Source organism: Acidovorax sp. SUPP3334 (assembly GCF_030159055.1).
GTDB lineage: Bacteria > Pseudomonadota > Gammaproteobacteria > Burkholderiales > Burkholderiaceae_C > Paracidovorax.
Map to the genome: position 1 here is coordinate 1 of NZ_BQXQ01000024.1, position 57,671 is coordinate 57,671.

A 57,671-nucleotide genomic window follows, 5' to 3' on the forward strand; every position below is an offset into this window, starting at 1 on the left:
CTTCCAATGTCAATCTGGCATTCTTATGGCTGTTCATCCGGTGGGATCCCTCTGTGACTCTGAAGCGTGTTAACTCCAGTTTCCCAGACCCATTCGGGTGAACAACCTATTGAGACATCACAGCTAGTGATCGCTCTTGTCAGAAAAAGGATTGTGAGAGGTCTTCAGCTCGATTCGAAGAGGTGTCCCTACCAAGTCGAACTCCTTGCGGAAGCGGCCCTCCAGAAACCGTTTATACGCCTCTGTGACATGTTCCAAGGAATTGCCGTGGATCACAATCACAGGGGGATTCATGCCTCCTTGGTGCGCATACCGCAACTTAGGCCGGAACATACCCGATCGCTTGGGGGTTTGGAATTGCACAGCCTCCAATAGAAGTCGGGTCAATACGGGCGTAGACATTTTGCACATTGCTGCTTTATGCGCCTGAATAACGGAACTCCATAGCGGGCCCAACCCTTGGCGCTTCTTTGCAGAAATGAAATGCAAGGATGCAAACTTGAGGAACGACAACCGCGTCTCGATGGACCGCTCCAGCAGTTGGCGTCCATAGTCATCGATCGCATCCCACTTATTGATCGCCACGACCACCGCGCGACCGCTTTCAAGGATGTATCCGGCAATGTGCGCATCTTGGTCGGTGACGCCTTGAGTGGCATCCAAGAGAAGCAGCACCACATTGGCAGACTCGATCGCCTGCAGCGTTTTCACGACCGAGAATTTCTCGATGGCTTCAAACACCTTACCTTTGCGGCGCAGGCCTGCCGTGTCGACCAATTCGAAGCGCTGGCCGTTTCGCTCAAACGGCACAGAGATGGCGTCACGAGTGGTTCCAGGCATATCGAACGCGACGAGACGCTCCTCGCCCAGCCAAGTATTGATCAACGTGGATTTGCCAACATTAGGCCGCCCAGCAACCGCCAATTTGATGATGCTCTTGTCTTCGGTATCAGCATCCTCGTCCGGATCTGGAAGGTTCAGGGGCTCCAAAGCCAATTCAACCAGACTGCGGATGCCCTGCCCATGCGCTGCCGATATGGGATAAATCTCACCAAGCCCCAATTCATAGAACTCGACCAGCTGCACGCCTTCACGCATCCCTTCAGCCTTGTTGCCCACCAGAAGGCAAGGCTTTCCGAGGCGACGCAAATAATTGGCGATGTCATGGTCTTGGGCAGAGAGCCCCGCTCGGGCATCGACTACGAAGATGACGACGTCTGCTTCCGCAACGGCTTGCTGCGTTTGTTTGGCCATTTCTCGGTAAATGCCGCTGGCTGCATCCGGCTCAAAGCCACCAGTGTCGATCACGATGTACTCTTGCTTGCCCTGTTTACCGTTTCCGTAATGCCGGTCCCGCGTTAAACCGGCGAAGTCGGCAACGATCGCATCTCTCGATTTTGTGAGCCGGTTGAAAAGCGTGGATTTGCCCACATTCGGGCGGCCAACCAAAGCAATGACAGGTTTCATCCAGATCGATCCATCAATCTGGACGGAAGCCATACACGCCGCCATTGCGCGTGACGACCACTAAGGTGTCGCCCGCAGCCACTGGGGCTGCAGCGATACCAGAACCATCGGTGGCCATGCGGTTCAGCGGAGCACCATCTTCCCGAGAAAGCAGGTGCACCAAACCCGTATCGTCACCCACCACGACCGATCGGCCCAGCAGCAGTGGCCCCGTCAGCTTGCGGTATTGCAGGCGGTCTGACGACCAAGCGCGGGAGCCATCCGCACGGCGCCAAGCAACGACAACGCCATTGCTTTCAGTCCCGAAGATGGTCGTGTCGTCACCATGGATGCCCTCAGTCCCACTGGCTGGCTGTGTCCAAACGACAGAGCCGCGGATCGTGTTAACGCAGCCCACGGTAGAAACGAAAGCACGTGCGCAAACATTGTCACCCCCACGGCTCGTGCGCCCCACGAGTTCGACCAGACGTTCGACATCGTTAGTGCCTCTCGGGCTGGCCAGCGGTGCTTCCCAACGAACTGTTCCGTTGTCGGGATTGAAACCCACCATTCGACCCGACAAACCTACAACCAGCGTATCTCCCACTGCGGTCAACACACCTGACTGGCGCAACACGAGCGGTTCGCCCGGCCTGGGCTGATTCCACAACCGAACTCCCGTTCCAGCATCGAAAGCGGAGACTGAACGATCCGCAGCCAGCACAAATATGCGATTTCCAGCGACCAAGGGCGCCGTGTACGCCTGAGCCGAGAGCGGCTTGCGCCATATTTCGCGGCCATCGGACAAGGCGATCAACTGATTGTCGACAGAGACCACGGCGGCCCACTTTCCGTCGCTTCCCACTCCGGCGGACAGAGGAGTGCCCAGGGTGGCCCTCCAAATATCCCCGCCAGTGCGAGCGTCCACCGCTGCGACAACGCCATCCGCGGAAGCCAGAGTGACGGTGCTGCCATTCACGTGAACGTCCAGAGGCAGTCGACCAATGTTGCCTACCTTGGAAGTCCATGCTTGGCGCACGCCAAGCACTGGCACATTTGCACCCAATTCAGCCGGCTTAGGCTTCGACGGGCCACTCCAGAGGGAGCAGCCGGTCAGGAGGGAGCAGACGATCGCTGCAGCAACCGCCAAGGTGCGTGGTGCACCCAGGTTTCTCGCGGATAAATCCATTCGAACCCGATTCATTTGGCGTCTCCCGCGGTAGAAGCCGATGCCAAGAGTTGAGGTTGAACACCCAAGGCATTCAGCTTGACCTCCACCAACCTGCGGTACTCGATCCCCTCTTCAAGAGACTTGTAAGCACGCTGATACTCAGCGATAGCCTCCTGCTTTTTATCCAGCAATACCAGCACATCACCCTTGCGATCAGCGATGACCGCATCGAACTCTGCGGGGAAACTGCCAGACAATTGCTTCAACGCATCGTCATACGCCTTCTGGTCCATCAGCAGTCCAGCCAACCGGAGTTTGGCCAACGCCTTGTACCCCTCGTCCGATGCATTCTCGGAAACCCACGTCAGCGCGGCTTTTGCGCCATCTGCATTTCCCGCCTCTGCCAAACTCTTGGCGACGAGCAAACCGGCTTGACCCGCTTTGGTGGTACTGCCATATCGTGACTTGAGGTCGCCGAAAGCCTGTTCCAAGCGCGCAGTGTCTTTGGCTTGAGCCGCTGTCTCCACCGCATCGGAAAGCGCGGCGGCCTGTGCAGCCTGCCTGTTCTGCCAATATTGGTATCCATTCCAAGCAGCAAATGCGCCGAACACCAGGACCAGCAGCCCAGTGATAAGCGTGCCCCAGGTGTTCCAGAAATGCTTGAGTTGGTCAAGCTGCTCTTGTTCTTCAAGATCGAGGTGATTTGCCATGTAGGGTCCGTGTTAGCGGGGGGATTGTAGAGTGGGCGCCCAGTCGAGCAGCTCATCCAGCGGCCGCTCCACCTGCTCAGCGCCGCTTTCTCGCAATGGTTTAACGGTCACTGCGGAGCGAGCAAGCTCATCGGCGCCAAAGATCAGTGCATATCTGCATCCGCTGGCATCGGCCTTTTTGAATTGAGATTTCATGCTGCCCATACCTTCGCCTGCCGCAGCTGGACTGTGCATCTGCACACTCACCCCTGAGGCACGCAGCCGCTGCAGAACTGCCATCACCCGAGGCAACGAAGCCACATCAGGAATCACTGCATAGGCATCAGCGACCAAAGCAGGAGCAGCCGCTTCTTGCTCTTTCACCAGTTCAAGCACTCGTTCGATTCCCAATGCCCAACCTACAGCGGCAGCCGGTTTACCGCCAATTTGTTCAAAGAGATAGTCATAGCGCCCGCCGCCACAGATCGTGCCCTGCGAGCCCAATTGATCCGTGACGAACTCAAAGACCGTCAGGTTGTAGTAGTCCATTCCACGGACCAGCCGCGGGTTGACAGTCCAATTGACGCCATTCGCATCGAGAATCGCTTTCACGCTATCGAAATGGCGCCTTGACTCCTCGCCAAGGTAATCAAGGAGCTGGGGTGCGCCGTCCACCAAGCTTTGCATGGCTGGGTTCTTGGTGTCCAGAATACGCAGGGGATTGCTGTGCAAGCGACGGCGGGCATCCTCATCCAGAAGATCCGAATGCCCCTCCAAGTAAGCGATCAATGCAGAGCGATGGACCTTGCGCTCCTCGGGCTGCCCAAGGCTGTTGAGTTCCAGCCGGATATTTTTGAGCCCCAACTCTTTCCATAAAGCATCGACCAGCAAAATCAATTCAGCATCGACCTCCGGACCGTGAAAGCCCATGGCCTCTGCTCCGATCTGGTGGAATTGCCGGTAGCGTCCCCGCTGCGGTCGCTCATGCCGGAACATCGGGCCCATGTAGTACAAGCGCTTGCCCCCGTCATACAGCATAGAGTGCTCGGCTGCAGCCCGAACCACCCCCGCAGTTGCTTCGGGCCGCAAAGTCAAGTGCTCTCCATTGAGCCGATCCTCAAAAGAGTACATCTCCTTTTCGACGATGTCCGTGACCTCTCCCAGACCCCGCACGAACAATGCCGTCGGCTCCACGATAGGGGTCCGAATATTGCGATACGCATACCGGGCCATCAACCCACGTACCTTGTCCTCCAGCCATTCCCAACGTGCAGAATCTGGAGGGAGAATGTCGTTCATCCCCTTGACGGCCACGAGTTTTCCGGTCTTGGGTTGCGAATTGGTTGTCTTGTTGCTCACGGAATGCATCGATTGGTTGAATGGCTGGATTTGGGCAGGAATGGCCCGCGCCAAGCGCAACGCGAAAAAGGCTTCGACTGGGATCAGGAAGCGACGACTGCCGTGCTGAAGCGGTCGGCAATGTACTTTTCCACGAGCTGCTGAAATTCCTGCGCGATATTGTCACCGCGCAAGGTCAACGCTTTCTCGCCGTCAATGAAGACGGGGGCTGCGGGAGCCTCCCCGGTGCCTGGCAGGCTGATACCAATGTCGGCATGTTTGCTTTCGCCCGGACCGTTCACGATGCAGCCCATCACCGCTACCTTGATCTTTTCGACGCCAGGGTACTTGAGCCTCCAAACCGGCATTTGCGACCGCAAGAAATCATCGATCTGCTTCGCCAATTCCTGGAAAGTGGTGCTGGTTGTACGTCCGCAACCGGGACAAGCAGTCACGCTGGGAACGAACATGCGCAATCCCAATGCCTGCAAAATTTCGGAACCTACTACGACCTCCTGGGTGCGCGCCTCTCCCGGCTGAGGGGTAAGAGACACACGAATGGTGTCGCCAATGCCCTCCTGCAAAAGGATGGACAGCGCAGTCGTGGATGCCACCGTCCCTTTGGTCCCCATGCCCGCTTCGGTCAGGCCCAAATGCAGTGCATAGTCACAGCGTTTAGCCAGCTCTCGGTATACCGAAACCAAGTCTTGTACACCGCTGACCTTGCACGACAGAATGATCTGGTCACCGTTCAACCCCATCGCTTCAGCACGTTTTGCCGACTCGATGGCCGAAGTGATGAGCGCTTCGTACATCACCTGACGTGCATCCCAGGGAGACGGCCGGCGGCTGTTGGCATCCATCAACTCGGCAAGCAACTCCTGATCGAGACTGCCCCAGTTGACGCCAATGCGCACAGCCTTGTCCCATCGCATCGCCGCATCGATCATCTGACCGAATTGGCGGTCCCGCTTGTCACCCTTTCCGACATTGCCAGGATTGATGCGGTACTTGGAGAGTGCCTTGGCACATTCCGGATACTCAGTGAGCAAGCGATGGCCGTTGTAATGAAAGTCGCCCACCAACGGAACGGTCTCTCCCATCCGGTCCAGTTGCTCGCGGATATAAGGCACCGCGGCCGCAGCCTCGGGTGTATTCACAGTGATGCGGACAAACTCTGAACCCGCCTGTGCCAACTCCTTGACCTGGATGGCCGTACCGATCGCATCCACGGTATCGGTATTGGTCATGGACTGAACGCGCACCGGTGCGTCGCCCCCCACCGTGACCACGCGCGAGCCCCACGCGATTCGGGCTTGGCGGGAACGGCGAGGCAAGGGAAATGCCATCGCAATGGGTTGATCAGCGGTAGAGAAGAGATTCACGGTTTCACCTCAAATCGGGCAACGTTCTCGCGCGATGCGGTTCTGAGTTCCAACGGTTTTCCATGCACCACCACGTCGGTAACATCGGCCTTACCGATGATCACAGACCACGGAGGCGTGCCGGGTACCGTCACCGTTTCGCCGGCAGCCAAGACCCGTTGCAACACAGTCGTTCCACCCATGCCGCGCACCTGAACCCAGGACTCACCCCGCGTGCGGATCACCAGCGCCGCGCTTGTCGAATCAACCGCAGGCGAAGACGCTGTGGAAGAATCGGTCGCAGGCGCCACGCTCGCCGCAGCGCTTGAGGCTCCAGACATGGAGGGCGAAGATGCAGACGTAATGGAGACGGAGGGAGAAAGAGCAGGAGGAGTTGCCCCTGCCAGTGAGTCGGCGCTTTTTTCGCCATCTCCAACCGTTTCCAGCGAAGTGCCTTTGTCGGAAGCGCTGTCGCCACCTGCCATGCCGACAGGACGATGCGGCCACAACAGGAGCACAGCGGCAGCCACCAACAAGGCGACAACGGCTATGACAGCCATACGGGACCCCGTCGCACCTGAAGAAGATGTCAACTGACCATTGCTGGGCTTGAAGGACGCATTGATGCCACGATGAGCCGACAGCGCCGGTGGGCGATTCTGCGGCAGCAGCGCCAGCACGGGTGCAGGATCAACCTTCAACGTCCTGCACATGCTGGACGCCAGGGCGCGCACGAAAACCACGTCGGGAAAAACATCGAAATACCCGGCTTCCAATGCTTCCAACTTGTGCACGGGCACCTTGAGGGCGACAGCCAGGTCCGCAATGTGCACACCGGCCGACTCACGGGCCTGCCGCAACATCATGCCGGCAGCCACACTGTCCTGCGTGGGGCCAACCTCATCGTTCACGGGTTGCGCATCGTGCGACACCGACTCATTCATTGAACGCCCCTCGGTCATAAGCCATCAATTCCTTGGAATCCGGAAAACGCTTGCGAAGTTGCTCTGCCAGTTGCCGCATCGCCACCGTGTCTCCTTGCGCACGCTCGATCTTCATGCCCAACCAGAGCGATTCGGCATTGGCAAGTTCGCTGTTGTTGAGCCGGCGAATATAGAACTGGGAACGCTTGATCTCACCACGCCGAAACATGAGCGACGACAGGTTGTATCCAACCACCGGATTACCGGCATCCAGCTCGTACGCCTTGAGCAAGGTCTGCTCGGCTTCAGCAATCTGTCCCGCGCGTTCCTGGCACAGGCCCTGCGCCATCAGCGTCTTGCCGCGCGCGGTGTAGGTGCGGCTGGCGAGCGCACGCTCGAAATATTGATAGCTCTCCGCATACTTCTGTTGCTGGCACAAGAGCCAGCCGTAGTTGTGCAAAAGATTGGGCTCGGAAGGGTGATATCCCATCGCTCGTCGGAAGCTGTCTTCTGCAAGCGGCAAATCGCCCAGACGCAGATAAATCAACCCGCGAAGGTTGTAGGCGTCGCCGTACGAAGGATCGGTGACAAGCGACTGCCGCACTTCGTCCAGCGCCACCGTGGTCTGGCCCATCTCAAGATAATTGGCAGCCAGTTCCAATCGCAGCCTGGCGCGGCGGCGAATTTCTGTTTCTTCGGAAGGCGTGGCGTACTCGGCGCCTCCCGAGCTGGCGTTCACACCACCAGGTGCTGCGCACCCGGCAAGTCCGGCTGCGCCCAACGCAGCGACGCACAAAGCCAAAGCCAGCCGGGCATGCCGCTGAAAAACCGCCACCGATCTCGTCATGTAGATCCTCCTGCGCAAAAGCAAAACAGCAATGCGCCAGCTTTCAGAAAAAGGGGGTTTGATCGTCCCGTTGCGCGCACCAAGACAGGTGCTTTGTCCATCACTCAGCCACTCCTCAACGCGTTGTCTCTGGCAACGCAAGCACAGCAGCATCTGCCAGAGTTGTCAAAAGCGCCACAGAAAAAATCACGTCACGGGCTTGAGGATGATGGTTCGCTGCTTGGCCATGCGCTCGGCAGCCCGGGTGCGGTCTTTCACATCACCCGCCAGTTGGCCGCACGCAGCGTCGATATCGTCGCCGCGCGTTTTGCGCACGGTCGTAACGATACCCGCATCAACCAGCAGCTTGGCGAAAACCGCGACTTGCTGAGGGGTCGATCGGTGCAGGCCGGATGCCGGAAATGGATTGAAGGGGATCAAGTTGAACTTGCAGCGCACGCCCTGGCCATTGCGCGGTCGCACCAGATCGATCAACTGGCGGGCATGCTCTGCCTGATCATTCACACCGTCGAGCATGCAGTATTCGAAAGTGATGAAGTCGCGAGGAGCGTGAGCCAAGTACCGCTGGCAAGCATCCAGCAATTCCTGCAGCGGATATTTGCGATTCAACGGGACAAGGTTGTCACGCAGGGGATCGTTGGGTGCGTGCAGCGATACCGCCAGCGCAACTGGACAATCCTGCGCCAGCCGATCCATCATGGGCACCACGCCAGACGTCGATACAGTCACGCGGCGGCGAGACAAACCATAGCCATGGTCGTCCAGCATCGCACGCAAGGCGGGCACAAGGGCCGTGTAATTCTGCAAGGGCTCGCCCATGCCCATCATGACCACGTTAGAGATCACGCGCTCTTCGCGGCCAAGCCGCCGGCGCAGCGCATGTTCGGTAAACCACAACTGGGCAATGATTTCGCCAGTGGTCAGATTGCGGCTGAAACCTTGGTGCCCCGTCGAGCAGAATCGGCAACCGACAGCGCAGCCCGCCTGCGAGGAAACGCACAAGGTGCCCCGGTCGTCCTCTGGAATGAACACGGTTTCGACGGCGTTGCCGTCACCCACGTCGAACAACCACTTCACGGTACCGTCGGCTGAAACATGCTCGCTCACGACGGGCAGTGCCTGCACGTGCGCGCAGGACTTGAGTTTTTCGCGCAGCGACTTGGCCAGATCGCTCATCTGATCAAAATCGTGCGCGCCTCGCTGGTGAATCCAGCGAAACAATTGGGTCGCCCGAAAACGCTTCTCCCCCAGCCGCTCACAAAAAGCAGCCAGACCATCGAGGTCGAAGTCGAGGAGGTTTGTGGTCATCGGAGCGAGGGCTGTTCACGTCGATCACCGCCCCCTGCGCGAGGCGCGCGGCCTGGGCAGCGCTCCGGCGCAAGGGTGGATCGCATCTCAGCGCGAGTAGATGTTGAGGCCTGGGAAGAAGAAAGCCACTTCAGCCTGGGCGGTTTCGCTGGCATCGGAACCGTGCACTGCGTTGGCATCGATGCTGTCGGCGAAATCGGCGCGAATGGTGCCGGCTTCTGCCTTCTTTGGATCCGTAGCGCCCATCAGTTCACGGTTTTTCAGGATGGCGTTTTCGCCTTCCAACGCCTGGATCATCACAGGGCCGGAGATCATGAAGTCCACCAGGTCCTTGAAGAAAGGACGCTCTTTGTGGACCGCGTAGAACTGCTCGGCTTCCAGGCGCGACAGGTGGGCCATGCGCGCTGCGACCACTTTCAGGCCGGCAGCTTCGAAACGGGCGTAGATCTGGCCGATGACGTTCTTGGCAACTGCGTCGGGCTTGATGATGGAGAGAGTGCGTTCGATAGCCATGTTGATTTTCCTGGAGAGTGGTGGTTGATTTGATTTTTTGCCCTGCGGACAAAGCTCTCGATTCTAACTGGGCCCATTTGTCCCCAATTTACGAATGATCAGCGTCCGCCGCGACGGGGAGGACCGTTGCGCTTTTGGTCCTGGCGGTAGCGAGACAGACTGTCCGTTCCGATATAGCCGACCGATGTTTTCATGGGATCTGGCTGGCTGCTGGCGCCGCCACCACCCTGGCGATTGCCGGGTGCGCCATCCTTGCCACGTCCCGCGCCTTGGCCGTAGCCTGATTTGCGCGCGGGCGGCACGGACGCATCGCGCGGACCGCTGCCCACATTGCGACCGCGGGGGCCGCCCCTGCGCAGGCCACTTTTGCGGTCGGCAGCATTACCCGCAGGCGCTTCACTGGGCTCCCGGGGAGTCTTGTTGGCTCCCACTGCCTGCATGAGCGCACGAATGTCACGTTCGTCCAGTTCCAGCCACGCGCCACGCTTGAGCCCACGGGGAAGCATCATGGCCCCATAGCGAATGCGGATGAGACGACTCACGGCGTGGCCCACCGCTTCGAGCATGCGACGAACTTCGCGGTTGCGCCCCTCGGAAATGGTCACCCGGTACCAGCAATTGGAGCCTTCGCCACCGCCGTCCTCGATGGAGCCGAAGGCGGCCATGCCGTCATCCAGTTGCACGCCATCGAGCAAGCGCTGCTTTTCCTCGTTGCTGAGTGCACCCAGCACACGCACGGCATATTCGCGCTCCAGGCCGAAGCGGGGGTGCATCAGCTGGTTCGCCAGTTCGCCAGAACTCGTGAAAAGCAACAGGCCTTCGGTGTTCAGATCCAGTCGTCCCACGGATTGCCACTTGCCATGGACCAGCCGCGGCAGCTTGCGAAACACAGTGGGCCGGTTTTGCGGGTCGTCATGCGTGACCACCTCGCCTGCGGGCTTGTGATAGGCGATCACCCGTGCTGGAGGGGGATCGATGCGGTAGCGAATCGGGCGGCCGTTGACCTTCACCTGGTCACCGAACTGCACCCGCTGCCCGATGTGCGCTGGTTCGTTGTTGACCGAAATGCGGCCCTCAAGAATCAACTGCTCCATTTCGAGGCGAGACCCCAGGCCTGCCTGCGCCAGCACCTTGTGCAACTTGGGTGTTTCCACCTGGGGCAACAAAACGCGCCGGGCGGGGACCGCATCGGCCACCGTCTCGTCTTCGTCGAGCTGGCCAGACACCACGTCGGCGAACTGATATCCGGCGGTGGTCCGTCCGCCCGGCTCACGCGCCGGCGGCTTGCGCGAAGGCTTGATGGGCGCAGGCGCCACAGGTTCTGCCTTGGCAGGAGGGGAATTTGCCTGCGCTGCATCGTTGTCGATCGCCTCGGGGGACAGCGAGCCTGCAGAAACCTCCTGCGGCACGGCCGCGGCAGCCTCAGCCTCTGGAGGCGCCTTCTTGCGAGGCGGCTTGCGGGCCGTGGGCTTCTTCGCACCAGCTTCCTGATCGACATGCGTTGCAGGCTGGTCGTCGGAGGGGTCGGAAATAGGATCGTTCATGGAAGGCTCTCTGGTGTGCCGTTAGCGGCGTCTTGTGATTTCTCGTGCCTGGATACCGGCACGTCTTCCCTTGTGGGGGGTTGCGGCGCCGCAATGTCTGGGGGCGCCGCTGTCGCAGGATCAGCTTCGGCATCTTCTGGCGGAGATGGCGCATCAGACACGGGCCCCGCCCCTTCGCCTGCCTCGGCCGCAGCCACCGTCTCGTCCGGCAGCAATGACCCGCCGGGCCCGAGCGCTTCGAACACGCTGGCTTGCGCAGCAGGATTTTCCATCACCGGCAACTGGTCCAGCGATTGCAGGCCCAGATCATCCAGGAACTGGCGGGTGGTGGCGAACAACGCAGGCCGGCCCACGGTTTCCCGATGGCCGATGACTTCCACCCAGCCGCGGTCTTCCAGCTGCTTGATGATCAGACTGTTCACGGTCACGCCGCGAATGTCTTCGATGTCGCCCCGCGTCACTGGCTGGCGGTACGCGATGATGGCCAGCGTTTCCATGGTGGCGCGCGTGTACCGGGGAGGCTTCTCAGGATGAAGCCGATCCAGGTATTCGCGCATCTCTGGGCGGCTCTGAAACCGCCAGCCGGTCGCGACCTGAACCAGTTCAACGCCCCGCAATGCCCAATCCTGCTGGAGCTCCAGCAGGATCGTCTTCAGGGTATCGGTTCCCAGAGCGTCGTTGAACAGCGTTCGCAACTCGCGCAGGGTTGCCGGTTGCGGAGCGCAGATCAGCGCGGTTTCAAGGACCCGTTTGGCGTCCACCGTATTCATGGTTCAGCAATTGCGGGGAAAGGGCGCCGCGTGCAGCAACGGGCGCCAGGCCTGTAAAAGGGATCGTTCAGCGGGACGGCACGCAAAGACCTTGGTGCCGCTCCCAGCCCTGCAGTGTGCACATGCGGGCGAGTCGGCTGGTACAGCCGCTAGGCGGGATTGTAGCTCAGGCCCCAAAAATCCAGAGCGTTTTCCATGTCGGCCGGCAGGGGTGCATGGAACTGCATGGCCTCGCCGGTCACCGGGTGGGTGAAGGCCAGCCGGTAGGCATGCAATGCCTGCCGGCTCAGGCCCGCAGCCTCTTCGCCGCCGTACACCGCGTCCGCCACGAGAGGGTGGCGCAGCGATGCCATGTGCACCCGTATCTGGTGGGTCCGCCCTGTGTGCAGGGTGCAGCGTACAAGGCATGCCGCATCGCCACTGTCGAGCAGGGCGATGTCCGTGCGTGATGGCTTGCCGGATTGCGTGGCCAGGTCCACCACCGCCATGCGCAGGCGATTGCGGGGGTCGCGGCCGATACCGCCTTCGACAACCCGCTGTTCAGGCCCGCTCCAAGGCCGATGGCCGATGGCCAGGTATTGCCGACTGACCTCGCGGGCAGCGATCATGCGCACCAGCGAATCCATCACGCCCCGCTCGCGCGCCACGACCATCAAGCCGCTGGTGTCCTTATCGAGCCGGTGGACGATGCCGGCCCGCGGCACGAGCAGCGCTTTCGGATCGCGGGCTAGCAGGCCGTTCAGCAGCGTGCCGCTCCAGTTGCCGGGGGCCGGATGCACGACCAGCCCGGCGGGCTTGTGAATGACCAGCAGGTGCGCGTCCTCGAACACCACGTCAATGGGCATCGGCTCGGGCCGGAACGCCTGGCTCTGCTGGGTCGGCTGCATCTCCACGGCGACCACATCTCCCGCCTTGACGCGGGAGGCGGGCTTGCCTGCGGCGTGCCCGTTCAGCGTTACGCTGCCCTGCGCCAGCAGTTGCTGGAGATAGCTGCGCGAGAACTCGGGCACCTGATCGGCCAGCGCCCGGTCCAGGCGCACGCCGTGCTGCGCTTCGCCGATGGAGAACTGGCGAATCTCCGGTACGGCCTCGGCCGCAGCGTCTTCCAGTTCATCGGCGCCGGCTTCACCCTCCAGGGGTGTGCCGGTACCGGAGGGCTGCGTGATCAACGCGCGGGCAGGTAACGGGACGGATCCACCGGCTTGCCCTGGCGCCGGATCTCGAAGTGCAGCTTGACCCGGTCGGTGTCGGAGCTGCCCATCTCTGCGATCTTCTGGCCGCGGCGCACCGTCTGGTCTTCCTTCACCAGCAGGGTCTGGTTATGGGCATAGGCCGTCAGGTAGGTGTTGTTGTGCTTGAGGATGACAAGGTTGCCGTAGCCGCGCAGGCCTGCACCGGCATAGACGACGCGGCCATCCGCGGAGGCCAAGACGGGGTCGCCAGCCTTGCCGCCGATGTCGTAGCCCTTGTTGCGCGCTTCATCGAACCCCGCCACCAGCGAGCCCGACGAAGGCCAGATGAACGCCATGTCGTCCTCGCCACCACCGGTGGCAGGGGCTGGACTGGGCGCCGGTGCCGCAGCGACTGCCGGTGCGGAACCCCCAGGCTTGGCGCCGCTGGCGGGAGTGGCAGGCGCAATGGCCGAGGAGGTCACCGGGCGGGTGACAACGCCGGTATCGCCCGCCACCGAGGGCGCAGGCGTGGCCACTGGGGCGACGACCCGAAGCACCTGGCCGACCTCGATGAGATTGGCGTTGTCCAGGCTGTTCCAGCGGGCGATGTCTTTCCAGCTTTGGCCGTTTTCCAGGCCGATGCGAATGAGGGTATCCCCAGGCTTGACCATGTAATAACCGGGCTTGCCGGCGTTTTCAGCACCGGGCAAAGGCTTGGCCGCAGGAGCGACCACCATGCCGGGCTGGGAGGCGGATGTGGAAGTCGACGTACCGCGATCTTCCACCGGTGCCCTGTTGACGCGGGTGCCGCAACCGGCCAGCACCAAGGCCGCCAGCGCCATCGAACCCCAACCAACAAGACCACGCGTAACCAACATAAGCAATCCCTTCAGGCAATCCCCGATTTTAGGGGGACAAAATGAACGGCCTCCAAAACGTTCTGTTTCAATCCGTGCATCGTTTTGTCGATGACGAGCAACACCTGGTGGCCGCCGGCGCCCACCATGGGCGCCACGAGGCGGCCACCCACGGCGAGTTGCTCGATCCAAGCCTGGGGGAGGGTCTCGCCGCCTGCCGCGGCGATGATGGCCGCATACGGCGCGCCCTTCGCATAGCCCACCGTGCCGTCGCCGAAGATGAGGTGCACGTTCGCGAGGCGCCAGGGGCGCAGGTTGTCGCGCGCCTTTTCGTGCAACGCGCGCAAGCGTTCGATGGTGTACACCTCCCGGGCCACGCGCCCCAGCACGGCGGCTTGGTAACCGCAGCCGGTGCCGATTTCCAGCACGCGCCCCAGCCCGCCGGCACGCGCCCCTTCCGCGCCGAGAAGCAGCTCGGTCATGCGGGCCACTATGCTGGGTTTGGAGATGGTCTGTCCCAGGCCGATCGGCAGGCTGGTGTCTTCATAGGCCTGGTTGACCAGCGCGGTGTCCACGAACCGGTGACGCTCCACCGATCCCATGGCCTGCAGAACTGCCTGCGAGCCAATGCCCGAGGCCGCCAAGCGCTGCACCATGCGGGCCCGCACAGCGGCCGAATCCAGCCCCACGCCCTGCGGCATGGGCGCGTCGCGGCGCGGCGCCGGCTGCGAGGCAGGCCGGGGTGCGGCGCCCGAAGGAAGGTCGATGCGGGCGGGAAAGCCGGGGCGGCGCTGGGTCATGGGGCTTGCGCCGCCTCGGGTGCGGAGGGCTCGGCCGATGCGGCGGGCGCCAGGCGCGCAGCGGTCTGCGCCCAGTAGCCGAGGCTCTCATGGTCGGTCAGGTCCACCTTCAATGGCGTGATGGCGACATGGCCCTGAGCAGTGGCATGGAAGTCGGTGCCCTCGGCGTCGTCCTTGGCCGCACCGGCTCCGCCGATCCAGTACATGACTTCACCGCGCGGGCTCTGCTGCTCGATGACGCGCTCGGCCGCATGCCGACGCCCGAGCCGGCACAGCCGCAGGGGGCGCAGCGCATCGAAAGGCAGATTGGGAATGTTCACGTTGAGAAGCCACGGCGCCTCGCCCACCAGGTTCTGCGCCTGCATCTGCTCGACGATCTCGCGGGCTTTGCGGGCGGCGGACTCGATCTCGCCCCAGCCCTTGTCCACCTGCGAAAACGCGATGGCCGGGATGCCGAAGAGGTAGCCCTCCATGGCGGCGCCGACGGTGCCCGAATAGATGGTGTCGTCGCCCATGTTGGCGCCGTTGTTGATGCCGGAAACCACCAGGTCGGGCCGGTAACCCAGCAGGCCGGTGAGCGCGATGTGCACGCAGTCGGCCGGCGTGCCGTTCACATACCGAAAGCCGTTGGCGGCCTGATGCACGTACAGCGGCGAATGCAGCGTGAGCGCATTAGATTTGGCGCTGTTGTTGTGCTCAGGGGCCACCACCTCGACGTCCGCGATGGTCTTGAGCGCATCGTGCAGCGCCACGATACCGGGTGCCTGGTAACCGTCGTCGTTGGATATGAGGATCTTCATGGATGGCAGGAAGCAGGGTGCGCGCGATTGTAGGCCGCGTCCGACATGAACCGGCCGCCTGTCGTGCTCCCTGCGGGCCGCACGGCAGGCGGCCGTCGCTCCTGGGACTCGGACCCCGCCTGCCCGCGCCTATCATGCGGCCACACCGACAGGAGACTTCCCCATGCACGCTTGGCTTTGCACCAACCCGACGGGCGTCGACGCCCTGGCCTGGACCGAACTGCCCACGCCCGCGCCGAAGGCCGGCGAGGTGCTGATCGCGATCAAGGCCGCCAGCCTGAACTTCCCCGATCTGCTCATCGTGCAGAACAAATACCAGATGAAGCCCCCCCTGCCCTTCGTGCCGGGCTCGGAATACGCCGGCGTGGTGGAGGCCGTGGGTGAAGGCGTCACGCACCTGCGCCCGGGCCAGAGCGTGGCCTGCCTGACCGGCACCGGCGGCTTCGGCACGCATGCCGTCGCGCCAGCAGCGCTCTGCATGCCGCTGCCCGAAGGCTTCTCGCACGTGGATGCGGCCGCATTCATCATGATCTACGCCACGTCGCACCATGCGCTGGTGGACCGCGCGCAACTGAAGGCCGGCGAAACGGTATTGGTGCTCGGGGCGGCCGGTGGCGTGGGCACCGCCGCCATCCAGATCGCCAAGAAGATGGGCGCCCGCGTGATCGCGGCGGCCTCGACCGAAGAAAAATGCAAGCTGTGCGTGTCCGTGGGCGCAGATGCCGTCATCAATTACACCGAGGAGAACCTGCGCGAGGCGATCAAGTCGCTGACCGACGGCAAGGGGCCGGATGTCATCTACGACCCGGTGGGCGGGGACTTCACCGAACCGGCGTTCCGTTCGATCGCCTGGCGCGGCCGCTATCTGGTGGTGGGTTTCGCCTCGGGGCCCATCCCAGCGCTGCCGCTGAACCTGGCGCTGCTCAAGGGCGCCTCGATCGTGGGCGTGTTCTGGGGCGAGTTCTCCAAGCGCGAGCGGCAGGCCAACGCCGCCATGATGGCGGAGCTGGCCGCCTGGTACGGCGAAGGTGCGATCAAGCCGGTGATCGACCGCACCATGCCGATGGCGCAACTGCCCGCCGCCTATGCGCACATGGGATCGCGCAGCGTGATGGGCAAGCTCGTGATGGTGAACTGACCGGCCTGCTGCCGCTGCAAGCGCCGGGCTCGGCGCGGCGCACGCGCGTGCGCCCGGCCCGGCTGCCGGCGCCTGTTCAAGCGGTGCGCCGTCTGTCACACTCGCGCATCTTTGCCCTTCCGTGCACGCCAGATGGCCGAACGCCCCCCTTCCGAAATCGCGCGAGAAACCCTCAAGCAACTGGCCGCGCGCCGTTTGCCGCCGACGCCTGACAACTACCAGGCGCTCTACGACGAAATCGCTGGAAACCCCAGCGTACCCCCTTTTCCGCAAGGACCGCTGCGCCACATCCTGCGTGTGCTGCCCGGCCAGACGCCGGGCCAGAAGCGATTGCTGGGACAGCTGGAATCGGCCATCGAAAACAGCGACTGGACCCAGTTGCAGAGCGTGTTCGTGGGCTATGCGAACCTGGGGTTGGCCAGCATCGCGGCCGCACCAGCCAGCGCTGCGGCAGAGCCCACCGCCGCCACGCACCTGCCCGAGGAATTGACCGAGCAACTGGCCCGCCTCATCGACAACACCCTGCCCGCCCTGGGCGAAGACGATGCGCGGGTGCTCGAACTGGCGGCCCAGCTCACGAATTTCCTGCGCCAGCCTTCGCCGCCGATCTCCACCTTCGGACTGATGCTGAACAACTTCAGCTACCGGGTGTCGTTCGCCACCGAAGACCAGGCCGCCATCCGCTCCAGCCTGCTCGAGTTGCTGCACATGCTGTTCGAGAACATCTCCGTGCTGAGCCAGGACGACCGCTGGCTGCAGGGCCAGGTCGAGGCGCTGATGGCCGCCTCCACGCCGCCGCTCACGCTGCGCCGCCTGGACGAAGTGCAGCGGCGCCTGAAGGATGTGATCTTCAAGCAGACCGAGGCCAAGGAACGCACCGTGCAGGCGCAGGAACAGATGAAGGAGCTGCTGGCCACCTTCATCGAAAGGCTGGTGCAGATCACGGCCTCCAGCAGCACGTACCACGACAAGATGGAGCACTGCGCCGAGCGCATCGGCCAGGCCACCAGCCTGCAGGAAATCACGCCACTGCTCGAAGAGGTGATGAGCGCCACGCGTTCCATGGCGCTGGACAGCCGGGTCGCGCGCGACGAATTGCAGGACCTGCGCGAGCGATCCGACGCCCGCCATGCAGAGATCGCCAAGCTGCAGGAAGAGCTGGACCGCGCGAGTGCCCAGGCCCGCCACGACCCGCTCACCGGCTCGCTCAACCGCAAGGGGCTGGACGAGGTGATGGAGCGCGAAATCGCCCGCGCCGTGCGCAACGGCTCCCCCCTGTGCGTGGCCCTGCTGGACGTGGACAACTTCAAGCTCATCAACGACCGACTGGGCCACACGGCCGGCGACGAAGCGCTGGTGCACCTGGCCGGTGTGACGCGCGAGGTGATGCGGCCGCAGGACATGCTGGCACGCTACGGCGGGGAGGAGTTCGTGCTGGTGCTGCCCGACACCGCCCTGACCCAGGGCGTGGAAGCCATGACGCGGCTGCAGCGCGAGCTGACCACCCGATACTTCCTGAAAGACCGCGAGAAAGTGCTCATCACCTTCAGCGCGGGCGTGGCCCAGTTGGCCGACAAGGAAAGCAGCACCGACGCCATACGCCGCGCCGACCAGGGCATGTACCTGGCCAAACGCGCGGGCAAGAACCGGGTCATGGCCTCCTGAGCCGGGCCGGCCGCCTGACCGCTCGGTTATCGGTTATCTTTTCGCCTTCAACATTGCTCCGGCTGTATCCAGCCCGCCTGCCCATGACACCCCCGCCTTCCAACTCGTCACCCACCTCGCTCTCGCGCCGGGGCATGCTGCAGCGAGCGGCCTGGGCGGCCAGCGCCGCCGCCTGGCCCCGATGGGCGATGGCCAGGCAAGGCGACGCGCGGCACGACCCGTTCGCGCTGGGCGTGGCCAGCGGCGACCCTTCGCCCGACGGCATGGTCCTGTGGACCCGCCTGATGCCCGCCGAGCCCGGCGCATGGAGCCGCCCGATCCCCGTGCGGTGGGAGGTGGCGCACGACGACGCCTTTCGCCGCATCGTGCAGCGCGGCACGGCCGCCGCGTTGCCCGAGTTTGCCCACAGCGTGCATGTCGAACTGCAGGGCCTCGCCCCTGGACGCTGGTACCACTACCGGTTCCTGCTGGGCGATGCCGTCAGCGCCACCGGCCGCACGCGCACCGCGCCTGCGCCGGGCGAACTGGAACCGCGCCTGCGCATCGCATTCGCGTCGTGCCAGCGCTGGGAACACGGCCACTACGCCGCGTGGAACGACGTCTGCCGCCAGGCGCCGGACCTGGTGCTGTTCCTGGGCGACTACATGTACGAATACGCGAGCCCCAAGGACCCCGCCGGGCTGGCGCGCGTGCACGGCCTGCGCCTGGCGCAGACATTGGCCGACTACCGCGACCGGTACGCGCTGCACAAAAGCGACCCCGCGCTGCAGGCCGCGCACGCGATCTGCCCCTGGGCAAGCACCTGGGACGACCACGAGGTGCAAAACGACTACACGGGCGCCCATGGACTGGGCGATGCGGCCGACTTCATGGCGATGCGCACGGCCGCATGGCAGGCCTTCTACGAGCACACGCCGCTGCGCGCGGCGAGCCTGGCCGCCAGCGGATTCGGCGCGCTGCAGGTGTATCGCGCACTGCCGTGGGGGCGGCTGGCGAACATCCACCTGCTGGACGCCCGCCAGTTCCGCGACCGCCAGGCCTGCCGGGCCGAAGGCTCCAGCGGTGCGGGCACCGTGCTGCCTGCCGACTGCGCCGAGCTGCAGGCCCCGCAGCGCAGCTTTCTGGGTGCCGCGCAGGAGCGCTGGCTGGACGCGGGCCTGGCGGCCGACAGCCGGGGCAGCGCCGACGGCAGCGGCACCCGTTGGAGCGTGATCGCGCAGCAGACGTTGTTTTCGCAGCGCCACTACCCTTCCGGCGTGCAATCGGCCGACAGCTGGGACGGCTACCCTGCCGCTCGGCAGCGGCTGCTGGAGTCATTGGCCCGGCATGCGCCCCGCAATACCGTGCTGCTGGGAGGCGACATTCACCAGAACTATGTGTGCAACGTATTCGCGCCGCCCGAAGAGGCAAGCTCCGCATCCGCACCCGCATCCGCTCCTGCCGGCCGCTCGGCCCGCATCCTGGCCAGCGAGTTTTGCAGCACCTCCATCAGTTCGCGCTCCAGCACCACGCAAGAGAAGTTGGATGCCATCGCCCGCCACAACCCGCATGTGCTGCTCGCGCGATGCGACCAGCGCGGCTGGGGAATGGCCGACGTCACGCCGGGCCGGTGGACGAACACGCTGCGCACGGTGGACGATCCGCTGCGGGCCGACAGCGGCGCGTCCACCCAGGCCCGTTTCGTCGTGGAAGACCGCCGCGCGGGGCCCGTGCGGGATCTCTGAACCCATGCATTCTTCTCACACATTTGCTATTTAATTGATAGCAATATGCCGCCGTATTTATTGTGCTGGAGCCCTAAAACACTCTCAAAGCCATTGCAGCGCATCGCCTTGGGCGCGTCCTCTCCCGGCCATCGGGTAGCCGGGTGTAGCACCCGCGTCCCAAGCCCGCCCTGCGCCTTACCATGGCGCCCACCTCAAACAGGGAGACCGCCATGAACAACAAGCATCTGCCCGCCGCAAGGCTGGCCATTCTGGCTGCCGCGGCGCTCTCCTCGCGGCCTGCGGCACCAGCCCCCGGCTGAGCTACACGCCACCCAGCCAGCCCGACCAGCCCGAAGCCGCCTCCGGCTACACCGAAAAGCCCGGCTGGGCGACGCAGAAGTTCGCCGTCGCTGCCGCCAATCCGCTCGCCAGCGACGCGGGCTACCAGGTTCTCAAGGCCGGAGGCTCGGCCATCGATGCTGCCATCGCGGTGCAGATGGTGCTCACGCTGGTCGAGCCGCAGTCGAGCGGCATCGGTGGCGGGGCCTTTCTGCTGCACTCGAGCGGCAGCAAGGTCGAGGCCTACGACGGCCGCGAAACGGCCCCGGCTGCCGCCAATGAAAACCTGTTTCTCGGGCCGGGCGGCAAGCCGGTCGCTTTCTACGACGGCGTCGTCGGGGGCCGCTCGGTGGGCACGCCCGGCGCGGTGCGCATGCTGGAGCTGGCGCACAAGGAGCACGGCAAGCTGCCCTGGGCATCGCTGTTCCAGCCGGCCATCCAGTTGGCGGAAAGCGGCTTCAAGGTGAGCCCGCGCCTGAACACGCTGCTGGCCGACGAAAAATACCTGGCCCAGGACCCGACCGCGCGTGCGTACTTCTTCGACGCAGCCGACAAACCCTGGCCCGTGGGCCATGTGCTCAAGAACCCCGAACTGGCGGCCGTGCTCAAGGACATCGCTCGCAACGGCTCCAAGGCGCTGCTCGAAGGTGAAGTGGCCCAGGCCATCGTCGCCAAGGTGCAGGGCCACCCGACCAACCCCGGCCGCCTCGCGCTGGCCGACCTGGCATGCGCAGGGCCAGCCCATCGCCAACCGCATGGAACCCGGCAAGCGCCCGCGCTCTTCGATGGCGCCCACGCTGGTGTTCGACAAGCAGACCGGCCAGGTGGTGATGAGCGGCGGCAGCCCCGGCGGCGCGCTCATCATCCACTACACGGCCAAGACGCTCTACGGCATCTTCAATTGGGGGTTGATGCCGCAGCAGGCCATCAACCTGCCCAACTTCGGCTCGCTCAACGGCCCGACGATGCTGGAGGAAAAGCGCTTCCCGCCGGCCACCGTGCAAGCCCTGCGCGCCCGGGGTGCCGAGGTGCGCGAGATGAACATGACCAGCGGCCTGCAGGCCATCACCCGCGCCGAAGTGCACGGCCAGCCCATGTGGCTGGGCGGCGCCGACCCGCGCCGCGAAGGCGTGGTGATGGGGCACTGAAAGCCGCCTGCGCGGCAGGCGATCCGCGCCGTGGCCAAGGCATGGAAGAAGAGCACCCGGGCGGTGCTCTTTTGCAGGGTGGCCGATGCCACCGCCAACGCGGCAGGGAAAGGCTATTGCTCGGCGATCACGTCCAGGAACACCAGCGGCTCGGTGCCGGTGTTGGTCAGCCCGTGCGATTCGCCCTTGCGCACGATGGTCACCTCCCCGGGCTTCACCGGCACGTCCATGCCATCCTTGTCCTTGAACGTGCCGCGACCGGAGACGATCACGTAGGTGTCCTCGTTGCTGGTGTGCTTGTGGTAGCCGATGGAGTCGCCGGGCTGCAGCGTGAGCCAGCTGATTTCCTTGATGGCCTGGTCCTTGAGCGCCTTGTCGCGCGTGAAGGCGTATTCGCCCGCCAGCGTGCCCTTGCCGCCGCCCGCCGATTCCTTGTTGGCCTTGAGCAGCGATTCCTTGGGATACACCTCGGCCGACGCCGTGGATGCGGCACCCGCCACGGCGAAGGCGGTGGCCAGCAGGCAGAACGTTTTTTTCATGGGTTGTCTCCTCTTTGTCGATGGATGGCAGCGGGCCGCCGCAGGATGCGCCAAGCCTCTTGTTTCTGCCGCAGCGATCTTATGCGCGGCCGGGCGGAATCCGCAGTGCGGCGCGCCGGCCGGCATGGATGGGTACGGCGGTTGCGCCGCTTGCCATCGCCCGCGAGCACCGTGCAGGACGGGCGGAAGGACTCGGACAGCACGGACGACCCGGACGCCACAGGCGCATAGGATCAAAAAAGCCTCCAGCGCAATGAATACGCCGGCATGTAGCTATAAAAACAATAGCAAATCAAACCACTGAGTCACCAGGCGCCTGGGCAGGGGCCACGGATGCGCCCTGAATCCCGTGCCGTTCCAGCGCCTGCTGCACCAAGCCGCCGGCCTTGGCCTCCTCCAGGAAAGCGTGCAGTACGCCCGCTGCGGTCGCGCCGCGCCCTTTCGGCAGCCCCATGGCCTGCTGGATGACCATGAAGCGGCCCGGCAGCAGGCGAAGCCCGCCGCCTGCACGCGCGGCGTCTGCCTGCAACTGCTGCTTGACGCCTGCGGCCACGTCGGCGCCCTCGGCCAGGAAGGTGTCCACCACCGCGGGCGAGGTCGGTGCGCGCACCAAGGTGGCCGCCTTCAGTTCGCGGCTCAGGTACAGGTCGTAGGCGCTGCCCTTGCCGACGACGATCCGGTGCCCGGGCCGGTCCACCGCTTCGTTGGCCTGCAGCGGTGAGTCCTCCCGAACGAGGTAGCAGCCTTCGATGAGCACGTACGGCGCCGTGAACGCGATGCCGGCACCCCGCAACGGGTCCACCGCGAAGAAGCCGATGTCGGCCTGCTCCCGCGTGACGGCCTCCACCGACTTGCCCGCCGCGTCGAACACCGCAAACGCGATCGGAAGGCCCAGGCGATCGGCGAAGGCCCGCGCCAGATCGACCGACACGCCCGATGGGTCTTCCCCCGGTGCGCCGGCTTTCGCCAGGATGGGATTGCCCAGGTTGATGGAGGCGCGCAGCACGCCGGTGGGGGCGAAGGCCTGGAGAACGGCAGGATCGAAGGTCATGCGGCAACGCGTTGGTTGGAACGAAGGCCGAGCATCTTTCAAGCGGCGTGCCGTGTAAACCCCTGGCGGGGCACTGCCGCCGATCGATCGGTCGGTCGGTCGGTCGGTCGGTCGGTCAGCCTGCGGGCGGATCCCCGTCCGGCCACTGCACTTGTGCCAGGCGCTCCAGCGCAGGCCGTGCGAACAGATAGCCCTGGAACAGGTGAATGCCCAGCCCGCGCAAGGCCGTGAGTTCCTCGGCGGTTTCGACGCCTTCGGCCAGGGCCTGCACATGAAGGGTTTCGCACAGCCCGGCGATGCTGCGCACGATGGCCTGCCGCACCGGGTCGCTGTCGATGCCGCGCACCAGCGCCATGTCGATCTTGAGCAGGTCGGGCTGAAAATCGGCCAGCAGGTTGAGGCCGGAATACCCGGCGCCGAAATCGTCGATGGCGGTCAGGAAGCCATGGCGGCGGTAGGCACGCAGAATGCCCTGCAGATGCGCCTTGTCCAGCAGGTTTTCGCGCTCGGCGATCTCGAAGATGATGCGTTCGGTCGGAAAGCCGCAGCGCTGTGCGGCCTGCAACGTGGCGCGGATGCAGGCCTCGGGCTGGTACACCGCGTTGGGAAGGAAGTTGATGCTCAGGCGGCACGTCATGGCGAGCGATGCCGCCAGCTCGACCGCCTTCACCCGGCAGGCCTGGTCGAAGGCATAGAGGTTCTGCGGCGTCACCTGATCCAGGATGCTTTGCGCCGAACTGCCGTCCAGGCCCCGCACCAGCGCTTCGTAGGCGTACACGGTGCGGTCGCGCACATCGACGATGGGCTGAAAAGCCATCGTGAAATCGAAATCCAGCGCTTGGCCATCTCGGCAAGCGGTGCAGGCGGAAGTGGGAGAGGAAGGCGACTTCATGGCGGCACGGGAGCGGTCGAACGCATAGCTTACGCCCATTTCTGCGGGATCAATCACGATCTGCTCGACCGTGGGCACCATGGGACGGAGCCGTCTTGCGAGGGATTCAGGCTGCTGGGGCCCGATGCACCGCACCGGGCCACGCCGCGCTCTTCGCTTCTTCTCCCCTCTCTCTTTGTGTCGGTTGTCGTTCGGTAGCGGTGGCGCTGGCGTCAGGCGACCACGTGCACCAGTTGCATCATTCCGAGGTCTTCGTGGTCGAGCGCGTGGCAATGCCAGACGAACTGGCCGTGGAAGTCGGTGAAACGCATGCGAAACGTGATGCTCCCCATGGGCGGCACCGGCAGGGTGTCGGCCCAGTAGGGCTGGACGGATTCACCGTTGACCCGGACCACGTAGCTGTCGTTGACGTGGATGTGGAACGGGTGCGGGTAACCATTCAGGTTCTGGATGGTCCACTCTTGCACCGCGCCCAGGGCCACCGTCTGCGTGGCCGTCAGGGACGACTGGAAGGGCGACAGCCGCGCCTGCGGCGAGGCATCGCCCGACGAGAAAACGGTGTCGGTGAAGCCCGCCACGCCATCGGACAGCGGAATGAACCAGCCCTCGCCGGCCGGAATGGGCCGGGCCAGGCGCTCGCTGGTCTTGGGCTGCACGGCGAGCACCAGGCTGCGCTGCTTGCCGCCGTGGCTCGCCAGCTCTTCGTCGGTGATGGGCGCGTGCTCGGCGTAGCGCGGCAGGCGCGCGGGCTGGGGCAGCGGGGTGGACAGCGGCGTGCCCTCCGCCACGATGCGCGCGACGATCTCCTCCTGGGCCTCGCTGGAAGGTGCATTGGACGCGCGCAGGTAGTACGTGCCCGGCACATCGCTGGCCTTCACCACGACCGAATGGCGGTTGCCGGGGTACAGCGCATTGCCGGGCCAGTGCGCGTTGTCGAACTGCCCCGAAGTCGCCGCGTTGATGGGCTTGAAACGGCGGTCGAACACGTTGCCGTCCTTGGCGTAAGCCCACAGCGTATGGCCGTCCAGCACGGGGTTGAACGGGTAGAACGACGCCGTGTTGATGAGGTGCCACTGCTGCACTTCGCCCGGCCGCATCACGATGGTGGGCTGGTAGGCCCCGTTGAGCAGAAAGCCCGACGTGGCGGTGCGGATGGAGTCGTAGAACGACTCCGTCTTGCCATCGCCCGTCAGGTTGACCTTGTGCACATGGATCGCCCGCTCGCGGATGTCCGGCGTGTCGATGAAGGTGTCCTTCGGATCGTGGATGAGGATCGCGCCGAACATGCCGCTGGAGACCTGCACGTTGGACGAGCCGTGCAGGTGGGGGTGGTACCAGTAGATGCCATTGGTGTGGTCGGCGGGAATGGCCACCTCGTGCTGGCGGCTGGCGCCGGGCAGCACGCCGGCCTCGGCCATGTCCACCACGTAGTCGCCGAACACGCCGGGCCGGATCTCGCGCGGATCGACGTGCAGGCCGTGGAAATGCAGATTGGTGCTGTTCTGGTGATTGAGGTAGTCGAGCGACGACTGGCCTTTCACGTTCGCGGGCAACTCGTTGACCAGGCGGATGCGCAGCGTGTCGCCGGGCTGCAGATGCAGCGTGGGCGCCATGTACTGGCCGTTGAAGCTGCGCAGCGCGGTCTGCACGGTCGTGGCCACGCCGGGGTAGGCGGGCGGCTGCGCATTCGCGATGCGAAGCGGCTGCGCACCGTAGCGCGCGAACAGGTCCAGGCTGAGCTGGCCGCCGGAGGACGACAGCGCCACGGGCTCGGGCAGCGTGTCCGCCGTGGGTCCTGCCGAACTGCCGCCGCAACCGGCCAGCGGCGCAATGACGCTGCCCAGAGAAAGGCCGAACATCCACTGCAGGCTGCCGCGCCGCGTGGGCGCCGTGGTCGATGAAAAATCGGTCATGGCGGGGCTTTCAGGCGAAGGCGATGGGATGGGGCCGCGCCTGCACGGCGACGGACGGGAAGGCGCCGCAAGCGGACGAGCGGTTATCGCCCCAGGCGAACAGTCCGGCATCGGTGCGCGCCAGCACGTGGCCCGTGCCAGCGGCCAGCTGCAGCACGCCGCGCAGGCCCTGCACGCGCAACGGCTTGGCGGAAAAGGCCGCGCCGTCCTGCGCCAGCTGACCCATTCCGTTCCATCCCCAGGCGAACACATCGCCCTGCCGCGACAGCGCCACCGTATAGAACATGCCCGCATCCACCTGCGCCACCGCGAAACCGGTGCGCACCCGCACGGGCTGGGTGAAATAGCGCCTGGCGCCATCGCCGGCCTGTCCGTACTGGTTGGAGCCCCAGGCCCAGAGGCGACCCTGCGCATCCACCGCGAAGCTGTGCGTATCGCCCGCCGCGACCTGCACGGCGCGCGCAGGCAGTTGCACGCGCACGGGCAAGGCGGACTCTTTCAGTGCCCAGTTGCCCATACGCCGCCATGCCCCAGGACCACACCGTGCCGTCGGCCTGCAGCGCGAATGCGGCTGCCTCGGTCTGCGCCACCTGAATGGCCGATGCGGGCAGGTCCGCCACACCCACGCGGTCGGCCCCCTGCTCCGGCGACACCACGGGCCGGCAAGCCACCACGGCGCCGCACTCGCGCACGGCCAGCGTGTGGGAATGCCCATCGTGCACCGCGGCGAACGGCAGGCCCGCGTTCAGCCACTGGGGCTGCGGCTGCGCGTAGCGGTTGTGGCCGATCTCGGTGGGGCTGGACATGCACAGCTCACCGGGGTAGCCGGGCGGCAGTTGGACGCCGAGCCGCTTGACGCCGCCCCAACCGTAGGCTGCACCGTCTGCGGCCAGCGCGATGGACCGGTCCCGGCCGGCGCTCAAGGTGACGAACTTCATGGGTAGCGCCCTCGCTGCCAACGTGCCATCGCGGATCGAAAGCGCTGTCGATGGAATGCATGGCTTGTCCTTCGGCACGGCCGAACCGTTGATGGGGCGCATGAGGCGTTTCATACGCAGCAAACGGCGACCATTTCCACCGCTGCACCGACGAATCGTGACGCTTCGCCCCGCGCGCATCAACTGGGTTGGATCAGGGTTTTTGCACGCCATGTCGACGGCCACGGGCTCTTCCAAACGTTCTGAGACACCGAGCCTCGTATCGCGGGCAACGGGGCCGACCTGGTCGAGCACGCCAGTCAAGCCATGCATGCCGTTCGCACCGAAGCGATGTGCCGGCAAGACGGCGCCGATGATTTCGCCCTGTCGCTGATGGCCGAATGCGACTGGGCCACTCGGGACAACCACGAAACCCAGCACATCTCGGCGGGCATGCTGTACCTGGTGGACTACGCGCGGCCGGTACAGGTGCGTCGCTCCCGCCACCGGAACCTGTCCATCATCCTCTCGCGCAAAAATGGCCGCCACCTGGCGCGAGGCACCTCGCATGGGGACCGGCGAACGTGCCGTGGCCATCAAGGCCTGTGCCGACATGGCCCTCGCGCTGCTGCAGGCATCGCAGGGCGCCGGGCTCGAACCCGACGCCGGCCGGTTCGACGACAGCCTTCACCACGCTGCCTGGGGACTGATCCGGCGCCATTGCGGCGATCGGGAGTTCGATGCCGAACGGCTCGCGGTGCTGCTGGAATGCTCGCGTGCCTCGCTGTACCGCCTGTTCGCCCGCCATGGCGAGGGCGTGGCCTCGGCGATCTGGACCGCCCGGCTGGAAGCGGCCTGGCAGCAGGTGACGGTCCACGACGGCGCGGGCCTGGCCGCTCGGGCCAGCCTGTCGGACATCGCGCTGCGCTGCGGGTTTTCCGACCCGTCCACCTTCCAGCGGATGTTCAAGCGCCGCTTCGGCATGAGCCCGCGCGAGGCGCGCGCTCAAGGGCGCTGACCGCTGCCCGGCGACGGTGTCGGCACCTTGGGGGACAATCGCAGGGTGTCCATCCCCCAGTCGTTCATCCAGGAATTGCTCGCCCGCGTCGATGTGGTCGACATCGTCGGCCGCTACGTGCAGCTCAAGAAGGGAGGCGCCAACTTCATGGGGCTGTGCCCCTTCCACGGGGAGAAATCGCCCTCGTTCAGCGTCAGCCCGTCCAAACAGTTCTATCACTGCTTCGGCTGCGGCAAGAACGGCAATGCCATCGGCTTTCTCATGGACCACGCAGGCATGGGCTTCGTGGAAGCCGTTCAGGACCTGGCCCAGCAGGTGGGCCTGCAGGTGCCGCAGGACGATGTTTCTCCACAAGAGCGCGAGCGGGCCGCCGCACAGCGGCAAAAGCAGGCCACGCTCACGGACGTACTCGAAAAAGCGGTCGAATCCTTTCGCAAGCACCTGAAAGACTCGCCACGGGCCGTGGGCTATTTCAAGGGGCGCGGCGTCTCCGGCACGGTGGCCAAGCGCTACGGGCTGGGCTACGCGCCCGAAGGCTGGCGCAATCTGGCCAGCGTGTTTCCCGAATACGACAGCCCGCTGCTGGCCGAAAGCGGCCTGGTCATCGTGAACGAGGAAGACGGCAAGCGCTACGACCGTTTTCGGGACCGCGTGATGTTCCCGATCCGCAACGTCAAGGGCGAATGCATCGGTTTCGGCGGGCGCGTGCTGGGCGACGACAAGCCCAAGTACCTCAACTCCCCCGAAACCCCCGTCTTCCACAAGGGCCGCGAACTCTACGGCCTGTTCGAGGCGCGCACCGCCATCCGGGAACACGGCTATGCCCTCGTCACCGAGGGCTACATGGACGTGGTCGCTCTGGCGCAGCTAGGGTTTCCGAACGCAGTGGCGACACTGGGCACGGCCTGCACGGCCGACCATGTGCACAAGCTGTTCCGCTTTACCGACACGGTGGTGTTCAGCTTCGACGGCGATGCGGCCGGGCGGCGCGCGGCGCGCAAAGCGCTCGACGGCGCCCTGCCCTACGCCACCGACACGCGCAGCGTGAAATTTCTGTTTCTGCCGGCCGAGCACGATCCCGACAGCTTCATCCGCGAACATGGCACCGATGCCTTCGCGCGCCATGTGGGCGAGGCATTGCCGCTCAGCCGGTTCCTGATCGAAGCCGCCCGCGAAAACTGCGACCTGGGCACCGCCGAGGGCCGGGCCCACATGGTGAGCAACGCCAGGCCTTTGTGGTCCGCCTTGCCCGACGGAGCGCTCAAGCGGCAGCTGCTGACCGAACTAGCCGAACTGGGGCAACTGGATGCCCGCGACCTGTCCGACCTGTGGAACCAGGCCGCCGCACAGGACGCGAGCCGCCAGGGCGGGGGCGGAGCACACCGGGCGGCCGGTGGCGGCCAGGCGCCTTCGGGCTATGCCGACGAGCCGCCATGGAGCCACCCGCCGCAGGATGCGGGATGGGCGCCTGCCGGTGAACCGTCCGGCGGCTACGGCTACGCCGCCAAACCGTTTCGCAAAAACAACGGGGACTGGAAAGGCAAGGGACGCTGGAACAAGGAAGACGAGCGGCCCATCCAGCCGCGGCTGCCACGCACCCCGGCCGCAAGCCGCACCGACCATGCGGCGCGGCTTTTGTTGTCGCACATGGAGTTTCTGGAAGAACTGGCGCACGAAGAACATGCCGTGCTGTGCGCCCAGCCGGCGCCGCACGGGCCGCTTTTTACCTGGCTGGAGGGCCAGTTGCACGAACATGGTCCGCTCGCCTGGGCGGTGCTGCGGGAAAGCCTGCGCGGGCACGAGTGCGAAGCGCTGGCAGAGCGGGTGATGACCGGCTCGCATGCCCAGACCGAGGGCGACGTGCAAGAGCTGCGCGCAGAGCTGCGCGACCTGCTCGACCGCATGCTCATCGAGGAGTTCAAGCGCCAGCAGAGCGCGCTCATCCTTCTCGCGGCGCGCGACCCTGCCGCGCTCGCGCAGTACCAGGTGCTGGAGCAGCGGCTCAAGGCTTTGCGCGGAATTTCGCTCAAACCGGCTTGAAAAAACGGCACGCCGCTATAATTTAAGGTTCATCGGCAAGAGCGACAGCAGCACCTCCGGGCCGGGCAACAGTGACACACACGCACGACCGCCCTTCACACCGCAAGGACTGCACACCAAATGTTCGCCCACACATCTTGCCCCGAGGGTCGCTCCCTCGAACCGCGAAGGCTCCGGCCTTTGCCGTGCCACCCGCGCCGGGAACCATGGCGCTTGCGTTTTCTTTGTGTCCGTTTTTGATCCCGAGGTGCCCATGCCTGCTCAAAAGTCCGCGAAGTCGCCCAAGTCCGCCCCAGGCACCGCCGCCAAGGCCGCTTCCAAACCTGCTGCCAAAGCCGCAGCGACCGAGCCCGCGAAGGCTCTGGTCGCCGCTGCTCCAGCCGCCAAGAAAGTCAACACCGTGCCCGTGAACAAGTCCTCTGACAAGGCCGAAGCCTCCGAAGAACTCAAGAAGCCCGCCCGCGCCAAGGCCGCAGCGGCCCCCGCCGACGACGATGCGCCCAAAAAGCGCCCTGGCCGCCCCGCCAAGGCCGCCGGCGCCGCTGCCGACAAGACGCCCGCCAAGCGCGGCCGCAAGCCCAAGGCTGGCGGAGACGACGATCCGGTGGGCGACGATGCCGACCTGTCGGACATCGAGTCCGACCTCGAAGGCGAACCGGAAGCCGAAGCGGCGGCGACCCCTGCCGCGGCCACGGTCGAGAAGGTCAAGCCCCTGCGCATGAAGATCAGCAAGGCGAAGGAACGCGCCTTGATGAAGGAATTCGGTCTGGACGAGACCGTCCTGTCCGAGGAAGACCTGGCCAAGCGCCGCTCGCGCCTCAAGACCCTGATCACGCTCGGCAAGACCCGCGGCTACCTGACGCAGGTCGAAATCTCCGATCACTTGCCCGACAAGCTGGTCGATGCCGAGACGATGGAAGTCGTGGTCACGATGCTCAACGACATGGGTGTGGCCGTGTACGAGCAGACGCCCGACGCCGAAACGCTCTTCCAGAACAACGTGACGCCCACTGCGGCGACCGTCGAAGAAGCGGAAGAGGAAGCCGAAGCCGCCCTGTCCACCGTGGACAGCGAATTCGGCCGCACGACCGACCCGGTCCGCATGTACATGCGCGAAATGGGCACGGTCGAGCTGCTGACCCGCGAAGGCGAAATCGAAATCGCCAAGCGCATCGAAGGCGGCCTGCAGGCCATGATGGAGGCGATCAGCGCATCGCCCGCCACCATCGCCGAGATCCTGAACATGGGCGAAGAGATTCGCGAAGGCAAGGTGGTCATCTCCACCATCGTGGACGGGTTCTCCAACCCCAACGAAGCCGATGACTACGTGGCCGAAGAAGACTTCGACGAATTCGACGAAGAAGACGATGACGACGGCAAGGGTGGCTCCAAGGCGCTGACCAAGAAGCTGGAAGAGCTCAAGCGCGAAGCCCTGTCGCGCTTCGACACCATGCGCGACCTGTTCGAAAAGGTCCACAAGATCTACGACAAGGAAGGCTACGGCACGCCCGCGTACATGAAGGCCCAGCAGGCCCTGTCGGCCGAGCTGATGACCATCCGCTTCACCGCCAAGACCATCGAAAAGCTGTGCGACATGGTGCGCGGCCAGGTGGACGACGTGCGAAAGAAAGAGCGCGAGCTGCGCCGCATCATCGTGGACAAGTGCGGCATGCCGCAGGAAACCTTCATCAAGGAATTCCCACCGAACCTGCTCAACCTGAAGTGGGTGGAGAAGCAAGCGGCTTCGGGCAAGCCCTGGAGCACCGTGCTGCAGCGCAATATTCCGCCCGTGCAAGAGTTGCAGCAGCGCCTGATGGACCTGCAGGCACGCGTCGTGGTGCCGCTGCCCCAGCTCAAGGACATCAACAAGCGCATGAACGAGGGCGAATCGTCCTCGCGCGATGCCAAGAAGGAAATGATCGAGGCCAACCTGCGCCTCGTGATCTCCATCGCCAAGAAGTACACGAACCGCGGCCTGCAGTTCCTGGATCTGATCCAGGAAGGCAACATCGGCCTGATGAAGGCCGTGGACAAGTTCGAATACCGCCGCGGCTACAAATTCTCGACGTACGCCACGTGGTGGATCCGCCAGGCCATCACGCGTTCGATCGCCGATCAGGCACGCACCATTCGTATCCCGGTGCACATGATCGAGACGATCAACAAGATGAACCGCATCAGCCGCCAGCATTTGCAGGAGTTCGGCTTCGAGCCCGATGCGTCCATCCTGGCGGCCAAGATGGAGATTCCGGAAGACAAGATCCGCAAGATCATGAAGATCGCCAAAGAGCCGATCTCCATGGAAACGCCGATCGGCGACGACGACGACAGCCACCTGGGCGACTTCATCGAAGACGGTGCCAACACCGCCCCGATCGACGCCGCCATGCAGGCCGGCCTTCGCGATGTGGTGAAGGACATTCTGGACGGCCTGACGCCGCGCGAAGCCAAGGTGCTGCGCATGCGCTTCGGCATCGAGATGTCCACCGATCACACGCTGGAAGAAGTCGGCAAGCAGTTCGACGTGACGCGCGAGCGCATTCGCCAAATAGAAGCCAAGGCGCTGCGCAAGCTCAAGCATCCGAGCCGCTCCGACAAGCTGCGCAGCTTCATCGACTCGCTGTAACCCGCCCTGCCCTTCGGGCGGGCGCCAACGAAAAAGCCTGCCTCCGCATTTTGCGGAGGCAGGCTTTTTTCATGGTTGGACGTTTTCGCGAAAGCACCCCCTTGGACGGGTGGGAAAAAGCCCCGCCACCCGCCGGAAGATGGCGGGCCGCCACATTCTTCGCCGGGCAAGGCAGATGAGATTGACGCGGGTCGCTTTCCAAAAATTCGCTTTTGGTTTAAAACCTTGAAACATAATCTTACGAATAACGTTGCAGTACATACAGCCAGTTTCCACGCAGATGGAAAGGCGGGAGGTTAGAAACCGAAGCGGCTGGCCCCAGGGGCGAAGCGTCAGCGGCCACCTCATGAAGTGAAGCAAATCCCAAGCACCACTCGAACCCGCCATGAAAAAGCGGCTGGTCTATTTTTTTCTGTTGCAAGAAAGAAGGAGTCACTCCCATGAACGACCGATTTTTCGGAAACCTTCGCATCGGCACCCGCATCACGCTGGCGTTCCTGGCGACCATCGCGCTGCTGATCCTGGTGTCGGGCATCGCCATGTCGGCACTGAACAACGTCAACCAGGCGCTGACGCTGGTGACCAAGGACTACTACGCCAAAGTCCGGTTGCTGAACGAAATTTCGGACGAGGTGGATCAGCAGGCCCGCTACGTGCGCAATCTGGTGATCTTCGAAGACCCCACACAGCGGACTCAGGAGATCAAGAGCATGGAGGGGAGCCGCGAGCTCATCAACGGCAAGTACGCCACGCTGAGCCCGACCGTGCAGAGCGACGCCGGAAAGAAGCTGCTGGCAGACACCCTGGAACTGCGCATTCCCTACGTGAGAGACGTCGACACGTTCCTCGGCCTGGTGCGCGCCAACCAGACGGACCAGGCCAAGGCCGTGCTGGCCAACACGCTGCGCGGCCATCAACTCGCATACATGGCGGCAATCGACAAGATGTCCGAGCACCAGCAGGTACAGATGGACAAAGCCAGCGAGGGGGCCGACCGCCAGGTTCAGTCGGGCTTTCAGTTCATCGTCGGGATCACCGGGGTGGCCGTGGTCATGTCGCTGCTGCTGGGCTGGCTCATCACGCGCTCCATCACCCGCCCGATCGGTCGCGCGGTGCAGATCGCGGAGACGGTCGCAGCCGGCGACCTGACGTCGCACATCGAAGCGAACAGCAAGGACGAAGTCGGCCAGTTGCTGAACGCCTTGCAGCGCATGAATGCCAGCCTGGTGCAGATCGTGGGCAGCGTCCGCACGAGCGCAGACTCCATCGCCACGGGCTCGGTGCAGATCGCCAACGGCAATGCCGACCTCAGCCAGCGCACCGAAGAGCAGGCCAGCAACCTGGAACAGACGGCGGCATCGATGGAAGAGCTGACCTCCACCGTGCAGCAGAACGCGGACTCTGCGCGGCGTGCCCACCAGTTGGCCTCGGGCGCATCGGCGGTGGCGACGCAGGGCGGTACGGTGGTGGGCAACGTCGTGTCCACCATGCAGGACATTCAGCAGAACTCCGGCCGGATGGCGGAGATCATCGGGGTGATCGACGGCATCGCCTTCCAGACCAACATCCTCGCGCTGAATGCTGCGGTCGAAGCGGCCCGCGCCGGCGAGCAGGGACGAGGCTTTGCCGTGGTGGCCAGCGAGGTGCGCTCGCTGGCAGGACGCTCGGCCGAGGCGGCCAAGGAGATCAAGGCCATGATCGAATCGAGCGTTTCCCGGGTGAGTACCGGCGCCGATCTGGTGGCACAGGCCGGACGCACCATGGCCGATGTCGTGGCGCAGGTCACGCAGGTGTCCACGCTGCTGTCGGAAATCAGCGCGGCGAGTGCCGAGCAATCCAGCGGCATCAACCAGGTGGGCGATGCCGTGCAGCAGCTGGACCAGGTCACGCAGCAGAACGCCGCGTTGGTGGAAGAAAGCGCGGCAGCAGCCGATAGCCTCAAGTTTCAGGCCGAGTCGCTGTCGCGCATGGTGGCGCAGTTCCGGCTGCCGGGAGACTCGGACGCCAGCGCATCCGGCACAGCAGGCAGCCCCGGAGCGCTGCCGCCGCCCCCGGCCCGGCGCCTGATCGCCTCATCGGCCGCTTACTGAACCGCGGAGAGCGCTGGCGGCGGCGGGGATACAGCCCATGCATCAAATAACCCTCCAGCGCTTATCCCAAAAGCGCTTAATGCTCATTTATTTATAGCAAACGCTACTGAACCTGTTCAGGAGGCCAACGCGTGCATCTCTGCGATCAGGTCGGATTTGCCTTCGAACCCGATGCCCGGCAACGGCGGCAGCGTGACGTAGCCGTTCTCCACCTTCACGCCGTCCGGGAATCCGCCGTAGGGCTGGAAAAGGTCGGGATAGCTTTCATTGCCGCCCAGCCCCAGGCCGGCCGCGATGGCCAGCGGCATCTGGTGGCCCCCGTGCGGAATGCAGCGGCTGGGTGACCAGCCGTGGTCCTTGAGCATGCCGCCGTGGCGGATGAGGTTGCGCGCGTCCTGCATGGAAAACAGGTTCTCGCCCGTTGCCATCGGGCCCTTGTACACCTCGCCGAGCCTGGCCTGCAGTTCGTAGTCGAGCGGATCGCCGGCCTCCTCGTACCAGAACAGCGGGTACTGCGACAGGGCACGGCCGTAGTCGATGGCGGTCTGCAAGTCGAACCGGCCGTTGGCGTCCACCGCCAGTTGCTGCCCCGGTCCGAGGATCTTGAGCACCGATTCGATGCGCTCGCAGTCGTCGGCCAGCGAGGCGCCGCCGATCTTCATCTTGACCACCGAGTAGCCGCGCGCCAGATAGCTGGTCATCTCGCGCTGCAGGCCTTCCACGCCCTTGCCGGGGTAGTAGTAGCCACCGGCGGCATACACGAAGACGCGCGGGTCGGGCGTGCCGTTGCCGTAGCGCTCGGCCAGCAGCTGGTAGAGCGGCTGGCCGGCGATCTTGGCCACCGCGTCCCACACGGCCATGTCGATGGTGCCCACGGCCACCGAGCGCTCGCCATGGCCGCCGGGCTTCTCGTTGATCATCATGCGGGCCCAGACCTTGTGCGGGTCGAGGTTCTCGCCAGTGCCGTCCACCAGCGTGGCGTCCACGCCCTGCACCATCGATGCCAGCAGGTATTCGTCGTGGCAGGTGTGGATGGCCTTGGAGGGATCGGCCTCGCGGATCGCCTGGATGTCGCGGGCGTACTTGTTCATGTCGCGCTGGCCCACCTTGAAGGCCTGCAGGTACGGCAGCTTGGCGAGTTCGGCCAGCAGCTGCGACGAGTACGAAGCGCGCGTCCACGCGGGGTACACGTGGCACACCAGATCAAGGCCCGGCGCGGCTTTGTGGATGGCCTCGAAATACTGCAGCGCATGGCCCGGCGTGAAGCCGAAGCGCAGCCAGTGGTGGGGCGGCATCACGTCCAGCGCCACGGCGCCGGCGGCCTGGGCGGCGCGGGCGTGCTCTGCGGCTTCGGCCAGGCCTTCGCACACGATGGAGGAGATGACGGGCGTGCGGCCCTTCAATTCATCGGCCACGATGCGCGTGACCTCGGCGCGTTCGGCCAGCGTCAGCGAAAACACCTCGCCCGTGTGGCCGTTGGTCATGATGGCCACCACGCCCTCATGGCCGGCCAGCCAGGAGGCCAGCTTGCGCAAGGCGGGCTCGTCGATGCGGTGGTCGGGGGTGAAGGGGCACGAGATGGCGGGGATGATCCCACGATAATTCGCGATGGCAGGCATGCAGAGTCTCCGTGATGGGTGCAGATGAACGACTCCTGCCGCTGATGGAAACCCTGCTGGGCAATCTGGAGGCCGCGCGCATCAAGGCGCGGGCGGCGCATGACACGGCGGCGGCCAGCCTGCGCTTTGCGGCCACGCATGTCATCTCGCTCACGTTCTTTCCGCGCTGGCTGGGCGACCTGGAGGCGCAGTTGCGCCTGGGTCCGATCCAGACCATGTCGGACAGCTCGCGCGCGCGAGGACCTGGCCCTGCAGCGGCGAGTGCAGTTCGTCCTGTGCCACAGGCATGCCGAGGTGCCCGGCCGGCTGGACGATGCCCAGTACCCCATGCTGCGGCTGTCCGACGACGTGCTGCAGCCGGTGAGCGCGGCCGGCACGGCGGGCCGCCCGCTGCACGCCATCGGCCAGGGGAGCGGGCCCTTGCCCCTGCTGGCCTACAGCGATGCCTCGGGCCTGGGCCGGATCATGCGGGCGCGCATGCGGGGCCTGCACGGAGACGGCGGGGAGTCGGCCGTGCCGGGCAGCGTGGCCGTGGTGTTCACCGCGCACCATGCAGTGCTGCTCAAGACCATGGCGCTGGAAGGCCGTGGCGTGGCCTGGCTTCCCCGCAGCCTGATCGCCGACGAGCTGCGGGCGGGAACGCTGGTGGCGGCCGGTGAAAGCGCCTGGGACGTTCCGGTGGAGATTCGCATGTGCCGCCAGCGGGCCGAAATGTCGCCGGTGGCCGAGTCGCTGTGGTCGCTGGCGGTCGGACAGCACGTCAAGACAACCCAATAGCCCAGCACCGCCGTATTCATTGCGCATGATGCTATTAATTAAATAGCATTGATAGACTACCGCAGCCTCGGCACATAATGCAGACCCTTCGCATTCCGACGGCCCCATGTACCGAGCAAGACTCTCCCTGGCATTCGCCGCTCTCGTGGCACTGGTGTGCATCCAGGCTGCATTCGTGTATTGGGGCACGCTTCGCGTCAACGACTACACCCAGCACAGCCGGCTGGCGAGCGACATCCTCTCGGAATTGCTGGACCTCTCGGCCAACAAGCAACGGCTGCGCGTATGGGCCACCCAGCGCCTGATGAACGCCAACGCAGTGCCCGAGGTGCGCCAGAGGCTGCTGGAGCGCATGCATGCCAGTGCCGCCGTCCTGGCGGAACTGTCCCGCCGCGACCTGGTGCTGTGGACCGAACTGTCCCACCGCGATGGCACGGCCGTCCCCCAGGAAGTGAAGCAGCTGGTCACCATGACGGAACTGCTGGAAGACAACATCCTCGCCGTGGAGTCGCGCCTGTCGCAACTTCGGCCGCTAGAACCGGGAGCGGACTTTCCGGCGGTCTGGGACGAACTGAACGCCACGTTCGACATGGCGCGCGGCCTCGATCTGCGCGAACTGATCAACGGCGCCATCGAGCGCCAGCGCAGCGTGGTGCCGGTGGCGCGCGCGGCCACCGAGCGGGGCCTGGACGTGCTGCGCCAGCAGGCGATCACCATGGCCATCGTAACGCTGGCGGTGGGCGCCGTGCTGGCCCTGCACCTGAACCGGCGCCTGCAGCGCCCGCTGGACCGCCTGCTGGCCGGCACGCGCGCCCTGCAGGCCGGCGAGTTGGGCCACCGCGTGGCCACCGAATCGAAAGACGAGTTCGACCGCGTGGCCCAGCACTTCAATGCCATGGCGGCCGAACTGCAGCAGCACCGCGCCCATGCCGACGCGGCGCGCCGCGAACTGGAAGACGCCGTGGAGGCCCGCACCCACGAGCTGAGCGTGGCGCACGACACGCTGCAACGGGTGGACCAGCGCCGGCGCCAGCTGTTCGCCGACCTGGGCCATGAACTGCGCACACCGGCCACCGCCATTCGCGGCGAGGCCGAGATCGCGATGCGCGGCGGCGACCGGCCGGCGCAGGACTACCGCCAGACGCTGGAACGCATCGTCGGTGGCGTGGACCAGCTCACCAAGGTGATCCACGACCTGCTGCTGATCGCCAAGACCGAGGCCGACCAGTTGGTGATGCACCCGAGCCCCATCGATCTGCAGGCCCTGGTGGCCGACGCGGCCGAACAAGCCGCGGCGCTGGGCGGCATGCATGGCGTGGCCGTGCAGTCCCTGCCCGCTTCGCCTGGCGGGCCGCTCGTAGTGAATGCCGATGCCGACCGCCTGCGCCAGGCGCTGATGATCGCGCTCGACAACGCGGTGCGCTACTCGCAGCGCGGCGGCACCGTGCGCATCGGCTGCCAGCCGGGCCCGAACGATGAAGCCCAGGTGCTGGTGAGCGACGAAGGCATCGGCATCGCGCCCGAGGAATTGCCCGAAGTCTTTCAGCGCTTCGTGCGCGGGCAACGGGCGCGCGCGCACCGGGCGGACGGCACCGGCATCGGGCTGTCGATCGCGCAGTCCATCGTGCAGGCCCACCACGGGCGCATCGAAATCGACAGCCAGCCCGGCGTGGGCACCACGGTGCTCATCGCGGTGCCGCTGGCCCGGTCCACCGACAACCTGTCTCCCGAGGAAGCCGCATGAACATTCTGGTGGTCGAAGACGATCCGCGCGTGGCCGACTTTCTGCTGCGCGGCCTGAAAGCCGAGGGCTACAGCGTGGAGCTGGCCCGCAACGGCCCCGACGGCCTGGCGCTCGCGCGCAGCGGCGACCCGGGCTTGCTGCTGCTCGATCTCATGCTGCCGGGATTGAGCGGGCTGGAGCTGTGCCAGACGCTGCGTTCCGAGGGGCGCCACGTTCCGGTGCTGATGCTCAGCGCATTGAGCAACACCGAAGACAAGGTCAACGGACTGCGCCTGGGTGCCGACGACTACCTGACCAAGCCGTTCGCGTTCGAGGAACTGCTGGCCCGCATCGAGGCGCTGATGCGCAGGGGGCGCGAGCAAAGGCAGCGCGCCAGCACGCTGCAGGTGGCCGATCTGGTGCTCGACCTCGATCGCATGCAGGCCAGCCGCGCCGGCCAGCCCATCGCGCTGACGGCCAAGGAACTGGCCTTTCTGGAACTGCTGATGAGTGCGCCGGGGCGCGTGTACAGCCGCGAACGCATCCTCTCCAACGTGTGGGGCACCAACGAGGACCCGCTGACCAACGTGGTCGATGTCTACGTGCGCCGCCTGCGCACCAAGATCGACGAAGGCCATGCCGTCGCGCTTCTGAAAACGGTGCGCGGCTTCGGGTATCGGCTGGACGCCGCGCCCGATTGAGACACGTGCCGCAGGGGTTCATCTGCGGTTCATCTTGGCATCATCTTTCCTTCATCGGGCGGCCACGGCCGCGTTCATGCGCCTGCCAAAGAATAGGTCCTGTGTCGCACTGAGCGATGCAGCACCGGCAAACAAGCCGGTGTTCGAACCTCTCTCCAAAAGGATCCCATGAAGACGCTTCACACTGCCCTCTCCGCCACTGCTCTGGCACTGATCACCCTGTCTGCCCCGGCTTTCGCGCAGGGCAAGGGCGAGCCAGTCTGCATGCCGACCAACGAAAAGGAAATCTCCGCGCTGTTCGACCGCTGGAACGATTCGCTGCGTACGCTGGACCCGGACAAGGTGACCGCCAACTATGCGCAAGACGGCGTTCTGCTGCCCACCGTGTCCAACCAGCCCCGCACGACCCCGCTGGAGATTCGCGATTACTTCGTGAAGTTCCTGCAGTCCGAACCGCAAGGCAAGATCGACAGCCGCACGATCCGCATCGGCTGCAACGTGGCGCAGGACGTGGGCACCTACACCTTCCGCTTCAAGGATGGCAAGACGGTGCAGGCCCGCTACACCTATGTGTATGAACGCATGAACGGCCAATGGCTGATCGCGCACCACCATTCGTCGGCCATGCCGGAAACCATCGCGGCCAAGAGCACGAAGTAAACCGCGGGCCCCTCGCCGGGGCGCAATGAACGAGGCCGGCCTTTGCCGGCCTTTTTTCATTCCACGGGCCGCACGGCAATGCCGCGCAGAGCGGGCCCCATCGCGGAGCGCGCCGCTCAATCCATCGACACGTTGGCGCTTTTGACCGCCTGCGCCATGCGCGTCATTTCGCTGCGAAAGAACGCAGCCGAGGCATCGGGCGGCGTGAGCTTGATCTCATAGCCCTGGGCAACCAGCGCGTCGCGCGCTTCGGGCATGTCGAGCGCGGCCTTTGAAGCCCTGGTACAGGCGATCGACCTCGGCCTTGGGCAGCCCAGCGGGACCCACTGCGGCGATCCAGCCTTCCAGCTCGTAAGCCGGCAGACCCTGTTCGGCCAGCGTGGGCACGCCGGGCAGCGATGCCACCCGCGCAGCGGTGGTGACGCCGATGGCGCGCAATGCACCGGACTTGATGTGCGGCGCCGCCGGCGCCACCGCCACCACGCTCAGCTGCACCTGCCCACCCAGGATGTCGTTCATCAGCGGGCCCATGCCGCGATAGGGAATGTGCTTGATGTCCAGCTTGGCCTGGTCCACGAACATCGCCGCGCCCAGGTGCAGGATGGTGCCGTTGCCGGACGATCCGTAGTTCAGCAGGCCGGGCCGGGCCTTCGCGAGCGCGATCAGTTACTTCACGTTCTTCGCTTCCACCGACGGATGGGCCACCAGCACGAAGGGCGTGGCACCGATCACGGTGATGGGCGTGATGTCGTGCAGCGAGTCGAACGGAATGTTCTTGTACACGCTGGGATTCACCACGTGGTTGTTGGACACCACGCCGATCACCGAGCCATCCTTGGCGGCGCGCACGAGCTGCGTGGTGCCGGTCATGCCACCGGCACCGGGCAGGTTCTCGATCACCACCGGGTGTCCCAACGCCTTGGACAGGCTGTTGCTCATGGCGCGGATGGCGCCGTCCGCGCCCGATCCGGCCGACAGCGGCAGGATCACGCGCAGCGGCTTGTCGCCCGGCTGTGCACGCACCAGCCCCGGCGCGGCCAGGGCCGCGGCGCCGAAGAGCAGCGCGGCGCGGCGAGTGAGCGAAAAAGGCTGCGCCGGCAGCGCGCGGGTCGGTGAAATCGATGGCATGGTGTGTCTCCGTGATCGTCGTTGGGATGGAAGGCGGCGCGGTCTTCGCCGCGCTCTGAGGTGCCGGGTGCAGCAGGCGCTGCCTCGGCGAAGCCTTGCTCAGGCCACGGCTGCGGCCTCGTGCAGCGCGGCGATGGCCTCGGCCGCATAGCCCAGGCTGGCCAGCAGTTCCTGCGTGTGTTCGCCCAGTTGCGGCGGATCGAGCCGCACGCCCATGCGCTGGCCGTCCAGCCGCAGTGGCAGCAAGGTGACGCGTGCGGTGCTGCCCGCCCGTTCACCGTCGGGCAGCGTGACCTCGGCGAGGCCGCCCGTGGCATTCAGGTGCGGGTCGTCGAAGAGCTGCTCGGGGCGAAGGATGGGAGCGAACGGCAGTCCGTGCCGCTCGAAGATGGCCGACAGCGCCTCGGCCGTGTGCTCGGCCAGGCGGCGGCGCAACTCGGGCAGCAGCGTGGCGCGGGCACGCACGCGGTCGTTGTTCAGTGCCAGGGCCGGGTCGGCCTTCAGGTCGGCGTAATCCATGGCATCGCAGAACGTGATCCACTGCGCATCGCTCACGGCCGCCAGAAAGATCTGCCCGCCGTCCTTCACGCTGAACACGTCGTACACCGCCCAAGACGAGATGCGGTCGGGCATGGGCGCGGCGGGCTGGCCCGTGACGGCGTACTGCATCATGTGCTGGCCGACGAGGAACACGTTGTTCTCGAACAGGGCCGAGTCCACTTCCTGCCCCCGGCCCGTCTGGGCGCGCTGCATGAGCGCTGCCATGGCGCCGATGGCGCCGAACATGCCGCCCATGATGTCGTTCACGCTGGTGCCCGCACGCAGCGGGTCGCCCGGGCGGCCGGTCATGTAGGCCAGGCCGCCCATCATCTGCACCACCTCGTCGAGCGCGGTGCGGTGCTCGTAGGGGCCGGGCAGAAACCCCGCATGGTTCACATACACCAGCCGCTCGTTCAGCCGCGACAAAGCCGCGTAATCGAGGCCGTACTTGGCCATCACGCCGGGCTTGAAGTTCTGAGCGACCACGTCGGCCGAAGAGGCCAGGCGGATCGCCACCTCCAGCCCCTCGGGCTTGCGCAGGTCCAGCGCGATGCTTTTCTTGTTGCGGTTGAACATGGGGAAAAAACCCGCACCCGCGCCCAGCAGGTGACGGGTGCGGTCGCCGTCCACCGGCTCGACCTTGATGACCTCGGCGCCGAGGTCGGCCAGCACCATGCCGCAGGTGGGCCCCATGACCATGTGGGTGAACTCCACCACGCGCAGGCCCGCGAGGGGCAGCTTTGCGGACTCGGTGGATGGCGAAGGGTTTGAGGATGCATTCATGGGCGCAACGATAAAGGTTCAGGCCAGTGCGGCCGAGGCAGCCATCCGGGCCGGGGCGGTCTTGGGCAACCCGGCCTGCCAGAGCGTGCCGTGCAGCGTTTCGCCGGCCAGCCAGCCGGCCACCCGCCGGCGCAGCGCCAGCAGCGCGGGCACATCGAGATGGGTGTCAACCCCCATGCACTCCAGCATGAAAGCGAGGTCTTCGGTGCTGACATTGCCGCTCGCACCGGGCGCATGCGGGCAGCCGCCGATACCGGCCAGGCACGCATCGAAGCGGGTGATGCCGGTCTGCCACGCAGCGTAGGCGTTCGCCAGCCCCATGCCGCGCGTGTCGTGAAAATGGGCGCAGGCCAGCCGTTCGCCGACCAGGCCACGTGCCTTTTCGAAAAGGCGCTGCACGCTGGCGGGATCGGCATAGCCGACCGTATCGGCCAGGCTCACGCGGTCGGCCCCGGCATCGAGCAGCGCCTGCATGAGGCGGAGCACCTCGCTCTCGGCCACTTCGCCCTGCAGCGTGCAGCCGAACGCCGTGCCCACCCCGCCCTCGATCAGGGTGCGGCTGCTGGCCGCATCGCGCGCTGCACGAATGCGCGCCACTTCGGCCACGACCTCGTCGGGGGTCTTGCGCAGGTTGGCCAGGCTGTGCGCATGGCTGGCCGACAACGGCACCACCATCAGATCGGCCCGGCATTCGATGGCCCGCTCGGCGCCCCGCAGGTTAGGGACCAGCACCGACGCCACGAGGCCGGGCAGCGTCCGGGCATGGGCGAGCACCTCGGCGGTGTCGGCCAATTGCGGCAGCAGGCGCGCCGGCACGAAGGAGCCGACCTCGATCTCGCGCTGGCCCGCCGCGTGCGCCGCATTCACCCACTCGATTTTCCGGTCGGTGGATACGACGGTGGCAATGCTCTGCAGCCCGTCGCGCAGGCCCACTTCGCGGACGATCGCATGGGCGCCCTGGGGGGTGCCGTTCGCAGCGTTGCTGGCGGGGGAGCGGTCAGGCATGGGGTTCACGGCGTCTCCTGGTGGGGTGGGGCTGGGCCATTCTAGAAATTCCCGATCATCAATTCATTCCTATTTTTGAACGCCTAAGATTCCACCCCGGAATACCTCATGCGCTTCTTCGCTTCTTCATCCCTCCCCCTCTGCCCACCCATGCGATTGCCCGACCTGCAAACCCTCAAGCTCTTCGTGGCCGTCTGCGAGCACCGCAACATCGCCCGCGCGGCCGAGCAGGAATCCATCGTCGGCTCGGCGGTGAGCAAGCGGCTGGCGCAGCTGGAGGACATGCTGGGCACGCGGCTTCTCGTGCGCAAGCGCCACGGCGTCGTGCCCACCGCGGCGGGCGAAACCCTGCTGGAGCACGCCCGCGCCATGCTCGCCAGCGTGGACCGCATCGAGCGCGACATGGCGGCGTTCGCCACCGGCATCCGCGGGCACGTGCGCATGCTGGTCACGGCGTCGGTCATGGCGGAATCGCTCGCTGACGACGTCGCGGCGTTTTTGCAAAACCCCGCGCACCGCGACATCCAGGTGAGCATGGAAGAGCGCGTGAGCCCGGAAGTGGTTCGCGGCATTCGCGAAGGCAGCGCGTCCATCGGCATCTGCTGGGACGCTGCCGATCTGCAGGGGCTGGAAACGCGCAGCTACCGCCACGACCACCTGGCCATCGTCGCCCACCCCTCGCACCCGGTCGCCCAACGGGACAGCGTGCGGTTTGCCGACGTGCTGGGCTACGAGTTCGTCAGCATGCCGGCACTCAGCGCCGTGCACGTGTTGCTGGCCCGCGCGGCGGCCGTCGAGGGCCGGACGCTGGTGCACCGCGTGCTGGTGTCCAACTTCGACGCGGCACTGCGCGTGGTGCGCGCCAACCTGGCCATCAGCGTCGTGCCCGCCGAGGTGGCGGCGCCGTTCGCAGCGGCCACCGGCGTGAGGATCGTGCCGCTCGGCGACGCCTGGGCGAGGCGCCGGTTCGCGCTGTGCTTTCGCGGAACGCCGGGCCTGGCGCCTGCCGCGCAGCTGCTGGTGGACCACCTCGTCGCGGCGGGCGAGGCAGCCGCCTGAGAGGCTTCGATGGCGTGCGTGGCGAGAGTGCAACAATCCCGTAACACCTGAGTATTTTTACCCTACAGCGCACGTCTGGTGAAGCTCTTGAGCTATTAAACTTGTAGCAAAATGGGTTCCACGCTATATTCACAGCGTTCCGGCCACAGGGGTCTCGCCCGCCGCCGGATTTCTATCTTTCTATCGCGCAAGGAGAAGCTTCCATGAGCTCCAAGGAAAACGCCGCCATCAACCAGCTGTTCGAAAAGCTCGAATGCCGCTATGCGTTGCGTGTGCTCTGGGCCCTTCGCGACGGCCACCCCCAGACCTTCCGTTTGCTGCAGGACAGCGTGGGCGGCATCACGCCCAACACGCTGAACACCCGCATCAAGGAACTGCGCGAGGCCGGCCTGCTGGACCACGGCAACGACGGCTACACGGTCACCCCCTCGGGCGTGGATCTGCTCAAGCGGCTGTCCGACGTGCAGGCGTTCGCCACACGCTGGGTCGCGGCCCGGGTCAAGAAGTAACCTGGAGACGGCGCGGGCCAGAAGGCCGCGCCACCCCCCTCACCCGCGCGCTGCGCGGGTTTTGGCCTTTTAGGGCTGCAGCGCAATAAGCACTAGGGCACTTGGCTATCAATTTAATAGCAATTGATTGATGGCGCTTTTACAAGGAATTCCCATGGCATTCACCACCACCCCCTCCGGCCTGCAGTACGAAGACTCCGTCGTGGGCGAAGGCGCCGAAGCCGCGCGCGGCGACCACGTCAAGGTGCATTACACCGGCTGGCTCTACAACAACGGCGAGCAAGGCGCTAAGTTCGACTCCAGCCGCGACCGCAACGATCCGTTCGAGTTCGGCCTGGGCGCCGGCATGGTGATCAAGGGCTGGGACGAAGGCGTTCAGGGCATGAAGATCGGTGGCCAGCGCACGCTGATCATTCCCGCAGCGCTCGGCTACGGCGCACGCGGCGCCGGTGGCGTGATCCCTCCGAACGCCACCCTGAAGTTCGACGTGGAACTGCTCGGCGTGGGCCGCTGATCGGGCCATCCAACCGCCCGGCGCATTCAGCGCCAGGCCACCCACCCAGGGGCCGCGCTTCGAAAGAGGCACGGCCCTTTGCCATTGGCGGCCCAAGGCGTCGCCGTCCGTGCGCTCGTTGCCCCACGCCCCATTTTCACGACCCCTTTGCGCCGCCCCGGATTTCTTTCACCGCACCCACAACCTTTGGCGATCCCCGGCGCACTCACGACTGCAGAAAAATGACTGCGATCTTCCAATGGAGTGAACTTGAAAATTTCCAAAATTCTGTGGGGTACGTTGCCGGCAACGGCGTTGGTGTTGGCGGGCTGCGGCGGTAGCGACTCGCCCCCGAACGTCACGTCGTTCACGGCCAAAGCCGTGGTGTCGGACGGGAGCATCGCCGGCACGCAGACCGACGCCAATCTGAAAAACGGCTGGGGCATCGCCTTCAACCCCAACGGCTTCGTCTGGATCACGGCGACCAGCACGCAGAAGTCCACCCTTTATGACGGCAACGGTGTGCCCCAGACCCTGGTGGTCACAGTGCCCCCGGCCGGCAGCGCCCCGGCGAACCCGACCGGCATCATCTTCAGCGGCACCAGCAGCTTTCCCGTCACCAAGAACGGCGTGACGGGCCCCAGCCGCTTCGTGTTCTCCAGCGAAGACGGCAGCCTCTCCGGCTGGAGCCCCGCCGCAGACCTGGCCAACTCGATCGTCACCTACCGCGACGGCACGGGCGCCGTGTACAAGGGACTGGCCGTGGCGACCCGCGGCAGCGCCGATTTTCTGTACGCCACCGACTTTCGCAACAGCAAGGTCGACGTGTTCGACACCACCTTCCAGAAGGTCCAGCTGGCGGGCAACTTCGCGGACCCGCAGTTGCCGGCGAACTACGCACCCTACGGCATTCAGACGGTCGGCTCGCGCATCTACGTGACCTATGCCCAGCAAGACAGCACCCGGCGCAACGCCGTGGCCGGCGCCGGACTGGGAGCGCTGAACGCCTTCAACACCGATGGCACGCTGGCGCAGCGCATCGTCGCGCCCGGCGCTCAGCTCAACGCGCCCTGGGGCATCGCCCAGGCGCCCGGCGATTTCGCCGGCGCCAGCAGCCGCCTGATCATCGCCAATGAAGGCGACGGCACGCTGCAGGCCTTCGATCCCGCAACGGGCGAATGGAAGGGCCCGCTGGCGCAAAAGGACGGAACGACGCTGCAAGTGGACGGCGTGCGCGGGATCGCGTTCGGCAACGGCCTGAACCAGCAGCCGCTGAACACGCTGTTCTACGTGGCAGGGCCGAACAAGGGCGTGAACGGCGCCTACGGCCGGGTCGACATCCAGCCTTGATCGAGGGCTGCGCCCGCCACGGAATCGCGTTGCGGGCGGGCCTGGTTTTCTTGAAGACGGCACGCAACGTGCCGCCTTGCCTCCGATCCCGCTACCGCTTCCATGGCGGGAGCGGCAGCCAATCAGCCGAACAGTGCCCGGTCCAGCCGGCGATACTTTTCATCGCCCACGAGTTCGCGGATCTTCGGGGCCAGCTCCACCAGGTCTTCGAAGCTCTGCGCTCCCTCTACCGCCAGATTCAGCCGAAAGCCGCGCAACCCGAGGCTGGCGGTGATTTCCGTGGCGATGGGATAGGCGGCCTTGTAGCGCTCGGTGGGTGACGGGCCGGAATTCGCCACCAGTCCTGCAGCACCTTCGCCAGCGGCGGGCAACCCGTATGCCGCGGCATTCGACAGATCGGGAACTGTTCCGTCGGGCAACGCCAGCAGGCCTTGCCCGACCATCGCCCGCACGTCGTCCACGGCGATTCCCATGGCCGCGGTGGCGGACAGCACCTGCGCCAGCGTGCGCTTTCCGTCGAACAGGATGAAGGCCGATCGCTGCCGGGACGTGAGCATCCCGTGGCGGTCTTTGAGGGCCAGATGGCCTGCAGGTGTCTTGACGAGTAGCACGGTTCCCCCTGATGGTCTCGGCGGCGGTTGGGGGCATGCGCCCGGGCCGATGTCAGCGCAGCGTCGCACGCAGTCGTGGCTTTGTGAATCCGGGTTTATCCATAACTGTTCGCTCGCCCGCCGATGCCTTCGGCAGGCCGCCGGATCACGGCCCTGGCGAACGTGGGTCCAGCAACGGCGCCGCGCCTGCCGTGCGCGTGAACAGGCTCACCAGCCAGGCCGTCACCAGCCCCACCGGCACGCCGAAGACGCCCGCCGAAATCGGCTGGATGCCGAACCACAGGCCGTTGGCCAGCAGCACTGGCGACACCAGGGCGCGCACCGCTTCCACGTGCGAGAGCAGGTAGTACACCGTCACGCCCAGCCCGCACAGCATGCCCGCCACCGCGCCCTGCCGCGTGGCCCCCCGCCAGAAGATGCCCAGCACCATCGCCGGCACGAACGCCGAGGCCGCGAGCGAGAAGGACGCCGACACCATGGGCAGGATTTCCGACCGTTTGAGCGCCGCCACGAATGCGGCGAACAGCGCGACGGCCAGCAGCGCGAATTTGGACAGGATCACCCGCCGCTCGGGCGAGGCCTTGCGCCTGCTTTCTTGAAAGTACAGATCGCGCACCAACGCATTGCTGATGGTGAGCAGCAGCCCGTCGGCGGTGGAGAGCGCCGCGGCAAGGCCGCCGGCCGCCACCAGCCCAGAGATCACATAGGGCAGCCCGCCGAGTTCGGGCGTGGCCAGCATGATCAGGTCGGCCCCGAAGCGGATCTCGCCGAACTGCACGATGCCGTCGCGGTTCACGTCCTCCACCGACAGCAGCGCCGTGTCCACCCGCGCCCACTGCCCGATCCAGTTGGGCAAGGCGTCGAACGGGCTGCCGACGAGATTGCTCATGACCTCGAACTTGACCAGCACCGCCAGCGCCGGCGCGCTGAGGTACAGCAGCGCGATGAAAAACAGTGACCACGCCACCGATGACCGCGCCGCGGCCACCGACGGCACGGTGTAGTAGCGCGTGAGCAGATGCGGCAGCCCCGCCGTGCCCACCATGAGGCAGAACATCAGCGCGAGGAAGTTGCGTCGCGTGTCTTCATAAGCACGCTGGGCCTCGGGCGAACCCTGGGGATCGCCCGCGTAGGGCTGGCTGTGCGGCGGCAGGCCACCCAGCGGATGCGCGCGCTCATCGCTCTCGCGCATCTCGCGGCTCCAGCGCTCGCGGGCCGTGTCTTCGTCGCGCGGCATGGTGGCCAGTTCGCGGCTGGCGGCCACGATCAGGCCGACATCGGCGTTCTGGTCGCGCAACTGGCGGATACGCTGGCGTGCCGCTTCGCGCTCGTGCTCCAGCGCCGCCCCCACGTCCTGCAGCCGGGCTTGCAGGTCCTTGGCACGGGCCTGGTAGGCCGCCAGAACCTGCCGCTCGGCGGGGTCTTCCAGCAACCGGGCTTCCATGCTGGCGATCTTGCCGATCTGTGCGCCGTAAACCAGAGGCGCCAAGGGATTGCCCAGTTGCTTGTAGGCCAGCCAGGAAACGGGAATCAGGAACGCCAGCAGCACCATCACGTATTGCGCCACCTGGGTCCAGGTGATGGCGCGCATGCCACCCAAGAAGGAGCACAGCAGCACGCCGCCCAGCCCCAGCATGATGCCGATCTCGAACTGCACGCCCGTGAGGCGCGAGGCGATCAGCCCCACCCCATAAATCTGCGCCACCACATAGGTGAACGAGCACAGCACCGCCGCCAGCGCGGCGATCACGCGTGGCCAGCGCCCGCCGAACCGCACCTGGAAGAACTCCGGGATGGTGTAGAGGTTCATGGCCCGCAGGTGGGGGGCGATCAGCAACGCCACCAGGCAGAACCCGCCCGTCCAGCCGAGCAGGTAGGCCAGCCCGCCCGCCTGCCCCGGAACGCCCGAAAACCCCTGCAGGTAAAGCGCTCCGGACAGGCTGATGAAAGAGGCGGCACTCATCCAGTCGGCCGCCGCCGCCATGCCGTTGTAGACCGCAGGAATGCGCCGCCCGGCGACGTAATATTCGTCGGCATCGGTCGTACGGCCGTACACGCCGATGGCCGCGTACACCATCACGGACAGGAACAGAAAGATGGGCCCGATCCAGTGGCGCGACAAGCCGCGCTGCTCGGCCCAGGCCATGATGGCCAGGAACGCGATCACCCCGGTCACGTAGAGCGCGAGGATGCGGCGCAGCCGCCGACCGTAGGCAGCCTGCGACGCAGAGTCCGCGGCGCTGTCAGCCACGCGGGTGGGCTCCGTGGGCGGCTGAGGATGTGTGCGAGGCGGCGAGCGCATCGACCGCCGTGGCGGGACTGGCGGGACTGGCGGGACTGGCGGGACTGGCGGGACTGGCGGCACGAACGTTCGCCGCATCCTGCCGCTCGAAGTGGTTCATGGCCGCGCAGTAGATCGCCACGATGCCGATGAACACCAGCACCGCGCCCTGCGACGCGATCCAGTACCCCAGCGGCCAGTCGCCGACCATGATTTGCAGGTCACGGGCGAAATAGCAGGCGCCGAAGGACACCGCTGCCCATGCCAGCAGCAAGCCCGCCTTCAGCCAGAGGTGGCGGGCGTCGTGCAGGTCGGGCGGAAAGAGGTGCCCGGCCCCTTGCTCCTCGGTCGCCTGCGGGCGCGTGGGCATGGTGGCCGGACCGGGGCCGTCAGCGGGCCAGTTGCTGCCAGGTGGCGATCACGCTGTCGGGGTTGAGCGAGATCGACGAGATGCCTTCCTTGGCCAGCCACTCGGCGAAGTCAGGATGGTCGCTGGGCCCCTGGCCGCAGATGCCCACGTACTTGCCCTGCGCCTTGCACGCGGCGATGGCACGCGACAGCAGCGCCAGCACGGCCGGGTCGCGTTCGTCGAAGTCCTGCGCGAGCAGTTCGAGCCCCGAGTCGCGGTCCAGGCCCAGGGTGAGCTGGGTCAGGTCGTTGGAGCCGACCGAGAAGCCGTCGAAGTACTGCAGGAACTCGTCGGCCAGCACGGCGTTGCTGGGCACCTCGCACATCATGATGACCTTGAGGTCGTCCTTGCCGCGCTGCAGCCCATGCTTGGCCAGCAACTGGGTGACCTTGTCGGCCTGGCCCAGCGTGCGCACGAAAGGCACCATCACCTGCACGTTGGTCAGGCCCATCTCGCCGCGCACGCGCTTGATGGCGTCGCATTCCATCGCGAACGCCTCGCCGAAATCGGCGCTGATGTAGCGCGCCGCGCCGCGAAAGCCCAGCATCGGGTTTTCTTCCTCGGGCTCGTAGCGGCTGCCGCCGATGAGCTTGCGGTATTCGTTGGATTTGAAGTCCGACAGGCGCACGATCACCGGCTTGGGCCAGAAAGCAGCGGCGATGGTCGCCACGCCCTCGGCCACCTTGTCCACGTAGAACGCACGGGGCGAGGCATGGCCGCGCGCCACCGACTCCACCGCCTTCTTCAGGTCGGCATCGACGGCGGGGTAGTCCAGGATGGCCTTGGGATGCACGCCGATGTTGTTGTTGATGATGAACTCCAGCCGGGCCAGGCCCACGCCGTCGTTGGGCAGCTGGCAGAAGTCGAAGGCCAGTTGCGGATTGCCAACGTTCATCATGATCTTGGTGCTGATCTTGGGCATTTCGCCGCGCTGCACTTCGGTCACTTCGGTTTCGAGCAGGCCGTCGTAGATCTTGCCGGTGTCGCCCTCGGCGCAGCTCACGGTCACCAGGGTGCCGTCTTTCAGCAGGCTGGTGGCATCGCCGCAGCCCACCACGGCCGGAATGCCGAGTTCACGCGCGATGATGGCCGCGTGGCAGGTGCGCCCGCCGCGGTTGGTGACGATGGCGCTGGCGCGCTTCATCACGGGTTCCCAGTTGGGGTCGGTCATGTCGGTCACCAGCACGTCGCCGGGCTGCACCTTGTCCATCTCGGCGATGTCGCTCACCAGGCGCACGGGGCCGGTGCCGATCTTCTGGCCGATGGCGCGGCCTTCGGCCAGCACGGTTCCGGTGCCTTTCAGCTTGAAGCGCTGTTCGGCCTGGCCCTTGGACTGGCTCTTCACCGTCTCGGGGCGCGCCTGAAGGATGTACAGCAGGCCGTCGGTGCCGTCCTTGCCCCATTCGATGTCCATGGGGCGGCAGTAGTGCTGCTCGATCACCAGGGCGTAGTGGGCGAGTTGCTCCACGTCGGCATCGGACAGCGAGAACCGGTTGCGCTGCTCGGTCGCCACGTCCACCGTCTTGACGAGCTTGCCCGTAGCGGCCTTCTCATCGGCGGAGGCAAACACCATCTGCACCAGCTTGGAGCCCAGGTTGCGGCGGATCACGGCCTTGTTGCCGGCCTGCAGCATGGGCTTGTGCACGTAGAACTCGTCGGGGTTCACGGCGCCCTGCACCACCGTCTCGCCCAGGCCGTAGCTGCTGGTGATGAAGACCACCTGGTCGAAACCGGACTCGGTGTCGATGGTGAACATCACGCCGGCCGCGCCCAGATCGGAGCGCACCATGCGCTGAACGCCGGCCGACAGGGCGACCACGTCATGCGCGAAGCCCTTGTGCACGCGGTAGCTGATGGCACGGTCGTTGTACAGGGAAGCGAACACTTCCTTCATCTTGTGCAGCACATCGTCGATGCCGACCACGTTGAGGAAAGTCTCTTGCTGGCCGGCGAACGAGGCGTCGGGCAGGTCTTCCGCCGTGGCAGAGGAACGCACGGCGAAACTGGCCTGGGGATTGCCTTCGGAAAGCGTTGCGAAGGCTTCGGCGATGGCCTGCTGCAGGTCGGCCGGGAATGGCTGGGCCTCGACCATGGCACGGATCTCGGCGCCGGCGGCGGCCAGGGCGCGCACGTCTTCGGTGTCCAGCGCGGCCAGGCGCTTGCTGATCTTGTCGGCCAGTCCGTCGTGCGCGAGGAACTGGCGGAAGGCGTGCGCCGTGGTGGCAAAGCCCGTGGGGACGCGAACGCCCTGGGGCAGTTGGGAGATCATCTCGCCGAGGGAGGCGTTTTTGCCGCCTACCGACTCGACATCGGTCATTCTCAGGTTTTCAAACGGAACGACCAGGGCGGTCGCGTTGAAGAGTGCAGACATGGGATAGCTCCAGAAGTTGAAACTGGGTCTGCGCCTGCGCTCCCGAGGAGCAATTGCGGGCGAGCGCCCATGCACGGCGTTCGGCTTGGTTGTTGTGGTTGTGGGCCGCCGGGGGTGTGCATGGTGGGAATTTGGATAATGGGCGCCATTGTAGGCTCGCCCTGCGCGGCCGCGCTGGCAGCGGGCTGACGGCCTTGTTTCACTTTTCGGAAACCCCTGCCCATGCACACGCGCACCGTTTTCTTCATCTCCGACGGCACCGGCATCACGGCCGAGACCTTCGGCAACGCCATCCTGGCCCAGTTCGACATGAAGCCGCGCCACGTGCGCCTGCCCTTCATAGACACCGAGGACAAAGCCCACCAGGCCGTGCGGCAGATCAACCACACGGCGGAAGTCGAGGGCAAGAAGCCCATCGTCTTCACGACGCTGGTCAACATGGGCGTGCTTCGCGTGATCCAGGAGGGCTGCAAGGGCATGCTGTTGGACATGTTCGGCACGTTCATCCGGCCGCTGGAGACCGAGCTGGGCACCAAGTCGCACCACCGGGTGGGACGATTTTCGGACGTGAGCCTGAGCAAGGAATACACCGACCGCATCGAGGCGATCAACTTCAGCCTGGACCACGACGATGGCCAGAGCCACCGTGACCTGGCCGGCGCCGACGTGATCCTGGTGGGCGTGTCGCGCAGCGGCAAGACGCCGACCAGCCTGTACCTGGCCATGCAATGCGGCTTGAAGGTGGCCAACTACCCGCTGATTCCCGAAGACTTCGAACGGCGCCAGCTGCCTCCGGCCCTGGAGCCCCACCGCAAGAAGATCTTCGGGCTGACCATCCAGCCCGAACGGCTCTCGCAGATCCGCAACGAACGGCGTCCTAATTCCAAATATGCGGCGCTGGACAACTGCCGCAATGAAGTGTCCGAAGCCGAAGCCATGATGCGGCGCGCGGGCATCCGCTGGCTGTCAACGACCACCAAGAGCATCGAGGAAATCGCCACGACCATCCTGCAGGAAGTGCGTCCTGAGCGGCTGGTGTATTAATCGGTAACGACTTGGTCAGACGAATCAGCGGCTGAACAGAAAGCATCCCTTTATTATTTGTGGATGGACAGAGACGGCTTCGCACAGCCTTCCGTCGGTCTATCGGTTAATAAAAAGGGAGAACGATGGCTGAAATCGAGTGTCGTGCATCCAACAATTCACCTACGTGGGGGTTGATTGATCTATTTGCTTGGAAGCTGATTCCGGACCGCTTGGGTGGTGGCCGACAATACATCCAGAACTTCAAGGACGCGTGGGTTCGTCATAACAAGCAGTACATCCTTGAAGCTGCCACCAAATATCGACTTCCCCCGCCATTGTTGGCTGGTGTTTGCTGGATCGAGGTGGGAGGCGATCCCAGTTTCATCGATCGTGTCGCCTTTGAAGTTCGTTCATTCGACTGGAGCGGCCCTCCTGCCATCGACAAAATGGCGATCACCCGGCACCCGAACAAAACCTCTTTCGGCTCTGTCAGCATTCAAATCCGCACCGCCGGCGAGACGATGGGCATTCCCGCTTCCGCCATGTCGGTCACCCAATCGAGGGGACTCGCCAACTGCCTGCAAAGGGATGTTTTCAATATCGACGTTGTGGCGCAGCATCTGAGGCAATTGGCCGACCACGATCAGTACACCTTTCCGCTGAGCATGGAACAGGTCCGCATCATCGGCGCGCGCTACAACAGAGGCGTGGGTCTGTCTTTGGAGCAGATTCAACAGAATACGAGCTATGGAAACTTCATCGTCAATTTTTGGCCGCGGTTCACCAGCCTGATTGAATAAGAATGAGGTCCATCAGCCATGAATAAATTATTGCGGATCACCCTCCATACGGCGTCGATATTCGGCCTGTTGGTCATGGCGCTTCTGCCAGGGAATCAATACGACTTTATGCACGAGATGGACCCGTCCATCCCTGCCAATGCCATCGAAAACGGATCAAACAATGCCATCGTGGCCACGATTGCGATTTTCGCAATCGTCGCAGTAATGCAAATTGCCCTCGCAGTGAAAGCATCCAGGCCACAGGCTCGCGTTCTGCCCGTGATGCAGATTCTTCTTGGCCTGACGATCCTTGCGGTCAAAGTGACCGGGTAAGCTGAAAAGATTGCGGGAAAGTGCCTCCTACCTTGTTCTACTTGGGCTGTTGTTGTGGCGTGCCGCTACCCTGGGAGCAGTAGTGCTGATGGCGGTTGGCCGCCGTCAAGAGAAAGGCCGTCATATCCATCAATGATCACCCGGACGTCAGGCGTGCTTTATTCATAAGTCAGTAACTTAGAGAACACTCTCTTGCGCAGTGCGGCGATCGGTGCTTTCATTGACGGCATGAAACGAGACGGACGCACCCTGGCCCACAATGTGTTGGAAGAAATGCGCATGCTGGCCGTACAGCGCATGCGCGAAGGAGAGTCGCCAGCAGCGGTGGCGGCTTCCTTTGGCATGCACAGGGGCTGGGCCTACAAGTGCAAAGCCGCTGCCAGCGGGCGCGGAAATGGGCTGCGCGCGCTGCGCTCGACCAAAGGCACAGGCCGCCCGCGCAGCCTCACACCCGTGCAGGAGCGCCAGGTTTTTCGCTGGGTCAACGGCAAAAACCCACGCCAGCACGGCTTCGACTTTGGCCTGTGGACGCGCCAGATTGTGCGAGAACTGGTGGCGCAGCGTTTTGGGGTGAACCTGTCGCTGGCCAGCATCGGAGCCTTGCTCGCGCGTCTGGGCCTGACACCGCAAAAGCCCTTGCAACGAGCTTACCAACGTGACCCGCAAGCCATTGAGCGCTGGGTCACCGAGACCTATCCGGCCATTGCCCGGCAGGCCAAGCGGGACAAGGCCGAAGTCTTCTTCTGGGACGAGTCGGGCTTTCGCGCTGATGCCGTGCATGGCAAGACCTGGGGAGCCAAGGGCCAGACCCCGGTCGTGGAGCGCCCGGGCCAGCGCCAGTCGATCTCGGCGGCCTCAGCCGTCAACTCCAAAGGGGCGTTCTGGTTTGAGACCTACCAGGGAGCGCTTACAGGCGAGTTGTTCGTGCAACTGCTCAAGAACATGATGGCCGAGCGTGAGAAACCCGTGCACTTGGTCGTCGATGGCTTGCCGGCTCACAAGAAGGCCCTCGTCAAGCAATACGTGGCAAGCACGGCAGGCGCATCGACGTTGCACTTCCTGCCCGGCTATGCGCCAGACCTCAATCCAGATGAGCTGGTATGGAGCCACGCCAAGCGCACAGGGGTGGCGCGCAGTCCATTGCGAAAGGGAGACAAGCTCAAGGAGCGTGTGGATGCGCAGTTGCAGTCGGTGGCTGAAGATCCTGCACTCATCAGGTCAGGTCATTCTTCAGACACCCATCTGTCGCCTATATTTCTGACTTTTGAGTAAAGCCTGCTCAAGCAGGCTAACGCCCTGATCATCGGGCAGGCTCCACTTGGCGAAGTACGAATGCACGGTGCGCCACTTGGGAAGATCGCTGGGCAGTGCCCTGCATTGGCACCCTGTGCGCAGCAGATACAGCACCGCGCACCACACCTCGTACAAGTCAACGGTGCGTGGCTTGGTCTTCTTGCGCGCACTCTCCAGCATCGGCTTGATGATCTCGAATTGCTCGCGGCTCGTATCGCTGGGATATTTCTTGGTTCGCACCTCGTCATTGTCAGTGAGCAGACAAAGATCGTGAACACGTTCTAAGGCAATTCATGTTGCATCTTCCTTACACATCAGCCTTTCCATGGTCTTGTAATAGCCGTTGAAGTCTGAATCGCTGCACCAGAACTCCTTGTTGCCGATCACGTAGAGACGCTTCTTTGCGCGAGTGACAGCCACGTTGACGAGATTCGGTTTTCGGCCTGCGTAACTTGAGATGACGCCGCGGCGGGCCGGGTCGCCGCCCAGCAAAAAGATCACGAAGTCGGCCTCCTTGCCTTGGAAGGTGTGGACCGTGCCACACATCTCTTTCGCCGTTTCCTTACCAAAACGGGCGCTCAACAGGTCTCTCATGCGCTCGCTGACGAGCCTGAAGGGAGTGATGACGTAAATCCGGAGCTTCCCTTTTCCATCCCGAACTTTGCCGTCTGTAAGCTTTTCTATACCTTCCAGCGCTCGCTTGGCTTGGGACTCGATCCAGTGTCCTTGCGCGTCATCGTTGGATGCATCAAGCCAAGCACTGGGAGTTGCGGCGAAGCTTGCATCTTCACGAGTCCCGTAAACCATCCTGTTTTCGTACGCGATGGCATTGGCAATCTGAAACATGGGGTTGATGCAACGACGATGCACCACCAAGGGAGATCCGAGCCAGATGTCGGTTCCATCCTCCTTGGAGCCCATCAAGGTGCCATAACGATTTGACCGATCAGCAAGGGTTTGAACGGAAGCATCCGGTGGCACGTACTTCGGCAACGTGCCGCAATAGGCCTGGAGTGGAGCCACCAGTTCTTGAGGAATGTTGACGACAGGTTCGAGTTGGATTGGATCGCCAACAATCACCGCCCGTTTGGAACGCCAGATCGCGCCAATGGCCTGCTGGGGTGTCGCCTGGCCCGCTTCATCGATGAGAACCCATGCAAGGTCATTGCCTTTGACGCCTTTGAAGAGGCGTGGGAACGATGCGAACGCAGTCGAGACCAACGGGACGGTGACGAAAAAAGCATCCCACAAGGGCATGACGCCACCCTGTACCCGCCAGCCATGAAGCTTGCCTTGCAGGAGGTCAACGAACATCGACAAGGTTGGCTTGAGCTTGCTCCATGCGTGCACGACAAATGCCTTGTGCAGTTCCATGGATGCCACAAAGAGCTCACGGCGAGCATTGAAGAGGGCGCCATCGTCCTGGTATGGCGAGACTTGGTGGAATTCGTCGCGGGACAGCGCAAACAGATGCCAGGCCTTTCGGCTGGAGTCCCGCAAGGAAGCTGCATCCAATTTCTTGGTCATCACCTCAATCTGGCCGCTCAATTGCGCCTGGGTGCTCCTGAGTTCGGCCAGCGTCGATGTGCGCTGT

The 57,671-nt window shown here is 64.8% G+C and carries 45 protein-coding genes and 5 pseudogenes (1 of these 50 running past the window's edge); 20 read left to right on the forward strand and 30 right to left on the reverse strand.

Going from position 1 to position 57,671, the window contains the following annotated elements:
- Positions 1-123: 123 nt before the first annotated feature.
- From der to surE, 15 genes are all read right to left on the reverse strand, one after another.
- On the reverse strand, positions 124-1,467 hold the full coding sequence (gene der, locus AVHM3334_RS14495; protein ID WP_284413484.1) for a ribosome biogenesis GTPase Der: 1,344 nt from the start codon (positions 1,465-1,467) through the stop codon (positions 124-126).
- A 13-nt stretch (positions 1,468-1,480) separates the two neighbouring features.
- A complete protein-coding gene (gene bamB / locus AVHM3334_RS14500) occupies positions 1,481-2,635 on the reverse strand; it encodes an outer membrane protein assembly factor BamB (RefSeq protein WP_284413381.1) in 1,155 nt (384 codons plus the stop codon).
- An 11-nt stretch (positions 2,636-2,646) separates the two neighbouring features.
- A complete protein-coding gene (locus AVHM3334_RS14505) occupies positions 2,647-3,327 on the reverse strand; it encodes a YfgM family protein (protein WP_284413383.1) in 681 nt (226 codons plus the stop codon).
- A gap of 12 nt (positions 3,328-3,339) precedes the next feature.
- The gene (hisS, locus tag AVHM3334_RS14510; protein ID WP_284413486.1) at positions 3,340-4,605 is read right to left on the reverse strand and encodes a histidine--tRNA ligase; all 1,266 of its coding nucleotides are present in this window, start codon (positions 4,603-4,605) and stop codon (positions 3,340-3,342) included.
- A gap of 143 nt (positions 4,606-4,748) precedes the next feature.
- Positions 4,749-5,993, reverse strand: coding sequence for a flavodoxin-dependent (E)-4-hydroxy-3-methylbut-2-enyl-diphosphate synthase (gene ispG / locus AVHM3334_RS14515; protein WP_284413487.1), 1,245 nt, complete (start codon positions 5,991-5,993; stop codon positions 4,749-4,751).
- 32 nt (positions 5,994-6,025) lie between these two features.
- A complete protein-coding gene (locus tag AVHM3334_RS14520; RefSeq protein WP_284413385.1) occupies positions 6,026-6,952 on the reverse strand; it encodes a helix-turn-helix domain-containing protein in 927 nt (308 codons plus the stop codon).
- Entirely contained in the window at positions 6,945-7,778 is an 834-nt protein-coding gene (gene pilW / locus AVHM3334_RS14525) for a type IV pilus biogenesis/stability protein PilW (protein WP_502869917.1), read from the reverse strand. Before pilW ends, AVHM3334_RS14520 begins: the two co-directional genes overlap by 8 nt.
- A gap of 186 nt (positions 7,779-7,964) precedes the next feature.
- Positions 7,965-9,086, reverse strand: a complete 1,122-nt coding sequence (gene rlmN / locus AVHM3334_RS14530) for a dual-specificity RNA methyltransferase RlmN (protein WP_284413389.1) — start codon at positions 9,084-9,086, stop codon at positions 7,965-7,967.
- A gap of 87 nt (positions 9,087-9,173) precedes the next feature.
- Entirely contained in the window at positions 9,174-9,599 is a 426-nt protein-coding gene (gene ndk / locus AVHM3334_RS14535) for a nucleoside-diphosphate kinase (RefSeq protein ID WP_284413391.1), read from the reverse strand.
- A 98-nt stretch (positions 9,600-9,697) separates the two neighbouring features.
- On the reverse strand, positions 9,698-11,143 hold the full coding sequence (locus AVHM3334_RS14540) for a pseudouridine synthase (RefSeq protein ID WP_284413393.1): 1,446 nt from the start codon (positions 11,141-11,143) through the stop codon (positions 9,698-9,700).
- Complete coding sequence (scpB, locus tag AVHM3334_RS14545) at positions 11,140-11,913, reverse strand: SMC-Scp complex subunit ScpB (protein WP_284413395.1); 774 nt, start codon at positions 11,911-11,913, stop codon at positions 11,140-11,142. The genes AVHM3334_RS14540 and scpB overlap by 4 nt, the downstream gene beginning before the upstream one ends.
- Before the next feature lie 149 nt (positions 11,914-12,062).
- Positions 12,063-13,082 carry an RluA family pseudouridine synthase gene (locus tag AVHM3334_RS14550; RefSeq protein WP_502869914.1) on the reverse strand — a complete coding sequence of 340 codons (1,020 nt, stop codon included), beginning with the start codon at positions 13,080-13,082 and terminating at the stop codon, positions 12,063-12,065.
- On the reverse strand, positions 13,079-13,963 hold the full coding sequence (locus tag AVHM3334_RS14555; protein WP_284413397.1) for a peptidoglycan DD-metalloendopeptidase family protein: 885 nt from the start codon (positions 13,961-13,963) through the stop codon (positions 13,079-13,081). The genes AVHM3334_RS14550 and AVHM3334_RS14555 overlap by 4 nt, the downstream gene beginning before the upstream one ends.
- A gap of 11 nt (positions 13,964-13,974) precedes the next feature.
- Positions 13,975-14,742, reverse strand: coding sequence for a protein-L-isoaspartate(D-aspartate) O-methyltransferase (locus AVHM3334_RS14560; protein WP_284413399.1), 768 nt, complete (start codon positions 14,740-14,742; stop codon positions 13,975-13,977).
- Positions 14,739-15,542, reverse strand: a complete 804-nt coding sequence (gene surE, locus AVHM3334_RS14565; RefSeq protein ID WP_284413401.1) for a 5'/3'-nucleotidase SurE — start codon at positions 15,540-15,542, stop codon at positions 14,739-14,741. Before surE ends, AVHM3334_RS14560 begins: the two co-directional genes overlap by 4 nt.
- A 163-nt stretch (positions 15,543-15,705) precedes the next feature.
- On the opposite strand from surE, the gene AVHM3334_RS14570 reads away from it, so the two are divergent.
- The 4 genes and pseudogenes from AVHM3334_RS14570 to AVHM3334_RS14585 form a co-directional block, all read left to right on the forward strand.
- Entirely contained in the window at positions 15,706-16,680 is a 975-nt protein-coding gene (locus AVHM3334_RS14570) for an NADPH:quinone oxidoreductase family protein (RefSeq protein WP_284413403.1), read from the forward strand.
- Between the two features lie 132 nt (positions 16,681-16,812).
- The gene (locus AVHM3334_RS14575; RefSeq protein ID WP_284413405.1) at positions 16,813-18,345 is read left to right on the forward strand and encodes a GGDEF domain-containing protein; all 1,533 of its coding nucleotides are present in this window, start codon (positions 16,813-16,815) and stop codon (positions 18,343-18,345) included.
- Positions 18,346-18,428: 83 nt separating this feature from the next.
- Positions 18,429-20,069, forward strand: a complete 1,641-nt coding sequence (locus AVHM3334_RS14580; RefSeq protein ID WP_284413407.1) for an alkaline phosphatase D family protein — start codon at positions 18,429-18,431, stop codon at positions 20,067-20,069.
- A gap of 268 nt (positions 20,070-20,337) precedes the next feature.
- Positions 20,338-21,538: pseudogene (locus AVHM3334_RS14585) on the forward strand (gamma-glutamyltransferase); the annotation flags it as partial.
- Positions 21,539-21,651: 113 nt separating this feature from the next.
- Here AVHM3334_RS14585 and AVHM3334_RS14590 read toward each other — a convergent pair.
- From AVHM3334_RS14590 to AVHM3334_RS14610, 5 genes are all read right to left on the reverse strand, one after another.
- The gene (locus AVHM3334_RS14590; RefSeq protein ID WP_284413409.1) at positions 21,652-22,077 is read right to left on the reverse strand and encodes a cupin domain-containing protein; all 426 of its coding nucleotides are present in this window, start codon (positions 22,075-22,077) and stop codon (positions 21,652-21,654) included.
- A 292-nt stretch (positions 22,078-22,369) separates the two neighbouring features.
- Positions 22,370-23,128 carry an ABC transporter substrate-binding protein gene (locus AVHM3334_RS14595; RefSeq protein ID WP_284413411.1) on the reverse strand — a complete coding sequence of 253 codons (759 nt, stop codon included), beginning with the start codon at positions 23,126-23,128 and terminating at the stop codon, positions 22,370-22,372.
- 115 nt (positions 23,129-23,243) lie between these two features.
- Complete coding sequence (locus AVHM3334_RS14600; protein ID WP_502869918.1) at positions 23,244-24,020, reverse strand: EAL domain-containing protein; 777 nt, start codon at positions 24,018-24,020, stop codon at positions 23,244-23,246.
- Positions 24,021-24,232: 212 nt separating this feature from the next.
- Positions 24,233-25,933, reverse strand: coding sequence for a multicopper oxidase family protein (locus tag AVHM3334_RS14605; RefSeq protein ID WP_284413415.1), 1,701 nt, complete (start codon positions 25,931-25,933; stop codon positions 24,233-24,235).
- A gap of 10 nt (positions 25,934-25,943) precedes the next feature.
- Complete coding sequence (locus AVHM3334_RS14610) at positions 25,944-26,648, reverse strand: RCC1 domain-containing protein (protein WP_284413417.1); 705 nt, start codon at positions 26,646-26,648, stop codon at positions 25,944-25,946.
- Between the two features lie 740 nt (positions 26,649-27,388).
- Here AVHM3334_RS14610 and AVHM3334_RS14615 point away from each other — a divergent pair.
- From AVHM3334_RS14615 to AVHM3334_RS14630, 4 genes are all read left to right on the forward strand, one after another.
- The gene (locus AVHM3334_RS14615) at positions 27,389-27,868 is read left to right on the forward strand and encodes a helix-turn-helix domain-containing protein (protein ID WP_284413418.1); all 480 of its coding nucleotides are present in this window, start codon (positions 27,389-27,391) and stop codon (positions 27,866-27,868) included.
- A gap of 45 nt (positions 27,869-27,913) precedes the next feature.
- The gene (gene dnaG / locus AVHM3334_RS14620; protein ID WP_284413420.1) at positions 27,914-29,908 is read left to right on the forward strand and encodes a DNA primase; all 1,995 of its coding nucleotides are present in this window, start codon (positions 27,914-27,916) and stop codon (positions 29,906-29,908) included.
- Positions 29,909-30,161: 253 nt separating this feature from the next.
- Entirely contained in the window at positions 30,162-32,534 is a 2,373-nt protein-coding gene (gene rpoD / locus AVHM3334_RS14625) for an RNA polymerase sigma factor RpoD (RefSeq protein WP_284413422.1), read from the forward strand.
- Positions 32,535-32,974: 440 nt separating this feature from the next.
- Complete coding sequence (locus AVHM3334_RS14630; RefSeq protein ID WP_284413423.1) at positions 32,975-34,624, forward strand: methyl-accepting chemotaxis protein; 1,650 nt, start codon at positions 32,975-32,977, stop codon at positions 34,622-34,624.
- A gap of 116 nt (positions 34,625-34,740) precedes the next feature.
- On the opposite strand, the gene AVHM3334_RS14635 is transcribed toward AVHM3334_RS14630, so the two are convergent.
- A complete protein-coding gene (locus AVHM3334_RS14635) occupies positions 34,741-36,243 on the reverse strand; it encodes a dihydrodipicolinate synthase family protein (RefSeq protein WP_284413424.1) in 1,503 nt (500 codons plus the stop codon).
- Positions 36,244-36,263: 20 nt separating this feature from the next.
- On the opposite strand from AVHM3334_RS14635, the pseudogene AVHM3334_RS14640 reads away from it, so the two are divergent.
- The 4 genes and pseudogenes from AVHM3334_RS14640 to AVHM3334_RS14655 all read left to right on the forward strand — a co-directional run.
- Positions 36,264-37,020, forward strand: a pseudogene (locus tag AVHM3334_RS14640) (LysR substrate-binding domain-containing protein); the annotation flags it as partial.
- 106 nt (positions 37,021-37,126) lie between these two features.
- A complete protein-coding gene (locus AVHM3334_RS14645; protein ID WP_284413425.1) occupies positions 37,127-38,764 on the forward strand; it encodes a sensor histidine kinase in 1,638 nt (545 codons plus the stop codon).
- Positions 38,761-39,444: a response regulator transcription factor gene (locus tag AVHM3334_RS14650; protein ID WP_284413426.1), complete on the forward strand. Its 684-nt coding sequence runs from the start codon at positions 38,761-38,763 to the stop codon at positions 39,442-39,444. Before AVHM3334_RS14645 ends, AVHM3334_RS14650 begins: the two co-directional genes overlap by 4 nt.
- 168 nt (positions 39,445-39,612) lie before the next feature.
- Positions 39,613-40,104: an SgcJ/EcaC family oxidoreductase gene (locus AVHM3334_RS14655; protein WP_284413428.1), complete on the forward strand. Its 492-nt coding sequence runs from the start codon at positions 39,613-39,615 to the stop codon at positions 40,102-40,104.
- Between the two features lie 116 nt (positions 40,105-40,220).
- Here the strand turns inward: AVHM3334_RS14655 and AVHM3334_RS14660 are convergent.
- The 3 genes and pseudogenes from AVHM3334_RS14660 to AVHM3334_RS14670 form a co-directional block, all read right to left on the reverse strand.
- Positions 40,221-41,232, reverse strand: a pseudogene (locus tag AVHM3334_RS14660) (tripartite tricarboxylate transporter substrate binding protein).
- Between the two features lie 99 nt (positions 41,233-41,331).
- Positions 41,332-42,555 carry a CaiB/BaiF CoA transferase family protein gene (locus tag AVHM3334_RS14665; protein ID WP_284413429.1) on the reverse strand — a complete coding sequence of 408 codons (1,224 nt, stop codon included), beginning with the start codon at positions 42,553-42,555 and terminating at the stop codon, positions 41,332-41,334.
- 18 nt (positions 42,556-42,573) lie between these two features.
- Positions 42,574-43,560 (reverse strand): hydroxymethylglutaryl-CoA lyase, encoded by a 987-nt coding sequence (locus AVHM3334_RS14670; protein WP_284413491.1) that lies wholly within the window; start codon positions 43,558-43,560, stop codon positions 42,574-42,576.
- Positions 43,561-43,710: 150 nt separating this feature from the next.
- Here AVHM3334_RS14670 and AVHM3334_RS14675 point away from each other — a divergent pair, with 150 nt between their 5' ends.
- The 4 genes from AVHM3334_RS14675 to AVHM3334_RS14690 all read left to right on the forward strand — a co-directional run bounded on the left by AVHM3334_RS14675 (position 43,711) and on the right by AVHM3334_RS14690 (position 46,971).
- Positions 43,711-44,619, forward strand: coding sequence for a LysR family transcriptional regulator (locus AVHM3334_RS14675; protein ID WP_284413430.1), 909 nt, complete (start codon positions 43,711-43,713; stop codon positions 44,617-44,619).
- 203 nt (positions 44,620-44,822) lie between these two features.
- Positions 44,823-45,128, forward strand: coding sequence for a winged helix-turn-helix transcriptional regulator (locus AVHM3334_RS14680; protein WP_092744314.1), 306 nt, complete (start codon positions 44,823-44,825; stop codon positions 45,126-45,128).
- A gap of 154 nt (positions 45,129-45,282) precedes the next feature.
- The gene (locus AVHM3334_RS14685) at positions 45,283-45,642 is read left to right on the forward strand and encodes an FKBP-type peptidyl-prolyl cis-trans isomerase (protein ID WP_284413431.1); all 360 of its coding nucleotides are present in this window, start codon (positions 45,283-45,285) and stop codon (positions 45,640-45,642) included.
- A gap of 249 nt (positions 45,643-45,891) precedes the next feature.
- The gene (locus AVHM3334_RS14690) at positions 45,892-46,971 is read left to right on the forward strand and encodes a TIGR03118 family protein (protein WP_284413432.1); all 1,080 of its coding nucleotides are present in this window, start codon (positions 45,892-45,894) and stop codon (positions 46,969-46,971) included.
- 122 nt (positions 46,972-47,093) lie between these two features.
- On the opposite strand, the gene AVHM3334_RS14695 is transcribed toward AVHM3334_RS14690, so the two are convergent.
- The 4 genes from AVHM3334_RS14695 to ppsA all read right to left on the reverse strand — a co-directional run bounded on the left by AVHM3334_RS14695 (position 47,094) and on the right by ppsA (position 52,643).
- Positions 47,094-47,582, reverse strand: a complete 489-nt coding sequence (locus tag AVHM3334_RS14695; protein WP_284413434.1) for a hypothetical protein — start codon at positions 47,580-47,582, stop codon at positions 47,094-47,096.
- A gap of 145 nt (positions 47,583-47,727) precedes the next feature.
- Positions 47,728-49,833, reverse strand: coding sequence for a VC_2705 family sodium/solute symporter (locus tag AVHM3334_RS14700; RefSeq protein ID WP_284413436.1), 2,106 nt, complete (start codon positions 49,831-49,833; stop codon positions 47,728-47,730).
- Entirely contained in the window at positions 49,826-50,233 is a 408-nt protein-coding gene (locus AVHM3334_RS14705) for a DUF4212 domain-containing protein (protein ID WP_284413437.1), read from the reverse strand. The genes AVHM3334_RS14700 and AVHM3334_RS14705 overlap by 8 nt, the downstream gene beginning before the upstream one ends.
- 19 nt (positions 50,234-50,252) lie before the next feature.
- Positions 50,253-52,643, reverse strand: a complete 2,391-nt coding sequence (ppsA, locus tag AVHM3334_RS14710; RefSeq protein ID WP_284413439.1) for a phosphoenolpyruvate synthase — start codon at positions 52,641-52,643, stop codon at positions 50,253-50,255.
- Positions 52,644-52,865: 222 nt separating this feature from the next.
- On the opposite strand from ppsA, the gene ppsR reads away from it, so the two are divergent.
- The 4 genes and pseudogenes from ppsR to AVHM3334_RS14730 all read left to right on the forward strand — a co-directional run bounded on the left by ppsR (position 52,866) and on the right by AVHM3334_RS14730 (position 56,052).
- Entirely contained in the window at positions 52,866-53,687 is an 822-nt protein-coding gene (gene ppsR, locus AVHM3334_RS14715) for a posphoenolpyruvate synthetase regulatory kinase/phosphorylase PpsR (RefSeq protein WP_092744321.1), read from the forward strand.
- A gap of 125 nt (positions 53,688-53,812) precedes the next feature.
- Positions 53,813-54,469, forward strand: coding sequence for a hypothetical protein (locus tag AVHM3334_RS14720; protein WP_284413442.1), 657 nt, complete (start codon positions 53,813-53,815; stop codon positions 54,467-54,469).
- A gap of 18 nt (positions 54,470-54,487) precedes the next feature.
- Positions 54,488-54,784 (forward strand): hypothetical protein, encoded by a 297-nt coding sequence (locus tag AVHM3334_RS14725; RefSeq protein WP_284413444.1) that lies wholly within the window; start codon positions 54,488-54,490, stop codon positions 54,782-54,784.
- 228 nt (positions 54,785-55,012) lie between these two features.
- Positions 55,013-56,052, forward strand: a pseudogene (locus tag AVHM3334_RS14730) (IS630 family transposase).
- Here AVHM3334_RS14730 and AVHM3334_RS14735 read toward each other — a convergent pair.
- Positions 56,045-56,317 (reverse strand): annotated as a pseudogene (locus AVHM3334_RS14735) (transposase); the annotation flags it as partial. The pseudogenes AVHM3334_RS14730 and AVHM3334_RS14735 sit on opposite strands and share 8 nt — an antisense overlap.
- A gap of 51 nt (positions 56,318-56,368) precedes the next feature.
- Positions 56,369-57,671, reverse strand: partial view of a DEAD/DEAH box helicase gene (locus AVHM3334_RS14740; protein WP_284413445.1) — the end only. Its footprint extends 2,339 nt past the window's final position; the window shows 1,303 of its 3,642 coding nt (coding positions 2,340-3,642); the start codon falls outside the window, past its right edge; it ends in the stop codon at positions 56,369-56,371.

Coding starts and splice junctions, on each gene's coding strand:
- der (WP_284413484.1), bottom strand. CDS start 1,467: ATGAAACCTGTCATTGCTTTGGTTGGCCGCCCGAATGTGGGCAAATCC.
- bamB (WP_284413381.1), bottom strand. CDS start 2,635: ATGGATTTATCCGCGAGAAACCTGGGTGCACCACGCACCTTGGCGGTT.
- AVHM3334_RS14505 (WP_284413383.1), bottom strand. CDS start 3,327: ATGGCAAATCACCTCGATCTTGAAGAACAAGAGCAGCTTGACCAACTC.
- hisS (WP_284413486.1), bottom strand. CDS start 4,605: ATGAACGACATTCTCCCTCCAGATTCTGCACGTTGGGAATGGCTGGAG.
- ispG (WP_284413487.1), bottom strand. CDS start 5,993: ATGGCATTTCCCTTGCCTCGCCGTTCCCGCCAAGCCCGAATCGCGTGG.
- AVHM3334_RS14520 (WP_284413385.1), bottom strand. CDS start 6,952: ATGAATGAGTCGGTGTCGCACGATGCGCAACCCGTGAACGATGAGGTT.
- pilW (WP_502869917.1), bottom strand. CDS start 7,778: ATGACGAGATCGGTGGCGGTTTTTCAGCGGCATGCCCGGCTGGCTTTG.
- rlmN (WP_284413389.1), bottom strand. CDS start 9,086: ATGACCACAAACCTCCTCGACTTCGACCTCGATGGTCTGGCTGCTTTT.
- ndk (WP_284413391.1), bottom strand. CDS start 9,599: ATGGCTATCGAACGCACTCTCTCCATCATCAAGCCCGACGCAGTTGCC.
- AVHM3334_RS14540 (WP_284413393.1), bottom strand. CDS start 11,143: ATGAACGATCCTATTTCCGACCCCTCCGACGACCAGCCTGCAACGCAT.
- scpB (WP_284413395.1), bottom strand. CDS start 11,913: ATGAATACGGTGGACGCCAAACGGGTCCTTGAAACCGCGCTGATCTGC.
- AVHM3334_RS14555 (WP_284413397.1), bottom strand. CDS start 13,963: ATGTTGGTTACGCGTGGTCTTGTTGGTTGGGGTTCGATGGCGCTGGCG.
- AVHM3334_RS14560 (WP_284413399.1), bottom strand. CDS start 14,742: ATGACCCAGCGCCGCCCCGGCTTTCCCGCCCGCATCGACCTTCCTTCG.
- surE (WP_284413401.1), bottom strand. CDS start 15,542: ATGAAGATCCTCATATCCAACGACGACGGTTACCAGGCACCCGGTATC.
- AVHM3334_RS14570 (WP_284413403.1), top strand. CDS start 15,706: ATGCACGCTTGGCTTTGCACCAACCCGACGGGCGTCGACGCCCTGGCC.
- AVHM3334_RS14575 (WP_284413405.1), top strand. CDS start 16,813: ATGGCCGAACGCCCCCCTTCCGAAATCGCGCGAGAAACCCTCAAGCAA.
- AVHM3334_RS14580 (WP_284413407.1), top strand. CDS start 18,429: ATGACACCCCCGCCTTCCAACTCGTCACCCACCTCGCTCTCGCGCCGG.
- AVHM3334_RS14590 (WP_284413409.1), bottom strand. CDS start 22,077: ATGAAAAAAACGTTCTGCCTGCTGGCCACCGCCTTCGCCGTGGCGGGT.
- AVHM3334_RS14595 (WP_284413411.1), bottom strand. CDS start 23,128: ATGACCTTCGATCCTGCCGTTCTCCAGGCCTTCGCCCCCACCGGCGTG.
- AVHM3334_RS14600 (WP_502869918.1), bottom strand. CDS start 24,020: ATGAAGTCGCCTTCCTCTCCCACTTCCGCCTGCACCGCTTGCCGAGAT.
- AVHM3334_RS14605 (WP_284413415.1), bottom strand. CDS start 25,933: ATGACCGATTTTTCATCGACCACGGCGCCCACGCGGCGCGGCAGCCTG.
- AVHM3334_RS14610 (WP_284413417.1), bottom strand. CDS start 26,648: ATGGGCATTCCCACACGCTGGCCGTGCGCGAGTGCGGCGCCGTGGTGG.
- AVHM3334_RS14615 (WP_284413418.1), top strand. CDS start 27,389: ATGGCCGCCACCTGGCGCGAGGCACCTCGCATGGGGACCGGCGAACGT.
- rpoD (WP_284413422.1), top strand. CDS start 30,162: ATGCCTGCTCAAAAGTCCGCGAAGTCGCCCAAGTCCGCCCCAGGCACC.
- AVHM3334_RS14630 (WP_284413423.1), top strand. CDS start 32,975: ATGAACGACCGATTTTTCGGAAACCTTCGCATCGGCACCCGCATCACG.
- AVHM3334_RS14635 (WP_284413424.1), bottom strand. CDS start 36,243: ATGCCTGCCATCGCGAATTATCGTGGGATCATCCCCGCCATCTCGTGC.
- AVHM3334_RS14645 (WP_284413425.1), top strand. CDS start 37,127: ATGTACCGAGCAAGACTCTCCCTGGCATTCGCCGCTCTCGTGGCACTG.
- AVHM3334_RS14650 (WP_284413426.1), top strand. CDS start 38,761: ATGAACATTCTGGTGGTCGAAGACGATCCGCGCGTGGCCGACTTTCTG.
- AVHM3334_RS14655 (WP_284413428.1), top strand. CDS start 39,613: ATGAAGACGCTTCACACTGCCCTCTCCGCCACTGCTCTGGCACTGATC.
- AVHM3334_RS14665 (WP_284413429.1), bottom strand. CDS start 42,555: ATGAATGCATCCTCAAACCCTTCGCCATCCACCGAGTCCGCAAAGCTG.
- AVHM3334_RS14670 (WP_284413491.1), bottom strand. CDS start 43,560: ATGCCTGACCGCTCCCCCGCCAGCAACGCTGCGAACGGCACCCCCCAG.
- AVHM3334_RS14675 (WP_284413430.1), top strand. CDS start 43,711: ATGCGATTGCCCGACCTGCAAACCCTCAAGCTCTTCGTGGCCGTCTGC.
- AVHM3334_RS14680 (WP_092744314.1), top strand. CDS start 44,823: ATGAGCTCCAAGGAAAACGCCGCCATCAACCAGCTGTTCGAAAAGCTC.
- AVHM3334_RS14685 (WP_284413431.1), top strand. CDS start 45,283: ATGGCATTCACCACCACCCCCTCCGGCCTGCAGTACGAAGACTCCGTC.
- AVHM3334_RS14705 (WP_284413437.1), bottom strand. CDS start 50,233: ATGCCCACGCGCCCGCAGGCGACCGAGGAGCAAGGGGCCGGGCACCTC.
- ppsA (WP_284413439.1), bottom strand. CDS start 52,643: ATGTCTGCACTCTTCAACGCGACCGCCCTGGTCGTTCCGTTTGAAAAC.
- ppsR (WP_092744321.1), top strand. CDS start 52,866: ATGCACACGCGCACCGTTTTCTTCATCTCCGACGGCACCGGCATCACG.
- AVHM3334_RS14720 (WP_284413442.1), top strand. CDS start 53,813: ATGGCTGAAATCGAGTGTCGTGCATCCAACAATTCACCTACGTGGGGG.
- AVHM3334_RS14725 (WP_284413444.1), top strand. CDS start 54,488: ATGAATAAATTATTGCGGATCACCCTCCATACGGCGTCGATATTCGGC.